This window comes from Streptomyces sp. NPDC050485 (assembly GCF_044458185.1).
Classification (GTDB): domain Bacteria; phylum Actinomycetota; class Actinomycetes; order Streptomycetales; family Streptomycetaceae; genus Streptomyces.
On sequence record NZ_JBITHR010000038.1, the window covers coordinates 1 to 44,662 of the forward strand.

At 70.7% G+C, this 44,662-nt stretch carries 37 protein-coding genes and 2 pseudogenes; 22 read left to right on the forward strand and 17 right to left on the reverse strand.

The genetic code is table 11. The annotated features are described in order from the left end of the window. Window positions 1–348 precede the first annotated feature (348 nt). Both ACIBK6_RS38600 and ACIBK6_RS38605 read left to right on the forward strand, forming a co-directional pair. Window positions 349–627, forward strand: coding sequence for a hypothetical protein (locus tag ACIBK6_RS38600; RefSeq protein WP_399057570.1), 279 nt, complete (start codon window positions 349–351; stop codon window positions 625–627). A 36-nt stretch (window positions 628–663) separates the two neighbouring features. Further along, entirely contained in the window at window positions 664–813 is a 150-nt protein-coding gene (locus ACIBK6_RS38605; RefSeq protein WP_399057572.1) for a hypothetical protein, read from the forward strand. A gap of 489 nt (window positions 814–1,302) precedes the next feature. Here ACIBK6_RS38605 and ACIBK6_RS38610 read toward each other — a convergent pair whose 3' ends face one another. Next, window positions 1,303–1,437, reverse strand: a complete 135-nt coding sequence (locus tag ACIBK6_RS38610) for a hypothetical protein (RefSeq protein ID WP_399057573.1) — start codon at window positions 1,435–1,437, stop codon at window positions 1,303–1,305. 713 nt (window positions 1,438–2,150) lie between these two features. Between ACIBK6_RS38610 and ACIBK6_RS38615 the strand changes: the two genes are divergently transcribed. Then, the gene (locus tag ACIBK6_RS38615; protein WP_399057575.1) at window positions 2,151–2,624 is read left to right on the forward strand and encodes a hypothetical protein; all 474 of its coding nucleotides are present in this window, start codon (window positions 2,151–2,153) and stop codon (window positions 2,622–2,624) included. Between the two features lie 165 nt (window positions 2,625–2,789). Continuing rightward, window positions 2,790–3,902, forward strand: a complete 1,113-nt coding sequence (locus tag ACIBK6_RS38620; protein WP_399057577.1) for a DUF4262 domain-containing protein — start codon at window positions 2,790–2,792, stop codon at window positions 3,900–3,902. A gap of 35 nt (window positions 3,903–3,937) precedes the next feature. Here the strand turns inward: ACIBK6_RS38620 and ACIBK6_RS38625 are convergent, their stop codons facing one another. After that, window positions 3,938–4,297 (reverse strand): hypothetical protein, encoded by a 360-nt coding sequence (locus tag ACIBK6_RS38625; RefSeq protein ID WP_399057579.1) that lies wholly within the window; start codon window positions 4,295–4,297, stop codon window positions 3,938–3,940. A gap of 451 nt (window positions 4,298–4,748) precedes the next feature. On the opposite strand from ACIBK6_RS38625, the gene ACIBK6_RS38630 reads away from it, so the two are divergent. Beyond that, entirely contained in the window at window positions 4,749–6,566 is a 1,818-nt protein-coding gene (locus ACIBK6_RS38630; protein ID WP_399057581.1) for an RNA-binding domain-containing protein, read from the forward strand. A gap of 22 nt (window positions 6,567–6,588) precedes the next feature. Here ACIBK6_RS38630 and ACIBK6_RS38635 read toward each other — a convergent pair whose 3' ends face one another. Both ACIBK6_RS38635 and ACIBK6_RS38640 read right to left on the reverse strand, forming a co-directional pair. Then, the gene (locus tag ACIBK6_RS38635; RefSeq protein ID WP_399057583.1) at window positions 6,589–6,921 is read right to left on the reverse strand and encodes a WhiB family transcriptional regulator; all 333 of its coding nucleotides are present in this window, start codon (window positions 6,919–6,921) and stop codon (window positions 6,589–6,591) included. Continuing rightward, window positions 6,918–7,373, reverse strand: a pseudogene (locus ACIBK6_RS38640) (hypothetical protein); the annotation flags it as partial. The pseudogene ACIBK6_RS38640 and the gene ACIBK6_RS38635, both read right to left, overlap by 4 nt. 80 nt (window positions 7,374–7,453) lie before the next feature. Here ACIBK6_RS38640 and ACIBK6_RS38645 point away from each other — a divergent pair. The 8 genes from ACIBK6_RS38645 (at window position 7,454) to ACIBK6_RS38680 (ending at window position 14,042) form a co-directional block, all read left to right on the forward strand. Continuing rightward, window positions 7,454–8,527: a hypothetical protein gene (locus ACIBK6_RS38645; RefSeq protein WP_399057585.1), complete on the forward strand. Its 1,074-nt coding sequence runs from the start codon at window positions 7,454–7,456 to the stop codon at window positions 8,525–8,527. Window positions 8,528–8,619: 92 nt separating this feature from the next. Beyond that, the gene (locus tag ACIBK6_RS38650; RefSeq protein ID WP_399057587.1) at window positions 8,620–8,976 is read left to right on the forward strand and encodes a methyltransferase domain-containing protein; all 357 of its coding nucleotides are present in this window, start codon (window positions 8,620–8,622) and stop codon (window positions 8,974–8,976) included. Continuing rightward, window positions 8,973–9,245 carry a sulfurtransferase TusA family protein gene (locus ACIBK6_RS38655; protein WP_399057589.1) on the forward strand — a complete coding sequence of 91 codons (273 nt, stop codon included), beginning with the start codon at window positions 8,973–8,975 and terminating at the stop codon, window positions 9,243–9,245. The genes ACIBK6_RS38650 and ACIBK6_RS38655 overlap by 4 nt, the downstream gene beginning before the upstream one ends. Before the next feature lie 183 nt (window positions 9,246–9,428). Then, on the forward strand, window positions 9,429–11,234 hold the full coding sequence (locus ACIBK6_RS38660; protein WP_399057591.1) for a hypothetical protein: 1,806 nt from the start codon (window positions 9,429–9,431) through the stop codon (window positions 11,232–11,234). A 283-nt stretch (window positions 11,235–11,517) separates the two neighbouring features. Beyond that, entirely contained in the window at window positions 11,518–12,222 is a 705-nt protein-coding gene (gene lexA, locus ACIBK6_RS38665) for a transcriptional repressor LexA (RefSeq protein ID WP_399057593.1), read from the forward strand. 85 nt (window positions 12,223–12,307) lie between these two features. Further along, window positions 12,308–12,631: a hypothetical protein gene (locus ACIBK6_RS38670; protein ID WP_399057595.1), complete on the forward strand. Its 324-nt coding sequence runs from the start codon at window positions 12,308–12,310 to the stop codon at window positions 12,629–12,631. Continuing rightward, the gene (locus ACIBK6_RS38675) at window positions 12,628–12,801 is read left to right on the forward strand and encodes a hypothetical protein (RefSeq protein WP_399057597.1); all 174 of its coding nucleotides are present in this window, start codon (window positions 12,628–12,630) and stop codon (window positions 12,799–12,801) included. Before ACIBK6_RS38670 ends, ACIBK6_RS38675 begins: the two co-directional genes overlap by 4 nt. 254 nt (window positions 12,802–13,055) lie before the next feature. Beyond that, the gene (locus ACIBK6_RS38680) at window positions 13,056–14,042 is read left to right on the forward strand and encodes a phosphotransferase family protein (RefSeq protein ID WP_399057599.1); all 987 of its coding nucleotides are present in this window, start codon (window positions 13,056–13,058) and stop codon (window positions 14,040–14,042) included. On the opposite strand, the gene ACIBK6_RS38685 is transcribed toward ACIBK6_RS38680, so the two are convergent. The 5 genes from ACIBK6_RS38685 to ACIBK6_RS38705 all read right to left on the reverse strand — a co-directional run bounded on the left by ACIBK6_RS38685 (window position 14,003) and on the right by ACIBK6_RS38705 (window position 20,133). Continuing rightward, window positions 14,003–15,298 carry an ATP-grasp domain-containing protein gene (locus ACIBK6_RS38685; protein ID WP_399057601.1) on the reverse strand — a complete coding sequence of 432 codons (1,296 nt, stop codon included), beginning with the start codon at window positions 15,296–15,298 and terminating at the stop codon, window positions 14,003–14,005. The two genes, ACIBK6_RS38680 and ACIBK6_RS38685, sit on opposite strands and share 40 nt — an antisense overlap. Beyond that, the gene (locus ACIBK6_RS38690; RefSeq protein ID WP_399057603.1) at window positions 15,295–16,446 is read right to left on the reverse strand and encodes a glycine amidinotransferase; all 1,152 of its coding nucleotides are present in this window, start codon (window positions 16,444–16,446) and stop codon (window positions 15,295–15,297) included. Before ACIBK6_RS38690 ends, ACIBK6_RS38685 begins: the two co-directional genes overlap by 4 nt. A gap of 34 nt (window positions 16,447–16,480) precedes the next feature. Then, a complete protein-coding gene (locus ACIBK6_RS38695; RefSeq protein WP_399057605.1) occupies window positions 16,481–17,461 on the reverse strand; it encodes an aspartyl/asparaginyl beta-hydroxylase domain-containing protein in 981 nt (326 codons plus the stop codon). 14 nt (window positions 17,462–17,475) lie between these two features. Further along, entirely contained in the window at window positions 17,476–18,882 is a 1,407-nt protein-coding gene (locus tag ACIBK6_RS38700) for a peptide ligase PGM1-related protein (protein ID WP_399057607.1), read from the reverse strand. A gap of 81 nt (window positions 18,883–18,963) precedes the next feature. After that, complete coding sequence (locus ACIBK6_RS38705) at window positions 18,964–20,133, reverse strand: cytochrome P450 (RefSeq protein WP_399057609.1); 1,170 nt, start codon at window positions 20,131–20,133, stop codon at window positions 18,964–18,966. A gap of 366 nt (window positions 20,134–20,499) precedes the next feature. Here ACIBK6_RS38705 and ACIBK6_RS38710 point away from each other — a divergent pair, with 366 nt between their 5' ends. The 3 genes from ACIBK6_RS38710 to ACIBK6_RS38720 all read left to right on the forward strand — a co-directional run bounded on the left by ACIBK6_RS38710 (window position 20,500) and on the right by ACIBK6_RS38720 (window position 22,806). Further along, a complete protein-coding gene (locus ACIBK6_RS38710; RefSeq protein WP_399057611.1) occupies window positions 20,500–21,819 on the forward strand; it encodes a helix-turn-helix transcriptional regulator in 1,320 nt (439 codons plus the stop codon). Window positions 21,820–22,180: 361 nt separating this feature from the next. Beyond that, on the forward strand, window positions 22,181–22,444 hold the full coding sequence (locus tag ACIBK6_RS38715; protein WP_399057616.1) for a hypothetical protein: 264 nt from the start codon (window positions 22,181–22,183) through the stop codon (window positions 22,442–22,444). Beyond that, a complete protein-coding gene (locus tag ACIBK6_RS38720) occupies window positions 22,441–22,806 on the forward strand; it encodes a hypothetical protein (RefSeq protein WP_399057618.1) in 366 nt (121 codons plus the stop codon). Before ACIBK6_RS38715 ends, ACIBK6_RS38720 begins: the two co-directional genes overlap by 4 nt. 517 nt (window positions 22,807–23,323) lie before the next feature. On the opposite strand, the gene ACIBK6_RS38725 is transcribed toward ACIBK6_RS38720, so the two are convergent. Continuing rightward, window positions 23,324–24,538, reverse strand: a complete 1,215-nt coding sequence (locus ACIBK6_RS38725; protein WP_399057620.1) for a hypothetical protein — start codon at window positions 24,536–24,538, stop codon at window positions 23,324–23,326. Then, window positions 24,535–28,398, reverse strand: coding sequence for a DEAD/DEAH box helicase (locus ACIBK6_RS38730; protein WP_399057622.1), 3,864 nt, complete (start codon window positions 28,396–28,398; stop codon window positions 24,535–24,537). The genes ACIBK6_RS38725 and ACIBK6_RS38730 overlap by 4 nt, the downstream gene beginning before the upstream one ends. Window positions 28,399–28,637: 239 nt before the next feature. Between ACIBK6_RS38730 and ACIBK6_RS38735 the strand changes: the two genes are divergently transcribed. Continuing rightward, window positions 28,638–29,027 (forward strand): hypothetical protein, encoded by a 390-nt coding sequence (locus tag ACIBK6_RS38735; protein ID WP_399057624.1) that lies wholly within the window; start codon window positions 28,638–28,640, stop codon window positions 29,025–29,027. A 78-nt stretch (window positions 29,028–29,105) separates the two neighbouring features. Continuing rightward, on the forward strand, window positions 29,106–29,744 hold the full coding sequence (locus ACIBK6_RS38740; protein WP_399057626.1) for a GNAT family N-acetyltransferase: 639 nt from the start codon (window positions 29,106–29,108) through the stop codon (window positions 29,742–29,744). Window positions 29,745–29,901: 157 nt separating this feature from the next. Here ACIBK6_RS38740 and ACIBK6_RS38745 read toward each other — a convergent pair whose 3' ends face one another. The 4 genes from ACIBK6_RS38745 to ACIBK6_RS38760 all read right to left on the reverse strand — a co-directional run bounded on the left by ACIBK6_RS38745 (window position 29,902) and on the right by ACIBK6_RS38760 (window position 35,321). Beyond that, window positions 29,902–30,102, reverse strand: coding sequence for a hypothetical protein (locus tag ACIBK6_RS38745; protein ID WP_399057628.1), 201 nt, complete (start codon window positions 30,100–30,102; stop codon window positions 29,902–29,904). A gap of 230 nt (window positions 30,103–30,332) precedes the next feature. Further along, complete coding sequence (locus ACIBK6_RS38750; protein ID WP_399057630.1) at window positions 30,333–30,809, reverse strand: hypothetical protein; 477 nt, start codon at window positions 30,807–30,809, stop codon at window positions 30,333–30,335. A 35-nt stretch (window positions 30,810–30,844) separates the two neighbouring features. Then, a complete protein-coding gene (locus tag ACIBK6_RS38755; protein ID WP_399057632.1) occupies window positions 30,845–32,917 on the reverse strand; it encodes a hypothetical protein in 2,073 nt (690 codons plus the stop codon). A gap of 1,465 nt (window positions 32,918–34,382) precedes the next feature. Next, on the reverse strand, window positions 34,383–35,321 hold the full coding sequence (locus ACIBK6_RS38760; RefSeq protein WP_399057634.1) for an XRE family transcriptional regulator: 939 nt from the start codon (window positions 35,319–35,321) through the stop codon (window positions 34,383–34,385). 210 nt (window positions 35,322–35,531) lie between these two features. On the opposite strand from ACIBK6_RS38760, the pseudogene ACIBK6_RS38765 reads away from it, so the two are divergent. Next, window positions 35,532–35,909 (forward strand): annotated as a pseudogene (locus ACIBK6_RS38765) (TerD family protein); the annotation flags it as partial. A gap of 627 nt (window positions 35,910–36,536) precedes the next feature. Here the strand turns inward: ACIBK6_RS38765 and ACIBK6_RS38770 are convergent. Next, on the reverse strand, window positions 36,537–37,775 hold the full coding sequence (locus ACIBK6_RS38770) for a hypothetical protein (RefSeq protein ID WP_399057636.1): 1,239 nt from the start codon (window positions 37,773–37,775) through the stop codon (window positions 36,537–36,539). 380 nt (window positions 37,776–38,155) lie between these two features. Here ACIBK6_RS38770 and ACIBK6_RS38775 point away from each other — a divergent pair, with 380 nt between their 5' ends. The 3 genes from ACIBK6_RS38775 to ACIBK6_RS38785 are packed head-to-tail and all read left to right on the forward strand — an operon-like array spanning window position 38,156 to window position 43,519. Next, window positions 38,156–38,845, forward strand: coding sequence for a hypothetical protein (locus ACIBK6_RS38775; RefSeq protein WP_399057637.1), 690 nt, complete (start codon window positions 38,156–38,158; stop codon window positions 38,843–38,845). 5 nt (window positions 38,846–38,850) lie between these two features. Beyond that, window positions 38,851–40,374, forward strand: coding sequence for a DNA polymerase Y family protein (locus ACIBK6_RS38780; protein ID WP_399057639.1), 1,524 nt, complete (start codon window positions 38,851–38,853; stop codon window positions 40,372–40,374). Continuing rightward, window positions 40,367–43,519: an error-prone DNA polymerase gene (locus ACIBK6_RS38785; RefSeq protein WP_399057641.1), complete on the forward strand. Its 3,153-nt coding sequence runs from the start codon at window positions 40,367–40,369 to the stop codon at window positions 43,517–43,519. The genes ACIBK6_RS38780 and ACIBK6_RS38785 overlap by 8 nt, the downstream gene beginning before the upstream one ends. A gap of 305 nt (window positions 43,520–43,824) precedes the next feature. Here ACIBK6_RS38785 and ACIBK6_RS38790 read toward each other — a convergent pair whose 3' ends face one another. Beyond that, entirely contained in the window at window positions 43,825–44,148 is a 324-nt protein-coding gene (locus ACIBK6_RS38790) for a hypothetical protein (RefSeq protein ID WP_399057643.1), read from the reverse strand. Between the last annotated feature and the right edge of the window lie 514 nt (window positions 44,149–44,662).

Here is a 44,662-nt window from a genome sequence, read left to right on the forward strand (position 1 = left end):
CAGATCACCCAGCTCGACGACAAGGCCCAGGCACTCACCCTCTACCGCGCCGAACTCATCGAAAAGCTCAACGGATACAAGACCAACTAACACCCACAACCCACCACCCCCAACACCCGGGGCGGCCCCCAAACCACCGAGGGCCGCCCCCAGGCCCGGCCCCGGCACCCTCCACCCGAGGCCGGGCCACCCCCACCCCACACCCGACTACGCCCCCTCCGATGGGCCATTGAAGGGGCCGTCATGAGCCACCAGCCTCACACTGCGTGCAGTCTCCGCCCGAGCGGATACGTAACTCGCAACGGAGCCCTAAGACGAGGGCAATGCCCCTACGACGCCCAATGGGCGGTGGCGAACGGACAAGGCGGCGAGAAGTTCCTCGCCTGTCCACGACACCTCAGCTCTCTGGTCGACCTCGCTCTGAAACGCAGCACCGCAACTTCCGTATCCGTCGTGCCGATCGAGCCCGCACGCGAAAGACCGGAGGCCCTGGCGGCGCAGGAGGCCATCGCTCGCCGCAAGCGAGCCGAGCAGACGGCGCTTCGAGCGCTCAGGGACGAGCACTCCCAGCGCTACGAGCAGCTGGTCAGGATGGCCTACCTGAACGAGACCCGCGCCCGTCCCTGACCGTGGGGACACTGACGCCTGAAGGCGATGCACGCCATGCCTGACACAGTCCACTTGAACGCGGCCAACGGCCACACCATGGAGTACACGGTCCTCGATTACGAGGACGACGGAACGCCCAGGGTCTCCCAGTGGGATGCCGTTCACAGCGATAGGTGCCCTTGCGCGACCAGCGACGCGCCCTAACAGAGCACCGGTACACCACACACCCCGCACCCGCCCCGGCTGGGTCGAGGAGTGCGACAACGAGACGGAAGGGGGAAGCGGACCTCTGCCCCGACAGCCACATGGGGCGGCTCGACGGTCCGCGCCCACCCACGCCGCTCATACGCCCGAGAGAGAACTGACGCGTTGTTCTATTTGATGAAATGCCCCTGTTGCGGCAGCCCGACAATGTTTGACGAACTGGAACGTCACACCGCCCCGAGCCTCTTGATCGACCCCGAGACGGGCTTGCCGCCCGGTATCTCTCCTGACGGTCACCGTGTGGTCCCGTCACCAGAGGCCACAGCCAGAGCACGCAAGCAGCCCCTGTGCCGGTCGTGTATCGATGACGTAGAGGCCGGTGGCGCGGTGCTCTCTGCACGCCTAAAAGGCGCACAGAGCGCGACGGCCTTCGCATCCGAAATGCCCCTCCTCGACGACGAGGGTCGGGTGATGGCCGTCCGCTGTCCGTCAGCCGGGTGCGGTGCGGTCGTCGATCTGATCAACGGCAGACTGGATCGTCACGTCGTGCGCGGCCGGGAGTGCCGGATGTCGGGCGTACCGGTGGTGGTAGGTGACTGAGTACGAAGTCGGCGACGTCGACATGTCGGAGTTCCTGTGGAGGCTCCACGGTGGTCTGCCCGAGCGTGAGCTCTGGTGACCATCTACCGTCCCCGAGAGGTCAACTGCGGCCACTGCAACGAACCAACTGGGGGCCCGGCTGGCGGCTTGGCCGGAGATACCCATACCGAGGGCGGCGACTATGTCACCTCCGTCGACCCCTGTGTGCGCTGTGAGGTTCACACCTACGGCACCTTGGACCGCTGTCCCGACGACTGCCCCGACTGCGCCGAGAACGACGGCGCCGCGTAAGGCATCTGGCCGAGTGTGGAGTTGATCCCAACATGAGTACCCCCGTCCCGGGGACCGGAGCGACGAAGCGTCGCCCGTTGCGTCGCAAGGTCAAGAATGCTCGGACTGGCTCCGTGGGGAGCAAGATCCTGCCGGGCCGGTACAGCGACGAGGGCGAGAAGGGGCCGTGGTTCCGCCGCCTGGTTCGCCGCGCTGAGACTCGCAGCTGGCGGCGTGAGGCATCGCGGTTCTAACGACCACCGTCAGCCTGGCCTCTGAAGTCACGCCGGACGGCTGGAGAGCCGCCCACATGCCTAACGCCGCTGGTCCACTCCCCGCAGGGTGCGAGGGCGCCGGCTGACAGGACGAAGGCCGTCTGCTTCACCACTGCCGCTGCCGACAACGCGCGGCGTTTCCCCCTCCCTCTTCGTGCGCGCCCTGAGTGGCGCTCTATCTTAGGAAGAAACGTGTCTGCTGATCTGCAGCTCTGTATCCATTCGGCTCCCGCTGGCGAGCTCGTCGCGCTTCTCGACCTCATGCGGGAGCACGGGCTCCTCGGCGAGTATGAGCGTGGCCCTGCCGAGGCCCTCACGCTGGGGCAGGTCTATCGCGCCCAGGACGCCGTGCTGGGCCTCTGCGAGGAGGTCGCCGCGCGGCTTGAGGAGGACGCCCCGAACGCAGTGTTCGAGCTGTGGCAGGACCCTCACTGGAGCGTCGACGGGCACTACCACGCGTACGCCCCGCAGGTCGGCCATTTCGAGGCTGGCTGCGATGCCGAGGGCGTCCCGCATATCGGCGTGCACGACCTCATCCAGAGGCTGAGCAGCAACCCCGGAGCGGCGCTCGCCGACTGGATGGCGACAGAGGGAGCCAGCCTTCTCGGCGTCGCGGTGCTCGCCGTGGTGGGCGAGTACCGCGCACGGCAGTCGCCCGGCTCCTGATCCAGCTCTTCCCCCTTCTCACCCCGTCCGGGCCGGATCGCCGGTGATGCCGATGAGGAGGCGCAGCGTTGCGGCTCCGCGATGGCCCGAGGGATCGGACGACGTGCATCTCGGTCAGGCCCTCGCCCGGGCTCCCCCACTCAACGATTCACTGGAGAACTGATCATGGCGGACATCCGTATGCGCGTCCTCGGGCGCTCCTGGGAGCGGACCACCGTTTCTGCCGATGCCGGAAGACGTGAGGAAGTGTTGATCGCCCTTTTCCTCAGGGCGATGGAGATCGTCCCCGAACTGCGCGCGTTGCCCGATGACTTGGAGGCGTACACGGTGCGCTGGGACGGCGAAGGGATGTCGGTCTACCACCCGGATGTGGAGCAGGCGGTGTTTCGCGCCGAACCCGAATCCGAATGCCCCGCGCAGGGGGGTGCTCCCGTCACGACGTGGCCGCCCGAGCTGTGGCGTGAGGAGCGCGGTCACGACTTCTACGTGGCTCCGGAGGCGCTGGCCGAGATCCCGGGTCTGTGGGCAACGGTCTTGGTGGCGCACGAGCACCAGGTGGTCCATCTCCGCTACTTCTCCCCTTGGGGCGAGTGGTACGTCGTGGAGGTCGACGACGCGAGCGGCGAGGCCTACGGGTGGTCGTGCCTGGGTGCCGACCGGTCGCAGGGCCGGTGGGGCCGTATCGATCTTCCGGCTATTGAGTCGTCCTGTCCGGATGGCGATCTGTCCCAGCTGGTCGTTCGCGACGTGGGATTCAGGCCCGATGTCGCGGCGAATGTTTTGCCGGAGGGGCGTCCTCACACTGCTTGCGAGGACGCGAATTGTCTGGTGTGCCCACCCGATTTCATGGCGGAGTATGTTGCTCGGCTGCGGGGCGTTATCGCGAAGCACGGGTTTGCCGTACAGGCGGTTCTTGCTGATGAGGGTTCTGCCGCCTATTGCTACACCATCGGTCTGCATGAATCTTTGGGGTATGAGTTCGTGATGGCTGGCCTGGACGTCAGGGCGATGCAGAGCGTGATCCATTCCGTCGTTGAGCGGTTCTCTGGATCGTCTGGTCCGGTTGCCGATGTGGCTTTGGACGGGCTCCTTGCGAACGGATTCCAGCTGCTCATGCGGCGGGTTGATTCCTTGGAGCCCTTTTCGATGCTGCGGGCGGTGTACGGCAGGGAGGCCTCCGCCGTCCCGTACTGGCAGGCCGTGTGGCCCGATCGTGACGGTGTCTTTCCAACTGACGCCTCTTGCTCGCTTTCCGCTGGAACGCAGCCGCTTCTATAGCCCCTTACTGGTTCCCGGCTCTTTACGTCGCTGTTCTAGGAGATATTTTCATGCGTCAGCCTGAACCATTGGATGCTATTGACGAGCTTCGGCTCTTCCTGGATTTCGCCGTTCCGCTGTTCGGCGCGGATATCGCACACAAGATCAGGCAATGGGGTCATTCTCGTGAACAGGCAAAGAGCTGGCTGCGCGCTGAAGTCCAGCGTGCTGGTGGCAGCTTGGGTGAGAACGGTGATGTGCTTCAGTTCAGCGATGGTCGTCCTCGGTCTGGACGCGCGCGGAGCCGCGTGGTCCGGACCGCGAGTGACCTTGCTCGTGGAGTGGCAGCCGCGGCGCTGCTCGCCCAGCTGGAGGGGAAGCGCGGTGTCGAGGCTTTCGGTGGCTTCTACGGTCACGGCCAGGCCCGCTGAGGCCGACAGGGCCCGCGTCCAGGACGGTGCGGGCGGTGTCGTCGCTCGGGACACCTCTCCTGTATGGAAGCCGGCCGCGTGAACGTCTTACGGGAGTCTCGGCGCCGGATTCATCCTAGGTACCCAGTCCTGGCCGGTGAGTTGAGCCGGCAAAAGCCGTGCAGGGACTCTCGGTTCACCCGTTAGGCTCGCCGTGGCCCGTGCCGGAGTGGAGTGTGCGGGATAGGCCCCGGTCCCCGTGACGGGACGCAGTACGGCCGGGGCCGCCACTCCTTTCTGCTCCCCGGGCCACGGACGACTGGCGATCAGGCAGGGCCTCATACGGCGGGCGAGTGCCTCCGGCCGTGGTTCTGAGGTAGCTCAGTCCGGGCGGGTGAAGTCGTGAACTTGTGAAACCCGGCGGCGGAGGGCCGGATCGCCGGTGGACACTGCCGGGGTGCCGACGGATTTGAAGAGCGCGCTGGCCGCGCTGGACGCCCACGAGCCGGTTTCCCTGCTCGGGCTGCGCGAGACGCAGTGGCTCGACGCGAAAGAGGCCCCGTACCAGTTGGCGGACCCCAAAGCGGTCGAGGAACTCGCAAAGGATGTCGCGGCGTTCGCCAACGGCGGCGGCGGGGTCATCGTCATCGGTATCGCTACCCGCCTCCACCATGACGAAGAGGTCCTGGACCACATCGCCGGGGTCGACCCAACCGCGGTGAACCTGGACCAGATCCGCAAGCTGATCCGTCAATGGATCACGCCTGCTCCTCGCGGCGTGCGTGTCGGATGGTCCGGCGGCGACGGCGAGCTGGTGGTGTTCATCAACGTCCCTGCGCAGGCTGTCGACACTCTCTTCGTCGTACCGGCACCGGTGGGCAAGCCCGGCTCGTCCCGCACCGACACGGTCGCCGTGCCGATGCGGGACGGCGACAGCACGCACTGGCTGCCGCGGACCGAGATACAGCAACTGCTCTCCGCCGGTGTCCGAGCCTCAGGCATGCCCACTGCCCAGGCCCTCACGGAGCTCGTACGGCGGGCCGTTTCGGAAGCCGGGCCGGACGGCGGACTGCGGGTCGGTCAAGGTCTGCCCGGCCGGGAGCGGGAGATGCGGGCGGCCTACGAGCAGTTGGCCGAAGCAGGGCTGGGGCAGGCGGCCGGCGAGGCATGGGCGCAGGGCTCGGCCGCTCTGCAGGATCTGCACCACGAACGAGATGGCGAACCGGGCTGGGTGCTATGTCTGGTGGCCGGGCGCCCTCCGGTCGCCATCGCCGCGCCCGTCTGGCAGGCGCTCGTTGAAGCCGGCCGGCATGCCCCGGGCCAGGATCCGCTCGCGGCCATCGGCCTTCCCCGCCCCTCCGAGGACACGGACATGCCGTGGGTGATCGCGGCCGACTCTCGGAGTCTGGACCTCGACGGCGGATCGTGGGGCGCGGGCCGCCTGACGTGTTCGGGGCGCGGCGTGTGGCGGTGGCAGCCGCTCCCCCGCTTCAGCCTCAACCAGGGTCGGTCGGCCGAGAACTGGACTTCCGGCCAGACGCCGGCGCTGCGCCTGCGCGCCCTGGTGAACCTGCCCTGGGCCGACCCGGGCACGCTGGAGATCAGCAAACCCCGGCGCACTGTGCTCGAACAGAAGCTTCCGCACAGCGCGGTGGCCAGGGCGGTGACGATGCTGTCCAGGCGCCGGGGCGCCGATCTGCCTGCCGCTCGCTGGGAACGGAAGCCCTTCGGCAACTCGGCCCGTTCCGTCGGCTACACGTGCGTCATCGTCGGACCGAACGGCGCCCTGGCGTTGAAGGCTTCCGTCATGCTCGCCCTGCCCACCGCGATGCAATCCACCGTGGTCGCCTGCGCGGACGTCCTGATCGAGAACCCAGCAGCGTGGGCAGCGGCCCTTGGCTCCGGTTGGGACACGCAGTTGGGCTTCGACGAGGTCCAGGCTGTCCTGCTGAGCGCGTGGGAGACAGCGGCCGAGCTGCTGCCCGACGTCGTCGGTGAGCCTGCTGGGCTGTGGTGGGCCGCCCCGCCCACCACCGAACTGCGGATGACGTGCGAACAGCCCGCCGAGAACGGCGTCCTTCCGGACCTGGACACGCTCGTCGACCTGGCGCCGCTTGGCGCCAACGACGGCGGCACCAGGTCGCGGATGGCCGTCGCCATCGCCGCCGCGCCGGTCATGGACCGCGCAGACCGCCAGAGCCTGCTGCGGGAGGCGCTGGTGCACATGGCCCGCGAATTCGGGTACGTCGACGCGGAGATGGACCTGCTTAGGTGAGCGCATCCTCGAGGCAACGTGCTCAGCCGGTCTGGGAGAATCCTTCGCTCGGCTCCTGATACGCCGTGCTCTGTCGGCCGTACTCGGCGCGCGCGGTCTCCAGCAGGCGCCGCCAGGAGGTCACCATCGGCCGGCGGCGTAGGAGTGCTCGCCGTTCCCGCTCGGTCATCCCTCCCCATACTCCGTGCTCGATGCGGTGATCGAGGGCGTGGGCGAGGCACTCGGTGCGCACGGGGCAGCCGGTGCAAAGGGCTTTGGCCTGGTTCTGGGCTGCGCCGTCGGCGAAGAGTTCGTCCGGATCGGCGGTTCGGCAGATCGCGTGTTCACTCCAGGTCTCCTGGTCATCGCTGGTCACCCCGAGGCGTCCTCTCCCCGGTGCGGCCCGCCGTTCTCCCCTGGGCAGGCGCAGTCCGAAAACGGTACGGCAAGCGCGCGGGGCATGGGACATCGCCGTGTCACAGCAACCCCTTCGGGTGACGGGGGCCTTGACGGAGGTCCCCGACTCCTAACTTGGTTCAGCGAGTGGCCAAGCACCCGGGCATGGCGGGCGTCGGCGGCGCGGGCCGGGCGCTGCTCGGCGACAGCCAGGACGGCGGCGGTCTCTTCATCAGTCCGTGCCTCCCCCCGAGAAGAACTGGGCTGTCCCGAAGGCTCCTTCACACCGAGGTGGGCCTCGTCCTGTTGTACAGAGGTACGGGCGAACACGCCCTTCCCCTTGACCTCGTAGACCAGGCCCTCGCGTTTGAGCAGGCGCACCGCGTTCTGCGCGGTCGAGTTGGCAATGCCGAAGCGGTCTTGGAGCTCTCGCGCGGAAGGGAGTCAGTGTTCGGACGCGTCCTGATGCTCGATACGCTCGGTCGCTGTACTGCACAGACACGGGGAATGGCATGAACCAGGCGCTCTATACGGAACGGTCGTGGAATCCGCTGGCGCGGACAGTCGAGCTGACGGAGCAAGACCTGCGTCACAGCCGCGGGGTCACGCCGCTGAGCGAGCTGAACCTGCCGGCCATGGCCGAGGCGTTCCAGCGCGGCCACTGGCTCGGCGGCGGCGGCACGGAACGTCCGTTGGATCTGCTGGCCGCGGGCAGTGGCGTCGTCCCGGTGACCCGCGTCACCGGCACCACGGCTCCCGTGAAGGTGCGCCAGGCCGCCGAGTTCGCGAAGGCACTTGGAGAATTGGCGGTGCGGCACTGTGGTGGCCCCGCCCAGATGAACGCTTTGGTCGAGCAAGCGCGGGTGGAGGGGGTGCCGCTGTGGATGGCCCGGCGGTACGCGGACGGACCCGCCGGTCCTGTGGGCGTGGCGGTGGACCGTCGGCTGGTGCGCGTGGACGTGTGGGGGCCGGACGCTCCACCCGTACGGATACGGGCGCCGCACGGCTTCCTGAGCAACACCGCTGACCAGGCGCAGGGGCTGCGGATGACCGTTGGAGACGTACCGGCCGCCCTGATCCTGAAGAAGAAGCTGCGCAAGTCCAAGAGCTACGCGCAAGCGCGGCTGCCCCAGGGGGTCTGGGAGCTGCGACGGGCAAACTACACGAGTTCCTGGTTGCTGCGCGGCGAGCAACGGGTCGCCCTGATACAGTGCCCCCCGCGCCGCACGCACCGCGACCCCGACACGATGCTGCTGCCCCTGGCGCCCGTGCAGTACGAGAGCCCGGACCCGTTGGACGCGGTCATGGCCCAGGCTTTCGCGGTCGCCTTCGGCCTGGGCGACACCACTGGCACGGCCCGCTTCCGGCTCCCGCGCCCGCACGCCCGCGCCGCCGAACCGGTCGCCACCGACGATGCCTGGGACCGCCCCTGGTTCAGCAACCTGGGCAGCGGCAGCGACGACAACGAACCGGGCGGCTCGGACGGCTGGGGCTCCGACGGAGGAGACGGCGGCAGCGGACACGGAGGCGGGGGCGATGGAGACGGGGGAGACAGCGGTGGCGGCGACGGTGGTGGGGGCGACTAGCGGCAGGGGCAAGCCCACGCCCAAGGCGCGGCCGGACAGGCCACCACCGAGGCGGCACAGGTCGACGTGCAGCCGCGCCACCGGTGCACGACGTGCGCGACCCGCTGCCCCTGGCGGACTCCTCCGCGGACGCGGTCTTCGCGTACATGCTGCTGTGCATGGTGCTGTCCACGAAGGAGATCCACGCGGCGGTCGGCGAGATCCGCCGCGTCCTGCGGACCGGCGGGACCTTCGTCTGCACCGTCCGGCACACCGGTGACGCCCACTACGGCGCCGGCACCGCGCACGGCGACGACATCCGGGAGAACGGCGGCTTCGCCGTCCACTTCTTCGACCGCGCCCTGTTCAACGCCCTCGCCGACGGCTGGACCCTCAACGAGGTCCACGCCTTCGAGGAGAGCGACCTGCCCTGCCGCCAGTGGCGCGTCACGCAGACCCTGCCCCGATGACCGCGATACCTGCACCGGACATCACCGTCGACGGCACCGTCCTGCTCTGTGTCACCCTCATGCTCCGCCTGCGCAGGCAGATCGACGGCACCGCGCCGGTCACCCTCGTCCACGTCATCGCCACCGACCAGGCCGCCCCACTCGGCCTGCCCGCCTGGTGCCACATGACCGGCCACACCTACCTCGGCCCCGACCCCGACACTGACCAGCCGACGTACGCACTCCAACTGACCGCCGGCGTGCTGCCCACCCGCCCTGACGCACCCTGACACCCCATAGCCCCCTCCTCACTCATCCTCGTCCCGGCCGGCTGCAGCGGGGTCGCGCAGCGGACGCGGCATCCGTTGGCATCCGGCCACGAACGAGCGGCCCCCAGCCCCTGTGCTGCCGAACTGCTGTAACGCCGGACCTTGCCCTCTATCGTGGTTACAGAACGTGAAGGGGGCGGCGTGGTGCGCGATTCCAGGCTGGTGCAGACGGCGGTCATCGGCGATGAGCACTCCGATGTGCCCGTCGTCCTGCCACCCGAGGCGATCGAGCTCGACGCCTTCCGCCACGCCCACGAACGGGACACCTTCTGGTGCGGTGTGCTGCTGGGCGGCTGCGGCGCCCAGCTCGCCACCAAGCTCTACGTCGATCGTCAGTGCCACTTCCAGCACTTCCCTCAGCCGAACGGCATGCCGAACACCTGCCGCCGGCCGGCCGTGGGCGAATCCAGCGCGGACCACCTGTACGTGAAGTCGGCGATGACCCGGTCGCTTCTGGATCACGGCCGCGCCGCACGCTTCGTCTTCCCGCCGCCGATCGGTTCCCTGGTCGATGTGGACCTGGAGGACGGCACCTCCTTGCGCATCCACATGGACGGCTCCGTACGGCCCGACTGGGACAACACCGAGCGAACAGTGGTTCTCGGACCCGGTGTTGTGCCGGACCCGGACAGGCTGACGGGCTGCCCCTACGTCTACCGGGTGCGGTGCGACAGCGACGGCGCCACCCGCCGGGTCTGGATCGGGACCCAGAGCCTGGCACACCCCACCGACTGGATCCCGCTCAGCGAATGCACCTGGAGCGACGAGGGCCTGCTCACGCCCACCGCAGCCCGTCTCCTGCACACCCGCCCCACTGGCCCGAGCCGTGCCACTGCCGCGCCCGCCGGACCGGCCGCACACACCGGGGCCCTACCGGAGAGCGTGCTCACGTTCGTCCGCGGCCTGGAGGCCGCGCAGCGGACCGGAACCGTCGAGCACGTGCGCCGACTGTGCGCCGGCAGCGACCCCTTGCTTCAGCGCCTCACCCCACCGGTGCGCGCCGAGGCAGAGAAGGCCCTGGCGGAGGCTCGCGCATGGCTGGCCACGCACGAGGAGTACCAGCGATGCCTGTTCGCCGATCTCGATGCGGCTGTCCGCGAGCGACGCGCCTGGGACGTGCGCTCCCGCCTGCAGCAGGCCGCCGCGCTGACCCGGCGCGGCGCCAGCGCCTCGGAACAGCGTGTGCTCACGGCCGCACGCACCTACCTGCACGGGCAAGACCACGTCGTTGAACCCCGTGCCACAGCGGCGCACCGGCGGAAGGCGCACCACAGGCCAGCGACGCCGGCCCCGAAGAAGCCCCGTCCGGCCACTCAGCAGAACAAGAAGTCGCAGCAGCGGCAGGAGGCGGCCGCGGAAGCACGCAAGCTGCTCAAGCGCCTGCGCCGGGAAGAGCGCTCCCTGTCCCCCGCCGAGCTGAGGAAGCTGGTCAGCAAGCTCGCGCGCGCGGCGCGGTCCGCGGGCGACGCCCTTGACCCCAAGGACCGTCTGGCGGTCGTGTCCTGGGAGCGCAAGGCGGAGCGGAAGAACCGGGCTCTGAGCACCCGCGATCCCTCGCACGCCGACAGGACACGGTCGGCCAGGGACAGGGACCGCCTCCCCGCACGCACGCAGCTCGACCCGCTGGCGGACGCGGTCCGGGCGATCATGCAGAAGGCCGCGTCCACGGGAACCACCCTCACCTGGGGCCAGATCCGCCAGCAGTTGCCGCCAGGGCTGCCGCCCCTGGAGCGCAACGAGCAGACGGCACTGCTGATACGCGTCGATCGCAGCCGCGACAGCAACGCCCCGCTGCTGTCCGCCCTGGTCACCGGCGCCGACCACGACATGCACCCGGCCTATCCCCGCATCGCAGCCGCCCTGGACCGGCCACCGGCAAACGGTCACCTGGCAGCTCTGGCCCAGTGGGCGGTGGAGGTGTCCCGCTTCCGGCGCAGCCCCGCGAAGTAGGGGAACCAGGCGGTATGAGGAGTCCGCCGGGGGCGCGTCATCTGCACTTTCCGTAGGGAGCTGTTCCGTTGAAGCTTCGGGTCAGCTCGCGGTTGGCTTCCCGGGCCGCGGCCAGTCACGGGCCGCCCGTTGATCGGCCGTGCCGGTCCGGCTTCGTGGTCGTGCTGAGCTGGTGCGCCAGGCGCTTGCGGCCCGCTGAACAGCGAACGAAGGTCAAATTTCCGCCCCTTCTCCTCAAACTCGGGCTACGGTTCGGTTCTGCATCGCACGAAGGGGGACATACATGGAGACCACTACTGAAACCCGGTACGTCGGGCGTCCGCCGGGCATAGTGACCCGGACGGACGGGCTGACCGACCGGCAACACCGGATCGTCGACGCCATCCGGTCCAGCATCATCGACCGCGGGTATCCGCCGTCGATGCGGGAGCTCGGGCAGGCCGTCGGGCTCGCAAGCCCCTCGTCCGTCGCCCATCAGATCGGTGCGCTGGTGAAGAAGGGTGTCTTGCGCCAGGACCCGAAGCGTCCGCGCGCCTACGTCCCCACCGCGGCCGTCGGCACCGAGGCCGGCATCGGCCCGGACGCGGGCCCCGAGCCCACCGCATCCGACCCCTCGGTGGTCCACACCCCGCTCGTCGGACGAATCGCCGCCGGCGTTCCCATCACTGCCGACGAGCACGTCGAGGATGTACTCGCGCTGCCGAGGCAACTCGTCGGCAGCGGGTCGCTGTTCGCGCTCACGGTCAGCGGCGATTCGATGATCAAGGCCCACATCATGGACGGTGACACCGTCGCCGTCAGGGTGCAGCCAGATGCCGAGAACGGCGAGATCGTCGCGGCCCTGATCGACGGCGAGGCGACGGTCAAGCGCCTCAAGCGTGAGGGCTCGACGGTGTGGCTCATGCCGGAGAACGATGCCTTCGAACCGATCTGCGGCAACACGGCCTCCATCCTCGGCAGGGTCGTCGCGGTCATGCGCAGCTTGTGAGCACGCCGGTTCGGGATTTCGGCCGGCCCACGAACGGACGGCCGCTGTGGTTGACTCCTTCTCTTTCGCTGGGGATGGGAAACGCATGAGCGACGAGACGACGCCGGACGTGACGTGGGAAGAGATCGCGGACAGCTGGCGGCTGGACGAGCTGGTCGAAGGCCGGATGCGGCCCACCACGAGCGACGACGTGCTGACGCTGATGACAATCGGGGCGCTGCGTAGTCGCCAGCCACTGAATGAGGCCGCGCGGCGGAATGCCTTCGACGCCATGATGGCGGCGGCTGACGGCGGCACGGGGGCCGAAGGGGACCAGATCCCCCGGGATCCTGCCCGTATCGAGCAGACTCGCCAAGCCGCGCGGCGTGCCCTCGAAGAGGCCCAGCAGCAACGCGAGGAGTGCCGGTGACCGCCTCCCACAGGGCGTTCGCGGTCAGCGCGTTCTCGTCGACGCCTTCGGTCGGACCGGGGCCGACCAGGGCCACCCAGCCGCTGCCGGAGCGGACCACCGTGAATCCGGCCGGCTCGGCGTGCTCGGTCACCCAGTTCAGTCCGCACCCGCAGTGGGTGTCGTGGTAGCGGCGCCACTTCGTGCCCAGCGCCTCGTAGACGAGCTTGTCGCCGTGCTTGGTGTCCCGAGTGAATCCCGACATCGGCGCAATGTCCGACCGTGGCCGGCCCGGGTCAGCAGGGCGTCACCCGAACGGGCCCGGCCTCTCCCTCGCCGGGGCGAGAGGCCGGGCCCGTTATGGGGACGCGGTACCAGGAGGGCGTTTCGGCCGTACCGCCGGTGTATGTGACGCACGGCCCGCGAGCGGGGCATCCTGAGCGGCATGGACTTCCAGCCGGTTGTGCGCGCCTCGGAGGCGTTCCAGCAGTCACTGACCGCGGAGGAGATCGGGAAGGTCTGCCGACGGGCCTTCGGGGTCACCTCCATGCCGGTGTCCGCTGTCGAGCTGGGCACGGGGATGTACAACAACGTCTATCGCGTGACGGTGGCCGGACAGGAGCGGCCGGTGATCCTCCGGGTCGCCCCGGAGCCCGCCCGGCAGTTCCGGTCCGAGCGGCATCTGATGCGCAACGAGTACGCGTCCGTGCCCTACCTCACGGTGATTGCGCCGCTGATGCCGCGGGTGATCGCGGTGGACTGGTCGCACGAGGTGATCGGCCGGGACTGGATGGTGCAGAGTCTCCTCGACGGCGTCCCGGCTCCCGAGCGCCTGGGCGCCTATCCCCGTACGGTCTGGCCGACGTTCTTCCGGCAGCTGGGTGGCATCACCCGGTCCGTGCACGACGTGGTCGGCCCGTACTTCGGACCGGTCGACGGCTCGGGGTACGCCACCTGGAGCGAGGCGGTGATCGCGTCGCTGGAGGAGATCGCCGCCGACCTGGACAGCGTCGGCCTGGACGCTGCCGATGTGCGGAAGGTCGCCGCAGTGGCCGCGCACGAGTGCTCCCTGCTCGACGAGGTCACCGAGCCCAGGCTGCTGACCGGGGACCTGTGGACCGTCAACGCCCTGCTGGACCAGGCGGCCCCCGAGCCGGTGATCACCGGCGTGCTGGATTTCGATCGCTGCCTGTTTGGTGATCCGGCAGCCGACTGGACCATCCGCATGGCGACGGCCAGGGCGGACGAGCGGACCGCGTTCTGGGAACCGTACGGCGCCCTGGACCGCTCGCCCGCGGCGGTGTGGCGGGCGCGGGTCTACGAGGCCCGGCACTTGGGCGCGATCCGCCTGGAGCGCCACCGGCTGGCCAAGGCGGACGCGGTCCGCGAGAGCTATGGCGCGATGGCCGAGGTGCTTGCCGGCCTGACCTGACCGGGACCGTTCTCCGGGGTCGGTTCGACGTGGATGCGGATTCGGCGCAGGAGTGCGTCGGCCCGCTCCTCGGCCTCGTCGGCGTCCGGGCCGGTGACCACGAACGACCCCAGCCGGTGGCCGTTGGCTCCCGGCGCGTGGACGAGGCCGCCGATCGCCGCCCGCCAGCGGACGAACGGCACGCCCGGCCCTGTCTTCGGGAACCCGCACACAGACGTCAGCCGTCCGGCGCGCGGGCTGGTCACGAACCGTACGGTGGCGTACCCGCAAGTGGTGGGGGCGAGTGCGGCCGGGCGGGCAAGGGCGACATCGAGCAGCGCCGCCCAGACGTCGATGCCCAGGGCGTGCTGGATCAGGACCCCGATCTGCCCGGCGGCGAGACGGGCACCGAGCTCGATGACCACGCACCGCCCGTCCGCGCCGAGGATGACCTCGGTGTGCGAGGCGCCGTGACGGATACCGGCTGCCCGGATCGCCGCCTCCACCTCCCGGTACACGGCCGCCTCCACGGCCGGGGGCAGGAAGACGGGCAGGCTGTGCCCCGTCTCGACTCTCTTCGCGCCGCCGGTCACCTGCTTGCGGGTCACGGCGAGGTGCGTCGTGGCGCCGTCCTGCGTGAGGGACTCGACGCTGTACTCCGTCCCTGCGGCGTACGCCTGGACCAGGATGCCCGGGTCGCCGCCACTTCCATACATGCCGACAGCCTTATGGGCGACGTCGGCGGCCTCAGCCGCATCAGCTGGGCCGCTCACCACCGTGACGCCAGCGGAGCCAGCCCCGGACGGAGGCTTGACCACGCACGGGAAGCCGACCTGCGGGTCCGCCAGCGCGAACCGCAGCCCGTCCTCGTCCCGGACGAGGACCGTGTACGGCGCGCGCACCCCGGCCGCCGCGAACGCCTCGGCCATGGCGGCCTTGTCCCGGGCCGCCCGCGCCCGGCCCGGATCGTTGCCGGGCACCCCCAGCTCGGCGCAGAGGCGCGCGGCGAGCTCGGTCAGGTACTCGTTGACGGTCAGCACCGCGCCGACACCGCGGCGGCGGGCGTATACGGCGATCTCGTCGAGAGCCCGGTCGGGCCGGGCGAAGTCGGTGACGATGTGCCCGGCCAGCAGGCCCTTCAGCTCCGGCCCGTAGTCCACGTACGCGGCGGCGGTGGTCGCGGCATGGACCTGATGGCCGCGGCCGGCTGCCACCGTGGCGAGAAGACCCGCCTCGGGGCCGGCCGCGTCCAGCAGCAGCACGCCCGGAAGGGTCACGACAAGTAGTCCTCGAAGCCGCCGGTGCGGTGCGTGTCCAGGGTGAAGCAGTGGAACCCGCCCCCGAACAGGCGCCGGTGGCGGTGGCGTACGGGCACCACGTCGAAGCCCTCGGCCTCCAGCAGCTTGACCAGGCCGGTGCACTCCTCGTTGACCAGTACCGTGCGCTCGTCGACGGAGAGCACGTTGAGGTCGATGTAGGGGCTGGTGAGGACCAGGTCCTCGCAGTCGTCGTAGACCGGGAAGGCCCCCGGGTCCGGCTCCGGCGGCACGATGTGGCGCCAGGAGCGCAAGCGTTCGGGCATCAGGTCCCGGATGCCGTCGTGCCGGGCCAGGAACACCCCCGGCTTCAGGGCGAGGACCATGCTGTCGATGTGGTTGTCCGCCATCCGCCACACCCGGTGGATCCGGTATTCGTGGCCGAGGTGCCTCTCCAACCATTCGACGCCCCGCGCGTGGTTGGCCTGCGCGACGTTGACGACCAAGTCGCGGCCCAGCCGCAGCACCTGCGCGCCGTCCAGCATCATCTCCACGCCGACGTCGTACGGGCTCGGCAGCGGGTCGTCGATGGCCTCCGTCGGCCCGCCCAGGGTGGTCGCGGTGTCCCGTGCGTACGACAGGTCGAACGACATGTCGGTGAGGGTGGGGCGGGGCATCGTCGTCCACCGCGCGCCCTCCTCCCAGTAGGCGGTGAAGACCGGGGCGAGCAGGCGGGTCTCCAGATAGCGGGAGCGGATCGCGGGCGGCGTCTCGATGATCTCGCCCCCGATGATCAGCGTGTTGTCGCGGATGTTCAGCGCCGGGGTCGGGGCGGCCTCCCAGCCCAGGCCTGCGATCGGAGCCGCGTCCGCAGGCAGGGGCAAGGGCCGGTGCACGGTCACCCCGAGCCCGGCGAGCACGGCGGCCAGGGCCTCCACGTCCTCGTGCAGCTCCTCGGCGTACCGCGCCTTGATGGTCCAGCTCTCCCGGTGGCCGGCCGCCGCCCTCGTCAGGCGCGGATAGGCCCAGTCCGACCGGAAGCCCTTCAGGTTCTCGTGGTGGAACAGCTCGAAGCTGACGTCACGCTCGTGGGACAGGTAGTGGGCGGCGGACCCGACGATGACCTCCTTGAGCGGGGTGAAGTCGTCGTGACTGTTCAGGCGGGGCATGGGCGTTCCTCTCGGGTGCGCGGGGCGGGGCGGGTCAGGGGGTGCGGGGTGCGGCGGTCACGTGCCGGTCGGCGAGGGCGCGGCCTCGACGGACCCTCAGGGTCAGGCCGCCGCCGTTGTCCGGCTGGAGGGTGCGCTGCTCGCTCCAGCCGGAGAACCGGAACTCGGCACCGCCTGCCGGGACGAGGGCGAAGGTGCGCCCGGCGATCGTGAGGGCGAGGACGTCGCCGGCGTGGTCGATGCGTGCGGGGATGAGGGAGCCGTCCAGCGGGGCGGGGGCGTCGAAGTCCGCGAACCCGGACGGCAGCAGCGCCTCGTACGGCAGCCCGGTGGGCCAGGCAGGAGTCTTGGCCGGGGCAGTGTGGTTGAGGAGGACCTCGCCGTGGGTGAGGAGGTCCTGCCAGGAGGTGGGGAACCAGGCTGCGAGGTCGGCGGTGAGCAGGGCGTCGATCACGACGTGGACCCGGGTGACCGCCTGGCTGGTGTTGCGCACCAGGTGCTCGCGGGAGAAGTCGCCGTACCAGCAGGTGCCCGGCTGCCAGCAGTGTTCGACGCCGTCCAGGACGAGCACGGCGCCCGGGTCGGTGACGACGGGGATGTGCAGGCGCACGATGCCGCGGTCCAGGCGGTACTTGGGGTCGCTGTGCGCCTTCGAGACGGCGCCGGGCCCCAGCGCCATCAGCCGCACCGCGTTCAGCGGGGCCGGGATGGAGGCCAGGATCTCCGCGAGGTAGGGCAGTTGGGTCAGCCAGCGCGTGGCCGCGAACGGCTGCGGTCCCGGGCCGCCCGGGTCCGTGCGCTCCGGATCGCCGCCGAGGCTGCGCAGCGGCAGGACTCGCCAGTCGATCGCGGCGGGCCGGCCGACCTGCCCGCCGTAGGTGTGGATGCGCTGCACGTTCCAGGTGTGGGCGGTGACAGCCGCGAGTTCGGCGGCGAGTCGGCCGGAGTCGAAGACGGGGGAGAGCTGGGCGGCCTCGGCGGCCTCGGCGGCCGCGGTGAGCGAGGTGGTGGTCATGGGTGGGCTCCCGGTCAGGAGGAGAAGGACACGGCGCCGGTGCCGATGTGCTGGCTGGCGTCGTAGGTGCCGGCGGGCACGTTCGCGAATCGGGCGTCGAGCCGGTCGAAGGTGCCCGCGTGCCCCTCGGCAGGGTCGTAGGCGAGGCAGAACACGAACTGCACCGGCTCCCTGGGGGCCAGGGGGATGGCGGGCATCGACACGATCACCCCGGTCCGGGTGGCCGGGTCGTAGGCCAGGCCCAGCTCGTCGAGTGCGGCCAGGAAGGCGGCGAAGGAGGGGACCGCCCAGGTGGGCGGGACGTGGTACTCGACCACCTGGCGGGCCGGTTCGGCGGCGACGTTGACGATGCCGTGGGCGATCGACTGGTAGATGTGCAAGGACCCGGAGACCTGGGCGTTGACTTCCGTGAACACCACTCTGCCGTCGGGCAGGACCAGGGCGTCCGCGCTCAGGTGCCCGCGGTAGCCGAGTGCCCGGTACGCCTCGGCGAGGCGAGCTCCGCCGTCCAGCAGCGCCGCCCGTACCGGCTCGGTGACGCCGTCCAATGGCACGACCTGGTGGCTCAGGCGCCGCCCGACGTACAGCAGGCGGCCCGTCTCGGTGGCCCGGGTGTCCGCGTCGGAGGCGTAGTGCTCGGAGTACACCGCATCCGCGCAGGGCGCGAAATCCTCGACGACGACCGGCCACCGGCCTTCCCCGCTCGCCCATGGCCACCGCTCGGCCCAGTACGCGGCGATGCCGTCCGGGCCCGGGGCCAGGTGGTGCAGGTGCCGGGCGCCGACGTGGTCCACGGCCATCTGTGCATCGCGCACGAGCAGCTGGTTGCCGACCCCGGCCCCGTTGTGCGCCTGCTTGACGACGACGGCTCCGGACACGGAGTGCTCCAGCAGCGCGCTGGTCGCCTCGATCGCCTCGGCGCGGCCGTGGCAGACCCGGCCCGGCAGGATCGGCACCCCGGCCGCAGCCGCCAGGGCCCGGAAGTTGGCTTTGCTGTTCCCGATCTCCCCGCCGCTCTGCCCGAAGAAGGCCGCGCCGGGGAAGCGGTCGGCCAGGCCCAGGGCGTCGGCGAACCGCGCCACGGCGGCCGACGGCCACAGCGCGAACACCTCCGTCACGGCGCCGACCTCGGCCGGACCGAGCGCAGCCCGCACCCTGTCCACGAACGTGGGCACGCTCAGCGAGGCCGGGTCGAGCAGCCGGTCGCCCCAGGCTCCGGCCGGGGCGGCCAGCACGGTCAGTTCCCCGCGCTTCACACCGGTGTGGGCCAGGGCGTAGTCGACGAACGCCGCATCCGGCTCGCAACACAGGATGAGCAGGTCACGGGGGCGGGCGAACCAGAGCAGGCGCTGCGTCCAGGCCCGCATGTCGCCGCGCTCGCGGATCGAGGGATCGATGTGGTTGCCGATGAGGATGCGCACAGCGGACTCCTGAAGACGTGGGCGGACACCCCGGACGGGCGGCGCCGGGCCAGGGGCAAGGGGAGGGATCAGGGGGAGGGATCAGGGGAGGAGGACGGCGGGCAGCGTGTCGAAGGCCCGCATGGTCGCCGTGCGCCGCCGTACGCCCTCGCCGGCAGCGGCCAGCCGGGCCGGGTGGTCGTTCAGGGCCGTGACCAGGGCGCGCAGGCCCGCCTGGGCGACGGTCGTTCCGATGCAGGAGTGCGGCCCCCAGCCGTAGCCGAGGTGCCGGTTCGGGGTACGGTCCAGCACCAGTTCGTCCGCGCGCGTGAAGGCGGCCGGGTCGCGGTTGGCCGCCGCGAACAGGGGGACGACCTTCTGCCTCGGGGTGATGTCGACGCCGCCGAGCCGGCACGAGCGCACCGCCGTGCGCGTGGTGCCCTGTACCGGCCCGTCGAAGCGCACCAGCTCATCCACCCCCGTGGCCAGCAGCGCCCGGTCCTTCATCCGGTCCAGGGTTCCGGGGTGGGCGAGGAGGGTGTGGACGGCGTTGCCGACGGCGGCCGCCAGCGTGCTGTAGCCGCCCTGGAACATCACCCGCGCCGTGTTCTTCACGTACAGCCGGGTGAGCGCGTCGGCGTCGGCGGCCGTGGCCTGCCGCACCCGGGCCAGCAGGCCGGGCCGAGCCGAGGCCGCGAACCAGGAGTCGACCAGGTCGCTCAGATGCTGGCGGGCGATCCGGCCGGGCTCCATGAGCGCCGGGTTGAGGCCGCCGTCCATGCTCCGCATGATCGCGTCCGACACCGCCGCGAACTCTCCATACGGCGGGGGCTCGACACCCAGCAGATCGGCCACGACCGCCACGGACAGCGGCACCGCGATCTCGGCCATCACGTCGAACGGGCCAGCCCCGGCCAGCTGGTCGAGCCGCTCCCGCACCAGGATGCGGGCACGGTCCTCGACCCCGATCAGGTCCTGGGCGCGCAGCGCGCTCATGAACAGGGAGCGGACGCGGCTCTGCTGCGGCGGATCGAGCGTCTGCACGCTCAAGGACGGCTCGGGCACCATGCCCCCGGCGCGCCGCGGGTCGCGGGCAAAGCTCTCGTGATCGCGCAGCACCCTCACGCTGTCCGCGTACCGGGTCAGTGCCCACGAGTCCATGCCAGCGTGCCAGAACACCGGCGCAACGATCCGCAGTTCGGCCAGCACCGGGTACGGGTCGCGCAGGATCTCTGTGTCCAAGGGGTCGTACCGGTCAGTCGCAGACGGCATCGCGGGTCCTTCCGGAGCGGGAAGGGCGGGCCCACCGCAGCGGGCCCGCCCCGGATTCCTCGTGCTCAGTGGTCGTACGACATGGCAGCCCCTCCTTGTGCGTTGGCGACGGTGGGCGTGCTGCGGATGGCGAAGGCTCCGGCCGGCTCTCGCCCGACGGACGGGGAGGTGCAGCCCGGCAGGCGGTAAAAGGCCGCAGGGAACGGATTCGCCACCGCGCTCCGCCCAGTCACACGGGTGCCGGGCGGAACACGACGAGTACAGCGGCCGCCGGTCGAGGTGCCCAGAGGAAATGCCTATCCCCGCCCTGTCCCCGGTCTGCCGGAACGGCTCTCCAGGGCACGCAGGGGATGGTGCAATGGGCGGGTGGACGACGAAATCCGCCACCCCCTCGCGCACGCCAGGAACGAGCGCGGATGGTCGCAGGAGGAGCTGGCCCGTCGTATCCGGCAGGCCGCCAAGCGCCGTGGCCTGCGCTCGGGCACCAGGGGGTCACGGGTCTCCAAGTGGGAGACCGGCCGCGCCGCCCCGGACGAAGACGAATCCCAGCCGCTCATCGCCGAGGTCTTCGGCATCGACTACGCGGCCGTCGCCCATCTCGGCTGGCCCTACTGGCTCCCGGGCCAGGACAAGCCGCTGCCACTCGGCCCGCACAATGCCGTTCCCTCACTCCGAGAGGCCCTGATGACCTCCCTGGACCGCCGGTCGTTCATCGCCTACACCAGCGGCTCGCTGGCCGTGCTGGCCCACCAGTGGGCCGTCACCACGCCCGGCCGGTTCCCGCGCTTCGCCGCGCCAGGTGAAGTCGACGCCGAGATGCTCCACTGGCTGGAGGAGAGCGGGGCGGAGCTGATCCGTCTCGCCACCGAACGCAGGCGCCGCACCCGCCATCTGCTCGACGCGCACCTGAGCACCGTCACCGAGTTCATCAGCGAGTCCCGCTACACCTCAGCCGCCGGGCAGAGGCTGCACACCCTGGCCGCTTCCCTCTCCCAGGCCATCGCCTGGCAGCACTTCGACGAACGCCGCCACGCCTCCGCCGGCCGCTTCTGGCACGCCGCCCTCCACAACGCCCACGCCGCCCACCAGCGCGACCTCGGCGCGGGCATCCTGTCCGACCTGGCATACCAACTGCTGTGGCTCAAGGACGCCCGCACCGCCGCCGACATCCTCGAACACGCCCTCCCCCGCACCCAGCACCCCGCCGCGCGGTCCCTCCTCCACCTGCGACAGGCCCGCGCCCTCGCCGTCCTCAACGAGGACGGCCGGTGCCGCCGGGCGCTCACCGCCGCGGAGAAGGCGCTGGACACCGTGTCGTGCGATCCCGCCCCCGCCTGGTGCTCGTGGATGTCACACGCCGACCTGGCTTCGGACGGCGGCCGTTGCCTCGCCGATCTCGGTCAGCGCCGCCAGGCCCACCGGCTCATGGACGAGGGCATTGCCCTGCTGCCCGCCACCCGCGCCAAGACCAAATCCGTGTTCCTGACCTACCAGGCCGAGACCTACCTCCGCGACGGCGAACCCGACATCGCGGCGGAGACCGCCACACGCTCCCTCGACCTGGCCGGCCGGATCGACGCCCCCCGGTGCGTGACGATGGTGCGCGACCTCGAACCGGCCTTCGCGCCGTACGCGCACACGGCGGGCGTTGACGAACTCCTCGAACGGCTCCGAGCCGTCGGCTGAGGCTCCGTCACCGGCTTCCGACTCTGCTTGCGAAGGTCGATCGGCGACCAGATCCTTCGCATGACTCTCGCCCTCTTCGTGGAGGATCTGGGCCTTGGCGATGAGGTCGGCGCAAACAACTTTCCACGTCAGGACGATCGCGCCGCGGGCCGAGCCGGAGACGCAGCAGCGATACGCCTCGCTGACGAAGGGACGCAGGTCCGGATTGGACACGCGGTTCACGCGCTCTTCAAGGTCGATCTGCCCCTCCCGGCCTGCCCGTCCCACCTGCCGCAATGATCCCACTTGGCCCCTCCGGGTCCGGCAGCCGACCCTCCGCATTCGCTATGTGCTGGTACCGGCACATAGCTACAGTGCTGGTATGGGAAAGCAGACGAACATCCGCCTGGACGAAGCCGTCAAAGCAGCCGCCGAAGACAGGGCCAAGCGCCGGGGCCTGAGCTTGCAGGGGTACGTGGCCGACCTGATCGAGGCCGACGTGAACCAGTCCCGCGCGGCCTTCATGGCCGGCGCCGCATCATTCCTGGCCGCGTACACGGAAGAGTTCGAGGCGGAGGTAGGTGAGGACCGGTATCCCGGCCTCCCGGACAAGCTGGCGGAGACCGCACCGAGGGACGCCGCGTGAATCTCCGCATCGACCTCGCCTGGATCCTGGCAGTGGCACAGCAGATTCCGGGAGATCCTCAGGTCGTCGATTACGGCGTCCCGATCGCGGCGGAAGCACGTCACCGGGCGGAGATCCTTGACGAGGAGATCTACCGCGAGCCCCATCACAAGGCTGCGGCGCTGCTGTGCGAGCTGGCGAGAAACCCGAGCCTGGAGGTAAGGAACCTTCTGTTCGCGGCCACAGTGACCGCGGCTTACCTGTCGGCGTGCGGCCTGCCGGTGAGCCCTGGCCTGGACACCGTTCTCCCGCTGGCCCGCGCCGCCCGGGACGGGCTCCCCGTACGGGAGGTCGCCGCTCAGATCAAGACCTGGACAAGCTGATCTCTCGTCGAGTGAGACCCCTCCGTGGCCCTAGGCCGAGCTGGAGGAGGCGTTGGAGCGCCACGGACCGCCGCGGATCCGGGTCCGGAGCGGAATGAGACCGTAGCGGCTGCACTGGCGGGCGGGCCCGGGGGCGGGGGGCTTGGGTGGCGGTTCAGGCTTCCGGGGCGTCGTGGGGCCCGGGCCCGTCAGTCGCTCTGGTACTCGTCGTGCGTGTGGTTGGCCGGTGGTGCGGATGTTCCTGCCACGGGGCGGCCATGTCCGTCAGCTCCTGGAGAAGCCATTCGGCTGTACCCGGGTCATCAGCATGTACGGCTTCGGCGAAGTCCTTCTCCAGATCGTGGGCCGCGGTCCAATCGTCCTCGTACACCTCGCGGCCGTCGGTCGGGGTATTGCTCGCGGCGCCGATCCTCGGGCCGGTCCACGATGAACTGGTAGACGCGTACGCCGGTCTGCGGGTCCAAGACCATGCGGTGCATCTGTCGGAGTCGGTGACCTGGTCGGCTGTGGGGTCGGTCTATCGCCTCAGCGGTCGTGCGGCACGGGCGCGCCGCGCGGCGCGGAAGGCCTCGGCGGGATCGTCGCAGGCACCGGGGGCGGGGCGCCACTCATCGGCTCGCCAGAGCGTGAAGGGGTGCCACCGGCCGTCGAGACCGGGCCGGATCTGGACGCCGCCGGTCGAGTCGGTGATCGCTCCGTCGGCGATGTCGATGACGCCGAGGGCGACGGCGCGGGAGGCTCGGATGGCGTTCCGGGCCTGTTCCAGCGTGCTCGGCAGGACCGTGGCTGCGGCGAGGGTGGCGTGGGCGCCGGCCGGGCCGCCGTGACGGTAGCCGATCATCATGGCGCGCAGGGTGGCTTCGTTGAGGCCGGTGGTGTCGGCGGCGGCCGGGAGCCGGTCGACGCCGTGGGGGGTGGCGAGGATCCGTACGGTGTCGGCGAGGTTGTCGTGGGGTTGGTCCGGGGCTGCGGACAGGAGGGCGCGGGCGCGGTCGGCTGCGTCCTGGGCCATCCAGGCAAGGTCCTGGGCGCGGAGCCCGGGGGCGGGCGGGTCGTCGAGGGTGGTGGTGACCGGGACGACGGGGTCGAGATCGAGGTCGGGCGGGGAGTGCGGGGGCCGGTGGGCCGACAGGGAGTAGAGCTGGTCGGCGCGGACGGTTCCGTCGGCGTCCGCCGGGAGGGTGTCGAGGTCGGTGTCGGACACGAGGTCGCGGACACGGACGGCGAGGGTGCGGGCGGACATGCCGCGGGCGCCGAGCAGGATGGAGGCCGTGACGGCGAGACGGTCGGTGACGGCGTGGCCGAGGGCGGCGCTGTGGTCGCACACACGGCCGGTGGTTCCGGTGGGGCAGGAGCAGGAGAAGGTGATCTCTTCGGCTCCGGGGACGATGGCGATACCGCAGGCGTGGCCGGGGTCGGCGATGACCGCGGGGACCCGGTTGGCCAGCAGGTCGGCGACGGCTTGGGGGTTGCCGGCGAGGCGGCCGGCGAGGGTGTCCCACTGAGTGCCGGTCAGTTCGGGAAGAAGCAGGACGGCTTGGTGGGTGGCCTTCTTCACGGTGACGGCGGCGGCCAGGCGGCCGGGTTTCGCGTGGATCTGGGCGACGGCGCCGTTGCGGTGGGCGTTGAGGCCCTTGCCGTAGGAGCCGGAGCCGTTGGTCGCCAGGTGGAAGGCCTGCTTCCAGGCGGCGACGAGGGGGGCCATGTTGCGGGTGTTGCCGGGGCCGGTCATCGGGTCCCCAGGGCGACGAGGGCGGCGAGTTCGGTGTCGTCGAGGTCGGCGAGAGCGCTCTCGCCGGAGGTGAGGACCGCCTCGGTCAGGGCGCGTTTGCGGGCGAGGAGTTCGTTGATGTGGTCTTCCACGGTGCCCTCGGTGATCAGGTGGTGGACCTGGACGGTGCGGTGCTGGCCGATGCGGTGGGCGCGGTCGGTCGCCTGGTCCTCGACGGCGGGATTCCAGGGGCGGTCGTAGTGGACGACGTGCTCGGCCCGGGTGAGGGTGAGTCCGGTGCCGGCCGCCTTGACGGACAGGACGAGCACTGGGGCGGGGTCGGGGTCGTTCTGGAAGGCGTCGACGACGTCCTGGCGCCGGGCCGGGGGTGTTCCGCCGTGGAGGAAGCGGACGGAGCAGCCGCGGGCACGCAGGTGGTGCTCAAGGACGCGGCCCATCTGTACGTATCCCGTGAAGATCAGGGAGGCTTCGCCGCGCTCGGCCAGGGCGGGCATGAGGTCGTCCAGGGCCGCCAGCTTGCCCGAGCGGCGAGCCAGGCCCGCCGGGTCGACGTCCTCCAGCGGCTCCTTGAGGTAGAGGCTGGGGGTGTTGCAGATCTGGCGCAGGGCCTGGAGCAGCCCCAGGACCAGACCGCGGCGCTCGATTCCGGTGCTGGTGGCGATCTTGTCCATGGTGTCGCGGACGGATGCCTCGTACAGGCCGGTCTGCTCGTCGGTGAGGGCGACGATGCGGTGGTGGTGCACCTTGCCCGGCAGCTCGGGCGCGATGCCGGGATCCGACTTGCGCCGTCGCAGCATGAACGGGCCGACGAGCCGGGCGAGCTGGGCTGCGGCGGGTGCGGCGGAGTCCTTCTCGACGGCGCCGTAGCGGGTGCGGAATGCCTTGCGGGTGCCGAACAGTCCGGGGTTGGTCCAGTCGAGGATGGCCCACAGCTCGGTGATGTTGTTCTCCACCGGGGTGCCGGTGACCGCGATCCGGCTGCGGGCCGGTACGGCGCGCAGCGCTTTGGCCGTGGCGGAGTCGGGGTTCTTGATGTGCTGGGCCTCGTCCGCGACGGCCAGGCCCCATTCGGCGGTGGCGAGTGCGGCGCTGTCACGGCGCACGGTGGCGTAGGTGGTGATGACGACCGTGTTGGGTTCGAGGGCGCCGCGGTCGAGGGTCCGGCCGGTGCCGTGGTAGCGCACGACGGTGGTGGAGGGCGCGAAGCGGGTGATCTCGCGTTCCCAGTTCGCGAGGAGGGAGGCCGGGCAGACCACCAGTGTCGGGTTGGCGGTGCCGCCGGTGGTCTCGGCGCGGTTCAAGTGCAGGGCGATGGTCGTGAGGGTCTTGCCGAGCCCCATGTCGTCGGCGAGCAGCGTGCCGAAGCCCAGGTCGGCCATGTTCGCGAGCCAGCTCAGGGCGCGTTGCTGGTAGTGGCGCAGCGTCGCCTTCAGGGCGGCCGGTGGCGGGGTGGGCCGGGGATCGTCGGGGGCCTGGCGCAGCGTGCCGACGAGGGTGGCCAGTGCGCCGGCGGGCCGGGCTTGGAGAGTTTCGCCGTTGAGGGTGAGGGTGCCGGACAGGGCGGCGGTCAGTGCGTCGAGGGACGGCAGGGGCGCGAGGTCGCGGGCTCGGGCGCGGCGGGCGGTGACGGCGTCGACGAGGAGCCAGCGTCCGCGCAGCCGGATCAGCGGCCAGGCGGCGTCGGCGAGCGCGGTCATCTCCTGTTCGGTCAGCGGTTCGCCGTCGAGGTTGATGTGCCAGCGGCAGTCCACCAGCCGGTTCAGGGCGAGGTAGCCGCTGCCCGCCGGGGCCCCGTCCTCGTCGTCGGGGGCGTGGGTGCCGATGACGGCGGTGGCGGTGAGGGCCCCGAGGAGGGCGGGGGGCCACTGCACGGTGATGCCCGCCTCGGCGAGCGGGGCGGCGGCGTGGTCGTGGAGGTGGGCCAGATCCTCGGCGCTCAGGGAGAGGCGGTGGGGGCGTTCCTGGGCGGCGAGGTGGGCCAGGGGCGGAAAGTGGCGGGCGGCGCGGCGCAGCACGCGCCGCACGCCGGGCAGTACTGCGGGGGTGAGGCCGGCGTCGGTGCGCTGTCCGTCCCAGACGGTGATCGCCGCGACGGTCTCGTCCTGGCCACCGGCGACCAGGTGGAGAACGGCCGGAGCGGCCGGGACCGGACCGCCGGCGTCGGGGTCCTTGATACGCAGCACCAGGCGCGGACAGGGGTGGGGGTCGACGCCGTCCTCGATCGCGTCCGCCCACCGCCACAGTTCCGGCGTCGGATCAGCGTCTTGTCCGGCGGGCCCGGTGTGGGGGCCGGAGCCCAGGAGCGTGGCGGCGGCGGGGGTGCGGAGCAAGGTGTCGGCGACGGCATCGAGCAGGGGCCACGCCGCGTGCTCGGGGGACGGGACGCGGATGGGGTTGGTGCCGGCGAGGAGGCAGTGCCCTTCGGGGGCCATCAGGGCGGTGGCCGCGGTGACGGCGGTGCGCAGCGGCTCGGTGATCGGGCCGATGCGCCAGCAGCCCTGGCCGTCGGCGGTCAGGGCGGGGTGGACACGTTGCTGGGCCACGCACGCCACGGCCAGGCGGAGGCAGGGGCGCCAGCCGGTGACGGAGGCGTGTTCACCTTCCCGGGGAGTGAGCAGAGCCGGCAGGGCGAGACCGACGGGGACAGCGACGCCGGTCACGGTGGCGCGGCGCGGCATGATGCCGCCGGCTCCGGCGAGGACGAGGTCGCGGGTGACCGGCTGGAGCGGCGCCGGCAGGCTGTCGAGCAGTTGCAGGTGGGTGCCGTCGGGCTGGAACAGCATCCATGTGGCCCGGGCAGGGTGGCGGGAGGGCAGCAGGGTCAGGGCGGCGCCGCCGGCGAGGGCCTGCGCGATCGCGCGGTGTGCGGCGAACAGGCCGGCTGGACCCGCGGACAGGGCGGGCGGTGGCTCCTGGCTGAGGGTGGACGCGGGCGGTGCGGGTACTGCGGGCGGGAGGCGTGTGGTGGCCGGCTCGGATGCCGGCTGCGGATGTGGTTCGTCGGCGGCGCCGAGGGCCTTCTCCAGGGCTTTGAGGAGACGGTCGGCAGCTTCGGCGCGGGCCTGCCGCTTGCTGGCTCCGGCGCCTTCGCCGATGAGCTGCCGGCCGCGGTGGAAGGCGGTGACCGTGGCCGTGAAGCCGGTGGTCGTCGGTGTCGGGGGCCGGTAGTCGGGCTGGGTGATGTGGCCGGCCTGGTGGAACTCGTTCAGGGTCGAGGCGGGGTTGGCTTGCCCGGCCGGGGCGGGGTCCTGGAGTGATCTGGCAGATGCGTCCCAGTTCCAGTCCGGCACCCTGCGGTCGGCGAGCGGGTCGGGCAGCCCGGTCAGTGCGGCGATGAGGGTGGTCATGGCCTGTTGCCGGGATCCCTTGCGCGTGCGGGCCTGCTGAACGCTCCCGGTGATCTGTTGACCGGCGGGGGCGAAGGCGGCCTGGGCGACGAAGAACGGCTGGCCGTCATCGCCCTGCCCCTCCTGCACGGTCGCGGCGGGCGCCCGCAGCAGCTGGGCGTGCATGGAGATGATGCTCGGCGCCAGGGCCGGGCTGGCGGCGACGGCGGTGACAGCGGCTTGTCGTACGGGCGCCCAGACCTCTTGTCCGGCCGTCTCGAACAGCGCCGTCCGCAGGGCGGCGACGTCCAGGTGGCCCCGGGCGATCCGGCGGACGGCTTCGGCCGCGACCGCGTCGGCGGAAGTGCCCTGGGCGACGGCGCGTTGAAGGGCGCTGCGGAACGCGTCCGCGTCCATCAGGACCAGGGGCGCGCCCTCGGCCGAGCTGTCGGTACGGGAAGGCGGGATCCGGACTCGGGGCGTACGGGCGGCCAGCGCTGCGGGATTGATGGGCTGCAGGCGGTCGATGGACAAAGACACTCCCCCAGTTACCAGACGCCGTCGAGACCACTCCCATTGTGGCCTGCGTAGGCGTCAGGTCAGGGGCGTACACACGATGACCCCACCCCAAGAGCGTTGCTTATTCTGATTTCATTATGTAGTTTGGTCATGACGCCGGGTTCCGGCACCACCCCCTCGCTTCGCCCGCCTCATGCCGGGCTCCCCACCTGTGCGCCGAAGGCTCCACGGCGCCCGCCCTGTGAAGGATCGTCATGCACCCGATCCCCATGGTCTTCCGCTTCACCGCCAGCGGCTCCAGCGCCGCGAGCGCCTTCGCCAGCCACGCCGCCGAGGACCGGAACCTTCCGGCCGACCCGTTCCGGCGCCGCGCGGACCTGACGAAGGTCGGCCGCGTCACCGTCGTATGCGACCGCTCCGCCCTGGACGCCGTCACGACGGGCTACTTCAACGCCTCCAACGTTCCGTCGCCTCCTTCCGACGGCGCCCCCCTCGACGAGGACGACGCCGACTGGCTGGCCGACCGCCTGATCGAGGACGACGCCCCGTGCGTCCGCTCCGGCGGCGCCGGAGCGCTGCTGCTCGAAACCGCCGGGCCCGAGCTGACCTGGCTCTTCTTCGGCTGGAGCACCCCGATCGATTGACCCGGACTCCCACACCGGACTCCCCACCCCTCCAGCCCCGTCCACGACGGTCCGGCTGCCACGCCCAAGGACTCGACCATGCACGCACCGACTGCCCTCTCCGACCCCGACATCCGCGTCCGTACCGCGACCCACGCGGACGGCGACACCCTCGTCGAGCTGATCTCGCTCGTCGACCTCCAGTTGCGGGCCGAGGAGCTGCCCGGCGCTCTCGACCCCATGCGGCACGCCCTCACCGACAGCGACGAAGGACCGCTCTCGCACCGCAGGAACCACTTCCTGATCGCCGAGAACAGCGACGGCGTCCCCGTCGGAGCCATCACGTGCGGCCCTGCCAAGTGGATGTCCAACCCGAGCCGCTCACCCACGATCATGCGGCGCAGGATCGCCGAGCGCGTCTCCACCGTCCACGGCCTCGCTGTGGTCCCCGCGTACCGGAACCGGGGAATCGCCCGCGCCCTCCTCCACCACGCCGAAGAGACGTTCCGCGACGCCGGATACACAGCCCTGACGCTGCGCCACGACCGCAGCCTCACGAAGTTCTACGGGCGGCTCGGCTACACCAGCCACAACCGCCTTTCGCTGACCCTGCCCACAGGCGAACTCCTCAGCCTCGTGGACCGAGGGTGGAAGCACGCCTTCAAGATCCTCTCCCCCACGGCCTCCATCACCACCGTCCAGGGGATGCCCACCATCACCGGCGCACTGTCCGACTGACATCCCCGCCCGCCGCTCTGGCGAGAGTGCGCACCCTCATCGCGGGTGGTGCTGATGCCGTGTTGCCACGGCATCAGCACCACCCGCGCGTTCCCCGCCCGGCGCCCGCTTCGTCCTCAACCAACAGGCAGAAGCGACGCCGCTCCCACCCGTTCGGTCATCGCGGCTCGTCGTCGCCGTCCGCCAGGGTGGGGGGCTCCTGCCAGGTCAGCGTTTCCAGAGGCGACTGCAGGCGCCGGGCCGGACCGGGCAGGGGCGTCATCACGGCGGATGCCTCGTCGCTGAAGTAGACGACAGGCTTGTCCGCGGTGCCGACAGCCGCGGGTGCTGCCGTGCGTGAAGTCTTCGTGGTGGTCATCCGGTCCCCCTGGTTCGTCACGGGCCATGCCCGGTTGAAGGCCGGCACACAAGCCGGCTGCGAAAGCGTATCTAGTTTCCGAACTGCGGCCCGAAAAGATTCCTTTGGGCCGCTTCCGCATGTCAGGCCTCTCCCACTCCGGCTCGGCGACTCGCCGCTCCTGGGAGAGTTCCGTGTGCTCACGTTTCCGCTGCGCCCTCTCGCGGAGCTGCCGCATCCGGGCCGGGATGTCATCGCTCGTCCGCCGCCGTGTGCGCATCGCTCGCGTACCAGCCGACCGGTCGCAGCGGCCGTCGCAGCTCGTACAGCCAGCCTGGCGCACCGGGGGCCGACCCGGCGCTTTCGCCGACGACGTGGGGCACCTCGTCCACGAGCAGCATGGGCGGCGTGGGCGACACCAAGACGACGTCCACAGCCGGTCCTCGCTCACGAACCGCGCGCGCCAGTTGCTGAAGCTCTTCGTGGCCGGGCCGGTGGGTTCCGAGCTGGTCCTCGTCCATGAACACGGTCATCCGGCCTTCCGTGGTGTCCGCGAACGGTCCGAACTTCTGCTGGGCTGCTGCTGGCCCGAGCTCGCGGCATTCGACGGTGCGCAGGGCGCGCCTCAACACGGCCGCCAGCTGGTCGACGCCGGCGTCGGCCGGCAGCAACGCCTTCCCGACTCCGATGCGGCCTATGAACACCGGCTCTGACAGTTGATCACTCATCGTGCGGTTCTCCTTCTTCCACGAGTCGGCGGGTGTCAGGCCCGGTCGAGGTGCATCTCGTACCAGGCGGTCAGTTGGCCGGGATCCTGCGGGATGGACCGGACAAGGCGGAGAACGGGGTCGCGGACGGGTCGCACATCGTGGCAGGCCAGAGCGGGCAGGTCGGTGGTGCGCAGGGCGGCGAAGCCGGCGGTGTGGCGCTCTTCGAAGGTGCGCGGCCCGGTGAGGCTGTCAGCGGCGGCGAGGTAGCGGGTGACGAACGGGTCGAGGGCTGTTCGGTGCCGGGCCAGGTGACGGAGGTAGGCCGTGCTGTCGACGGGCGCGGTGTTGGCTTCTTCTCCCCGGTGGGGCGAGGGCAGTTCGAACCAGTCGCTGACGTAAGCGGTCAGGGTGGCGGCACGGCCGTGCGGCTCGGCGGAGCCTAGCGGAGCGGACTGCCAGTGTCCGTCGGCGGCCCCGAAGGTGAGGTCTGCCCGGTCCTGGAGTCGGCCCAGCACGCTGGCAAGGGTGCTGAAGCCCAGGACGTAGTCGGCAGCCGCGATGACGGACCGGAGGGTGGGAGCGTCCGGGGCCGGGACGGGGAGCAGGAGGCGCTGCTTGCGGTGCTCGCGCTGGAAGGGAAGGCAGACGGCGGCCTCGATCGCGGCGTGTTCGGCCAGGAGGACGGCGGCGCTCTGGGAGGGCGCGGCCTCGCGTTCCCATTCCACGGTGTCGTCCTCGTCGGCGAGGTCGCCCAGGCCGAGTGCGTCCAGGCTGACGCGGTAGACGCCGGTGGTACTGGCGGTCAGGGTCAGGGTGCCGTCGCGGTCGGGCAGCGGCTGGGTGTGCTGCAGCGTGTCGTCGGGGCTGTTGCGGCTCCAGTTCCGGCGGTGGGCGGGGCGGGTCGCGGCGGCGAGCGCCCAGTCGAGCAGGTGGACGAGTTCTTCCCGGCCGGCGTTGGTCAGGTCGGCGAGCGGGACGTCCGAGGAGCTGGGGGAAAAGTGCCGGCCGAGGCGCTGAAGGGCGTCCTCGGGGAGATCGGTGGCCGTCTCGGCGCCGGGCGGAAGGCAGGGGTCGGCTCCGTGGACGGTGCCTTCGGGGTAGGTGCGGCAGCTGCCTGCCCAGCCACCGGCGGCGTACAGGCTGGCGTGGGCGGGGTCGGCGAGGACGCGGGTGGCGACGTCGAGCACATGCTCGGCAGCCTGGACCAGGACGGGGGCCGTGCTCAGGCCTGCGAGGTGGCACAGGGCGCGTGCGGCGCGGTGGCCGGCGGGACGGGGCGGGGCGCTGGCGGGTTCGGCCTCGGCGAGGAGGTCGAGTACGGCGGTGCGCGGGTCGGCCGGGCCCGTAGCGGGGATCGGTCCGGCGGGCCACAGGGCCAGGGGCAGGGAGCGGGAGGTCCACAGCGGCAGAACGGTGGGGGTGGCCTCGCACGCCTCGATCAGGTGGAGGTCGCCGTGGTGGCGGGTGGTGAACAGGTGGATGTGACCGCTGCCGCGGGTGAGCGGGTCGACGAGCCGGATCCGGCGCAGGGTGGCGCAGAGGTGGTCGGCGACGCCCGCGAGATCAGCGTTCCGGACGGCGGTGTGCTCGACCTCGCCGGGGAGCTGGGGGATCCAGTGCGGCATCAGGCCGCTCTGGTCGGCGGACCGGCGTCCGAGCGCAGCACGCCAGCTGGTCTCGTCAATGTCGGCGAGGAGCAGCGTCATCCCGGGCAGGGTCAGGGCGATCCCGTCGCGGCGGCCGGTCCAGCGCAGGCCCGCGATGCCGGTGCCGCCCTGCCGGAAGGCGAGGGCGTCGATCCACTGGTCGAGCTGGGAGGGCGCGATCCGCACCACCAGTTCCTCGGTGCGCGGGGTGAGGCTGAGGATGCCGAACGGACCGCCGGTGAGGGTGGGGCGATGGCGGCCGTAGGCCGTGATGAGCGCCTGGAAGACCCGGGCCTCGCCTCGGGCCTGCCCCGGCACGGGCACCGGGATGAGGCGCTCGAAGTCCGTGAGCTCGGCTCGGGCGGTCTCCTCGGATTCGCCGGTGGCCATCCGGCGCAGGGCGACCGGGTCAAGATCCGCATCGGCTGCGCGAAGGCCCCACTGCTGCCGGGGCGTGTACGGGCTGAGGGTGTGTATCACGTGCAACTCCCGCTTCGAGGTCCGCTGTCACCTGCTACAGGTGACAGGACGGCCCACGGTGTGACAGCGGGAGGCTGCGAACTTGAATAAGAGTGGGCGCGGTGGCCACCACTTGTCCCGTCTTGCTGAAGGTTGAGCAGTTCTCGGCGAAGATTGAGCGCACTACATCCGTCTCAATCAAGGCTGGCTGCTTCCGATCAGGCGGCTCACCGCACTCAGCGTGTGCGCTGGCCACGTCGGACCGCTCGCAGACGCTGATGTCGACGTCGATCCCGCCACCACTCCAATCGGTCGCGTGAGGCTTGCGGGAAGACCGAATTGAGCGCGGCACACGCGGCGGCCATCGCGGTGAGCAGCACGATCACCCACCAGGGAGCGCCGCTGCTCCACAACAAGACCGGTGAGGTGACGGCGGCGGCCCCAACCAGGGATGGGGCGCGATTGCGATTGTCCACTTGGAGCTGCCTCCCAGCTGCCTCCCTCAACGTGGGCCGACGCCGACCCTCCCGCACGCAAACGAGCGCTTCTTTACCCCTAGGTCTAGAGCGATGCCTCGAAGGCCGGAGGGGTTGTTGTAGAAGACGAAGCACTCGTCGCCCACATAGAACATGCGGACGTTCGCGCAGATCAGAGTGCTGGGGTTCAGGCCGAAGTCGGCGCTGACGGTAGAGCGGGACTCTCAACCCAGACCGATCCCGCACAGCGTCTTCGGAGCGGTATTCCTGCTGATGATCTTCCTCGAATCTCACCCACGTTGCAGTTCGACGAGAAGCTCGACCGGCAAGGCCAAACTCCGTTGAGACGTAGGCAGTGCGCTCAACGTCCACTGAGAACCGCTCACCCTTCGGCGAGACGGGGCACCCCTGTCCTTAACACGGAAGCTGGACCGTTTGCCGCCCGAGTTGGACCAGCGTCCCGAAGTCGTTTGTCGAGGGCGGACGCACAGTTGGCAGCTGCTAGTTTCGGTGGATGGCGCCGCAGATTCTCGGGCACACGGCGCCAGGCCATCTGCCTCAGCAGGGAAGCCGAACCAGCACCTCCGGCTACCGGGGGCAAAGCGCCGTCGGGCGCCCCGATGCAACGGCGTCGCCGCATCAGCGGTGACGCCGTTCGCAGATCACCGCCAGACGCGGAGCCCTCCCCTACCGAACGGCACCCCGTCGTACGCCGACTGATCAGCCCCGGTCCACATTCGCCGAGAATCGCTCAACCTCCACTGCGAGAGGTCAGCTGTCCTCTGAATCCGGCGGGGGACACAACGCGTGTCACCCCACAGACTTCATCGGCGACTCCTCGGACAAGAGCGAGGTAATCGGGTCCGCCTCGATCACTCTCTAGCACGTCCCCGTCGAACCAGCGCTCGCCGACGCAGCTCGCGCGCGAAGTCGCCACGCGGATGGAGCACGAAGGGTGGCAAGGGCCACGCCGGATGCCCAGGTCGACCGGCTCAAGCAGCGCTGTTCGGCTACGGGAGGGCGCCGGCGCGGGCTGCGAGGGCGCGGAGTTCGGGTGTGGTGCGGCCGGACAGCAGGAGTGCGGAGATGAGGGATCTCACCGCGGGTCGGGAGTGCATTTCCTGCGGTGCTTGGTGCTCGGCCGCCAGAAGCGAGCGCACGCATTCGTCCCGACGTCCGCGTTGCGCCAGGGCGGCCGCCACGTCGGTGTAGTAGCGCGCCCGGCGTTCCACGCTGGGCAGGCTCTGCGGCGGCAGTGCACGGGCTGCGGCCAGGGCCGCGGAGGGGTCTCCGGTGGAGAACTCGGCGGAGATACGGTGCAGTTGGACGGTGGCCGGGCTGAATCCGCCGCCGTGATCACGCAGCGCGGTGGTGCCGCCGAGGCCGGCGGCAATGGCGGCGGCCTCGTCCGTCAGCTCCCGCATCCCTTCTCGGTCGCCGCCCCTTGCGGCACTGTACGCAGCTGACTGGATCAACAGGCCGCGTTCGGCGGCGCCGCTGCGGGACGCGCGAAGGGCTGGATCGTCGGCGGCGTTGAGCGCGATCGACAGCGTCTGGTCCTCCCAGCCGGCGCGGCGGGCGAGGACGGCCAGGTTCCGGGCGGCCTCTGCCACCGCGAGGGGGTGCCCGGCGGCTTCGGCCACTTGGCGTGCGCGGTCGGCTGCCATCCAGCCGAGCTGCTGTTCGTCGAGCTTGACGAGCATGCGGGTCGCGAGGAGGTAGCTCTGCCCGAGCAGGTCGAGGTGATCTCCCTCGTCGGCGGGTCCGAGTGCGTGTCCGGCACGGATCAGGCGGGGCAGACGGACGGCGAGGTCGGCGTAGTGGCAGGTGTGGAAGTCGGTGTGCACGCGGGCGAGTTCGACAGGCAACTGCTCAGGGGCCAGCAGTTCGTGGTCCTGCCCGATGCCGAGCATCGCGTCCCGCAGACGGCCGACGAGGAGCTGTCCCACCGGTACGTCCTGAGCCGCTGCTGCCCCCGATGCCGGGAACGAGACGCCGGCGGTGGCCGCGGCCGAAAGAGCAAGGAACGTCCGTCGCCGCACTGGGCCGTCGCCCTCCTCCCGCCGAGTTCGTCCCACCCTAGGCCCAGGAAGGCGCGGGTACGCGAGACCAGGGGCGACAGGGTATCCGTGTCGGGTCTGCGCAGGGGGCGAAGTCGCGGTGAGGGCGAGGGCGACGACGAGGTCATCAAGGTGAACCTGGCCGGGGTCCCGGCCGACGTCAACAAGATCGTCTTCCCGGTCTCGATCTACGAGGCCGAGAGCCGCCAGCAGTCCTTCGGCCAGGTGCGCAACGCCTACATCCGCGTCGTGAACCAGGCCGACAACAGCGAGCTCGCCCGGTACGACCTGAGCGAGGACGCCTCGACGGAGACCGCGATGGTCTTCGGCGAGCTGTACCGCAACGGCGCGGAGTGGAAGTTCCGCGCCATCGGCCAGGACTACGCCGGTGCGCGAGCGGCGGGTGCTCGGCGACGAGTACTTCGTCTTCTACAACAACCGCAAGAGCCCGACGGCTCAGTTGGCCAACACCAGTGACGAGCTGGTCTTCCGCGCCACGGCCAGGGGTACGCCTCCGGTCTTCCAGGCATCGCTCTAGACATAGGGGTAAAGAAGCGTTCGTTTCTGTGCGGGAGGGTCGGCGTCGGCCCACGCCGAGGGAGGCAGCTCCAAGTGGACAATCGCAATCGCGCCCTGCCCCTGGCCGGGGCCGCAGCCGTCACCTCACCGATCTTGCTGTGGAACAGCGGCGCTCCCTGGTGGGTAATCGCGCTGCTCACCGCGCTGGCCGCCGCGTGTGCCGCGCTCAATTCTGTCTTCCCACAAGCTTCGCGCGACCGATTGGAGTGGTGGCAGGATCGACGTCGACACCAGCGTCTGCGAGCGGTCCGACATGACCAGCGCGCACGTTGAGCGCCGTGAGCAGCATGACCGCAGCGGTCAATCAGCGAGACGGGACCGCCGCCGCTGTCCCGTGTCACGCAACGTTGAGCGCGTCTCGCCGAAGTTTGATCACGCGGATGCTGTCTCACACTGAACCACCCCTGTACCCCTTTGGATCATGTTGTGTGGACCTGCGTGGACCACATCAGCGCCGTATAGCTGCTGCCCAGCTGGCCTCTGGCAGAGGACGATTCCCGAGCGCATGGCACCGGTGGGCGGCCCCTATTGGATGCTCCCAGCCTCCATGGCCACCTGAAGTCTGCTGCCCACACCATCGATGAACTGAGGCAAGCCGCGAAGGCTTGGGGAGTCAAGGGCGTCGCCGCACATCCACGTCGTGCCAGCGACGACGGCGAGGGCACCGGCCATCAGACAGATGTGAGCGCCCGAAGGTACGAAAGTGAGCTTCGACGCCACAGCAATAGCTGTGCCGATGTATCCAATAAACTTCAGGCGCCTACCCTGCCGATGGACTAGTTCTTCCAGGCTCTCCTCCGCTTTTGACGTCTGCTCTCCATTCGCATTGGCGAGCCGAGCGATTCCATCATCGGCCACCTTCTGGGCTTTCAGAATTTTCCGAAGCAGCACCGCAGCAATGCCGCCGTCCAGAAGTTTATCCAATTGCCCCCCTACCCAGGCGCGCCCTCTATTTATGATTTCAGCCCCCTTAGGGCCGAGCCAGGCGGACAACTTGTCCAGTCCTGCTTTCACGAGAGCGAAGATGTTTTCTTTGATGCGGCCGAGCTCGCCGACGGAGCTAACAAGCTTTTGCCCCCACCCTTGGGGTATGGCGGCCACGAGGAGGTCGAAGACCTCCGCAGGCGCATGCGGGACTCCTACCTTCATAATGACGCTCGATATCGCCTTCCCTGCCCCCTCGACTAGCTCAGACACAGTCGCATTGACGAAACCGTCCCCATCCGGCGGTGGGGCGCTCGCCCCTATGGGCGTTTGCCCCCTCACGGCCTCATCTGCTTCAAATATCCAAACCTCCAGAGGTGTTACTTCTCCTACAGCCTCAGAGCGACTGGCCTGTGTGCCAGTCCAAGCGGAATCAAGGCCGCTTTCCTGCACAGCACTAAAAGCCTCAGGGGCAATAGACTCAGCGAGTGCCTGAGCCAACGCCAAGTCGGTTGCGGAAACGCCAAGCAGAGCTTCAGCTGGATCGTAGGGGTCGCTACTTTCAGGCACGCTGGCGAGAGTGTCACCCTCGGGATCTACGCGGACAGCGTCGGCATCGCCTGCGAGCACGCCTCCCAACTCCTCAGACCTGAGGAGATAGTCATCAATAGCGCTGTCAAGATTCTCCAAGAACGTGGAATCAATACCGTGTTCCCCATTCTTCTCGAAGTCCTGGGGGAATACTTGGCCTCTCAATTCGTGAAGCCTTGCCACCACAACATCGGCACTTGATTTCCAGTCACCGCGAGCTTGTTCCCGCTGCGCTGCTGTTGCAACCATGGTGACTCCTCAAGCCCGTTTCCGCGGCGCCTGACTCGCGTGCCCAACTCAAACTGGGAGGTTCACTGCAAGAGGGCGAGCGCTATTACAATGGCTCACCTTTCAGGTTAACCAGAATTCTCCGCGAGCGCGCGTTGAAGCGGGCCCAGTGCCGCCACCACTACTCGGGCAAGCCCGGACCGCGCATACCTGTCCCCGGCTGGGCGGCGCCACCTGAGGCTTCAGATCCTCCGTCGGGGTGGCACAGACGCGCGCTTGCGACGGCGGTCAAATTTTCGGCGAGACGCGCTCAAGGTGGAGTGAGGCGGGCCAGCCGCCGCGCTGGTGTTTCCAGACATGACCGGCTTGCTTCTTTCGCACAAATGTTCGAGACTCGGGGTGTGCGTGCAGTACCGGTAGCGAGCGAGCGAGCGGATGGCGATGCCGGTAGACCGGCCGCCACACCGCTGAGCTCGCTGTTCCCCGGCGGCCGCATCCGGCCCGGCACCGCTGTCAGCGCCGGCGGGGACATGCCGCTGCTCCTCGCGCTGGCCGCCGAGGCGAGTGCGGGGTCGGCTGGGTGGGCGGCGGTCGGGCTGCCGCAGCTGGGTGCGCTGGCCGCCGCGGACGCGGGCCTGGATCTCGGCGCGGGCATGTGGGTCGACGAGCCGGGCCCCCACTGGCCCCAGGTCCTGGCCACTGTGGTGGAGGCCGTGCCGGTGGTCATGGTCGGTGCGTTGGGACCGGTGCCGGACCGCATAGGGCGCCGACTGTCCGCGCTGCTGAGGCGCAGCGGATCGATCCTGCTGGCCGCTAACGCCTGGGCGGGCGCCGAGCTGCGCCTGGCGGTCACCACCGCGACTTGGGAAGGCGTCGGGAGCGGGTACGGACTGCTGCGCGGGCGCCGGGCACGGGTGATCTCGAACGGCCGCGGCGCGGCCGCCGAGCCGCGCCAGGCCGACCTGTGGCTGCCCGGCCCGAACGGCGCCGCCGAGCCCTTCGAGGCTCCGGCCGGGCCCGGACAGCAGGCGGAAGCGGTGGCTGCGCTGACGGTCGCGGAACGGCGCGCCGCTCTGCGCGTCGTGGGGTGACACCCGTGGGCAGAGTGCTCGCCGTGTGGGTGCCGGACTGGCCCGTCCTGACCACCGGCACAGATATGTCAGTGCCCCTGGCTGTGGTGGCGGGCGGCAGTGTCGTCGCGTGCTCGGCGGCCGCCCGCGCGACCGGGGTCCGGCGGCGGATGCGGCTGCGTGCCGCGCAGGCCCGGTGCGCCGACCTGCACGTCGTGGACCGCGACCTGGCCGAGGAGGTGCGTCGCTTCGAGCCGGTCGTACGTCATCTTGAGCAGAGTGTGATGCCGCGCCTGGAGGTGATCCGTCCCGGGCTGATCGCCGCGCCGACGCGCGGACCCTCCCGGTATTGGGGCGGCGAGCCGCAGCTGGTCGAGCGCACCGTGCAGGCGATCACCGAGCTCGGGCACCCGGCGCGGGCTGGGATAGCGGACACGGTGTTCGCGGCCGCGCTCGCCGCCCGCACCGGGCACCTTGTGCCGGCGGGCGGCAGCGCCGACTTCCTGGCGCCGTACCCGGTGGCTGTCCTGGGCCGGCCACGGCTGGCCGAACTGCTCGGGCGGCTCGGCATCACCACCGTCGGCCAGTTCGCCGCCCTGCCCGCCGCACGGGTGCTGGCCCGGTTCGGCACCGAGGGCGCTGCCGCGCACCGGATCGCCTCCGGCATCGAGCAACACCCGGTCACCTCCCGCCCATCCGGCCCGGAGCAGCACGGCGAGCAGGTCTTCGAGCCGCCCACGGTGCTCCTGGAGCCGGTGGTTTTCGCCGCGAAGGCCGCGGCCGACCAGTTGCACGAGCGCCTGACGGCGGCGGCCCTGGTCTGTGCCCGGCTCGAGGTACGCCTGGAACTCGCCGACGGGCGCCACCTGGCCCGGGCCTTCCGTCACGAGGGGCGGCTGTCCGCGCTCGCGGTGGCCGAGCGGGTGCGCGGCCTGCTGCAGGCCTGGGCGGATGCCGGGGCAATCGACCGAGGCGGCGAGCCGGGCGGCATCGTGCGGCTCGTGCTCACTCCCGAGCAGCTATCCGCGGCCACCGGCCGCCAGGCCGCGCTCTTCGGTGAGACGCTCACTCCCGAGGAAGTGGAGCGGGCCGCCGCCCGGGTCCAGGCCCTGCTCGGCCACCGTGCCGTCATCCGGATCGACGTCGGCGGCGGCCGCGGCCCCGTCGACCGGCTGCGCCGGGTCCCGTACGGGGACCTCGATACCCGCCGGCTCACTGACACCGGGCCGTGGCCCGGACAGCTGCCCGCCCCGCACCCGGCCACCACCTTCACCCCGTGGCTGCCCGCGTCCCTGACAGCCAGCAGCGGCGCCCAGGTCGGCGTCAGCGCCCGCACCGAACTATCGGACCAACCGGCCCGGTTGGCGGTGCAGGGCTACCCGGAGGCCGCCATCGAAGGGTGGGCAGGGCCGTGGCCGGTACTGGAGGCCTGGTGGAACCCGGAGCGCGCACAGCGGATGGCCCGCATGCAGATCGTCACCGCGGACGGGCACGCCTGGCTGCTCGTGATCGAGCACAGCCGCTGGTGGGCGGAGGCCTCCTATGGCTGACGGCACCCTCGTCCCCTTCCCGGCCCGCCCCGCCACCGGACCAACAGCGGCCCCCGGGCCGGGAGTGGAGAGCGGGTGGGCGGAACTGCACACCCACTCCACCTTCAGCTTCCTGCAAGGCGCGTCCGATCCGGCCGCGCTCGTCGCGGAGGCGGCCCGCCTGGGGATCACGGCGCTCGCGCTGACCGACCGCGACGGCCTGTACGGGGCCCGGCGGCTGATGGACGCCGCCCGTACTCACGGTCTCGCGACCGTGTACGGCGCGGAACTCACCCTCAGTGAGCACGAGTTGGGCACGCCGGTGATCATCGCGCGTGACCTGGAGGGATTTCGCCGCCTTTCCTCGGTGATCAGCGCCGGACAGCTCGCCGGCACCAAGCGGGCCCCCGTCTACGACCTCTCCCAGCTCGCCCGGGCGGCGAGCGGCGGGCACTGGGCGGTCCTGCCCGGCTGCCCGCCGCCCACGGCTGATCGCCGTGACGTGGCTGCCGTCGCGCACTGCCTGCACCGCCTCGTCGACGTCTTCGGTGCGCACAGCGTGCACGCCGAGCTCGTCGACCACCACCGGCCGGAGGACTCGCTCGCCAGCGACGTGATGTTCGTGGCCGCCCGCCGCACCGGCCTGCCGACCGTCGCCACCGGCGCGGTGCACTACGCCGCCCCCGCCCAGGCCCGCCTGGCCCACGCGCTGACCGCGCTGCGCCGCCGCGAGGACCTCGAATGCGCCGCTAGCCATCTGCAGGCCGCCCCCACCGCCCATCTGCGCGCGCCGCACGAGATGGAACAGGCCCTGGCCCGCTACCCGGGCGTGTACGCGACCACCGTCGACCTCGGCCACGCCTGCGCGATCGACCTCGCCGAGCTCCGGCCGCAACTTCCCGGGTTCCCCACTCCCGCTGGGCACGACGAGGATTCCTGGCTGCGGCACCTGGCCACCGAGGCCTGCGCCCGCCGCTACGGACCGCGCACCGACCTGACCGTGCGCGCCGCCTGGCGGCAGATCGATCACGAGCTGGGCGTGATCAAGGAGCTGGGCATGGCCGGCTACTTCCTGATCGTGTGGGACATCGTGGCGCACGCGCGCCGCATCGGCGTGTGGTGCCAGGGCCGCGGCTCGGCGGCCAGCAGCGTGGTGTGCTTCGTCCTCGACATCACCGGCGTCGACCCGATCCGCCACGGCCTGCTCTTCGAGCGCTTCCTGTCCGCGGAGAAGGCCGGGCCCCCAGACATCGACATCGACTTCGAAGCCGGGCGGCGCGAAGAGGTCATTCAGTACGTGTACGAGCGCTACGGCCGCGACCACGCAGCCCAGGTCGCCAACGTCATCACGTATCAGCCCCGGCTCGCCGTACGCGACGCCGGACGGGCGCTGGGCTACCCGGCCGCGCGGATCGACGAGATGACCCGCTACATCCACTGGCACGAACCGCCCGCCCCGGACGCCGATATCCCGCGCGACGTACGCGAACTCGCCTCCCAGCTGCACACGCTGCCCCGGCACTTGGGCGTGCACTCCGGCGGGATGGTGCTCACCCGCCAGCCGATCGGCGAGGTCATGCCGACCGAGTGGGCCACCGCCCCGGGCCGCTCGGTGCTCCAGGGCGACAAGGACGACGCGGAGGCCGCCGGCCTCATCAAGATCGACATTTTGGGGCTGGGCATGTTGTCCGCCCTGCACACCGCCTGTGATCTGATCGCCGAACACCACGGCAGGCAGCTCGACTTGTCCAGCATCCCGCCGGACGATCCCGACGTGTACGCGATGATCGCCCGCGCCGAGACGATCGGCACGTTTCAGACCGAGTCGAGGGCGATGATGTCCATGCTGCCGCGGCTCAAGCCGAGGACGTTCAACGACCTGGTCGTCGCCGTCTCGCTGATCCGTCCCGGGCCCATCCAGGGCGGCTCCGTCCACCCCTATCTGCGGCGCCGTGCGGGCCGCGAGGCTGTCACCTACCCGCACCCGCTCGCCGAGCCCGCCCTCAAACGGTCTTTGGGTGTGGCGTTGTGGCAGGAGCAGGCGATGAGGCTCGCGATCGACTGCGCGGGCTTCAGCCCGGGGGACGCCGACCGGCTGCGCAAGGCGATGGCCGCCAAGCACTCGGTGGACAAGGTCGCAGCCCTGCGCAGTCGGCTCCTGGCCGGGATGCGCGAGCGCGGCATCGACGAGGCGGCGACCGAGGCGATCTGCCACATGATCGAGGCGTTTTCCGACTACGGCTTTCCGGAATCCCACGCCCAGTCCATGGCTCACCTGGTGTACGCCTCGGCATGGATCCGCCGCCACTACCCGGCCGCGTTCACCGCCTCGTTGCTCGCGAACCAGCCCATGGGCTTCTACTCGCCGCTGACCCTGATCGGCGATGCGAAACGGCGCGGTGTCACGGTCCGCGGCGTCGACGTCCACGCCTCCGCCGAGCACGCCACCCTCGAAACCGACCCCCACGCACCCGACCGGCCGGCGATCCGGCTCGGCCTCGCATCGGTGCGCGGACTCAGCCCGGAGCTGGCCGAACAGATCGTCGCCGCCCGGCCCTTCACAGATCTCGACGACTTCGCCCGCCGCACCCGCCTGCCCGCCCGCGTCCTCGAAGCCCTCGCCACCGCCGGCGCCCTCACCGGCTTCGGACTCAGCCGACGCGACGCCCTGTGGGCGGCCGGAGCCCTCGCCCACCGCGGCGAAGACCTGCTGCCCGGCACAGCTACCCCGCCCGCCGCCCCCGACCTGCCCACCATGACGGTCATCGAGGAGACCTTCGCCGACCTGTGGGCCACCGGCGCCTCCGCCGACTCCCACCCCGTCCAGCACCTGCGCGCCCACCTGGAGCGCTGCGGCGCCGTGCCCGCGGCCGCCGTACGCCAACTCCCCGACCAGAGCCCGGTACTGCTCGGCGGACTGGTCACCCACCGCCAGCGCCCGCCCACCGCCAAGGGCACCTGCTTCCTGAACCTCGAAGACGAGACCGGCATGACCAACATCATCGTCCCGCCGCACATCTGGGACCGGCACCACAAGACCGCCATCGACCACGCCGGCCTACTGATCCACGGCCTTGTCGAGCGCAACGACGGCGCGCTCAACGTCGTCGCCCACCGCCTCGACCCACTACGGATCAGCACACCCCGAAGCGGCCGCCGCGCGTAGCAGTCCCCTGCGGTTGAGGACGCCTGGCAGCCTTGGAGAGGCGCCCGTGCGCGCGTGATACGGGTACGGAGTTGATGCGGTCCATCGCAGCGATCTACGTCGTACCCACCAAGCATCGGGAACCAGGTCGTGTTTGACGAACCGCCAGTGGGTCTTGGAACGGTGCCCGGACCTTGATCGTTTGGCTGGGCATGGGGCGTGGCGTCAAGAGGACCTACGCATTCTCGGGCACCCGTCACCGTCGCAGCCATCCGGCTCCGGCTCATAGGCTGACGTGAGCTGCTTGATCAGCCCTTTCGCCGCAGTCAGCCTTCCGTGGGTGACGAGGTGTTCTGTTGCTGGTGGTGTTGAACGGCCTTCGCGAGCATCTCCTGCGGCGATCGCGGTCCGTCGGGGCGAGGAGGGGGGATCCGCGCCGCCTTGGTGAGGAGGGCCAGCGCCTCGCCGACGTCGTCGAAGTGCCTGGTCGTCGACGGCCATGCCGGATAGACGGTCCACTCCAGGGGCATCGGGCGCAGCTGATCCTGGCCATTGCGCGTAGCGCCAAGCTGGAGTGTGCCGCCGTAGCCGAAGTCCAAACGCCAGCGCAGCGGGACGAGGGCGTTCCCCTCCTTCATCCGGTGGATCATGCCGGTTTCCCCCTCGATCTGGAGGGGTACGGGGTGCCGTCCCAGAGGCAGTCCCGCTGCTTTGGCCGTGTCCCGGGCCTGGCGCCAGCGGGCCGGGACCGCCCACGCCGGACAGCGATCCGGGGGGAACAGGCCCCAGACCTTCCACCGCGCGGAGTTGCGAGGATTCATGGCCCTGCGCATCATGCTCATCCGGCGAGGTTGTCAGTAGGCGCCGAAACCCGGCAAGTAGGGATTCCGCTGAGCGGTTTCCTTCACAGACCGCTTCTGACTATTCGTCGGACACGACCTGTCCGATCGGAACCGACGCTGACCAGCCACAGGCTTCCGAGGAGACCTTCATGAACGCGTGATGCCGGAGGCCGCCCCGGCGCCGGGGGGCCGGGGGGCCGGGGGGCCGGGGGGCCGGGGGGGCGGGGGGGCGGGGGGCCGGGGGGGCGGGGGGGCGGGGGGCGGGGGGGCGGGCGGGCGGGGGGGCGGGGGGCCGGGGGGCGGGGGCCGGGGGCCGGGGGCC

What these genes read in the sequence shown, in the direction of transcription:
- ACIBK6_RS38690 (WP_399057603.1), bottom strand. Translation starts at nt 16,446, where the DNA reads ATGCCCCGCCTGAACAGTCACGACGACTTCACCCCGCTCAAGGAGGTC.
- ACIBK6_RS38785 (WP_399057641.1), top strand. Translation starts at nt 40,367, where the DNA reads ATGGCTGACGGCACCCTCGTCCCCTTCCCGGCCCGCCCCGCCACCGGA.
- ACIBK6_RS38680 (WP_399057599.1), top strand. Translation starts at nt 13,056, where the DNA reads ATGGACTTCCAGCCGGTTGTGCGCGCCTCGGAGGCGTTCCAGCAGTCA.
- ACIBK6_RS38790 (WP_399057643.1), bottom strand. Translation starts at nt 44,148, where the DNA reads ATGATCCACCGGATGAAGGAGGGGAACGCCCTCGTCCCGCTGCGCTGG.
- ACIBK6_RS38695 (WP_399057605.1), bottom strand. Translation starts at nt 17,461, where the DNA reads ATGACCACCACCTCGCTCACCGCGGCCGCCGAGGCCGCCGAGGCCGCC.
- ACIBK6_RS38740 (WP_399057626.1), top strand. Translation starts at nt 29,106, where the DNA reads ATGCACGCACCGACTGCCCTCTCCGACCCCGACATCCGCGTCCGTACC.
- ACIBK6_RS38605 (WP_399057572.1), top strand. Translation starts at nt 664, where the DNA reads ATGCCTGACACAGTCCACTTGAACGCGGCCAACGGCCACACCATGGAG.
- ACIBK6_RS38745 (WP_399057628.1), bottom strand. Translation starts at nt 30,102, where the DNA reads ATGACCACCACGAAGACTTCACGCACGGCAGCACCCGCGGCTGTCGGC.
- lexA (WP_399057593.1), top strand. Translation starts at nt 11,518, where the DNA reads ATGGAGACCACTACTGAAACCCGGTACGTCGGGCGTCCGCCGGGCATA.
- ACIBK6_RS38670 (WP_399057595.1), top strand. Translation starts at nt 12,308, where the DNA reads ATGAGCGACGAGACGACGCCGGACGTGACGTGGGAAGAGATCGCGGAC.
- ACIBK6_RS38610 (WP_399057573.1), bottom strand. Translation starts at nt 1,437, where the DNA reads ATGTCGACGTCGCCGACTTCGTACTCAGTCACCTACCACCACCGGTAC.
- ACIBK6_RS38645 (WP_399057585.1), top strand. Translation starts at nt 7,454, where the DNA reads ATGAACCAGGCGCTCTATACGGAACGGTCGTGGAATCCGCTGGCGCGG.
- ACIBK6_RS38750 (WP_399057630.1), bottom strand. Translation starts at nt 30,809, where the DNA reads ATGAGTGATCAACTGTCAGAGCCGGTGTTCATAGGCCGCATCGGAGTC.
- ACIBK6_RS38705 (WP_399057609.1), bottom strand. Translation starts at nt 20,133, where the DNA reads ATGCCGTCTGCGACTGACCGGTACGACCCCTTGGACACAGAGATCCTG.
- ACIBK6_RS38735 (WP_399057624.1), top strand. Translation starts at nt 28,638, where the DNA reads ATGCACCCGATCCCCATGGTCTTCCGCTTCACCGCCAGCGGCTCCAGC.
- ACIBK6_RS38715 (WP_399057616.1), top strand. Translation starts at nt 22,181, where the DNA reads ATGGGAAAGCAGACGAACATCCGCCTGGACGAAGCCGTCAAAGCAGCC.
- ACIBK6_RS38620 (WP_399057577.1), top strand. Translation starts at nt 2,790, where the DNA reads ATGGCGGACATCCGTATGCGCGTCCTCGGGCGCTCCTGGGAGCGGACC.
- ACIBK6_RS38770 (WP_399057636.1), bottom strand. Translation starts at nt 37,775, where the DNA reads ATGGTTGCAACAGCAGCGCAGCGGGAACAAGCTCGCGGTGACTGGAAA.
- ACIBK6_RS38655 (WP_399057589.1), top strand. Translation starts at nt 8,973, where the DNA reads ATGACCGCGATACCTGCACCGGACATCACCGTCGACGGCACCGTCCTG.
- ACIBK6_RS38725 (WP_399057620.1), bottom strand. Translation starts at nt 24,538, where the DNA reads ATGACCGGCCCCGGCAACACCCGCAACATGGCCCCCCTCGTCGCCGCC.